Source organism: Sphingobium xanthum (assembly GCF_019737615.1).
Lineage (GTDB): Bacteria > Pseudomonadota > Alphaproteobacteria > Sphingomonadales > Sphingomonadaceae > Sphingobium > Sphingobium xanthum.
Genome location: NZ_JAHKKS010000011.1, coordinates 1 through 55,694, shown reverse-complemented (window position 1 = coordinate 55,694; position 55,694 = coordinate 1). Strand labels below are relative to the sequence as shown.

The following is a 55,694-nucleotide window of genomic DNA, read 5'->3' as shown; positions in this document are numbered from 1 at the left end:
TCTGGTGTGTCAGCATCGCGCCCTTGGGGCGCCCGGTCGTGCCGCCAGTATATTGCAGCAAGGCAAGGTCGCGCTCGGGATCGATCGCAGGCAAGGTGCGCGCACCGTCATTGGCGACGACATGGGCATAACGCAGGATGCGCGGATCGTCCGGGATGCGGGCGTCGCTGGAGCGCTTGAACAGGCGATAGAGCAGGCCCTTGGCGACCGGAAGCGCCTCGGCCACCGTGCCGACGATCAGGCGCTCGATGCAGGACGTCTCGAGCACCGCCGCGGCATTGTCGAACAAAGGGTGCGCCGACATGGTGACCAGCAAGCGCGTGCCGCTGTCCTCGGCCTGATGCGTCAGCTCCTCGACCGTATAGAGCGGCGAGAAATTGACCGCGATGGCGCCGGCCATCATCGACCCGTAATAGGCGGCGATATAGTGCGGGACATTGGGCAGATAGAGTCCGACGCGATCGCCCGGCTTGATGCCGAGATCGATCAGCCCGCAGGCGAAGCGGCGCGCCGCATCGTAGCATTCGGCGTAGCTGTACTTGCGGCCGTAAAAGTCGGCCAGCGGGCGCGCGCCATCTGCCTCCGCACCGGCCTTGAGCATATCGGGCAGCGACAGGGGCGCATAGCTCTGCTCCCAAGCCGTCGGATGATCATAATGGTCCTGCCAGACCCAGCGGTCGCTCTCCATCGGAGAAATCTAAGCTAACGTTTACGTAAACGCAATGCGCAAGCGCTGATGCGCCGGCGTGGCAGAGGGCGTCTGGCGAGGCAGATGCGAATCGGGCGGCGCCGTTGGTCGGCGCCGCCCGTTCCATGTCCGTCAATCAGCTCGAAGTGAGAAAAGCTCAGCCTTCATTCTGACTGGAGAAAAGCGCTTCCTCGGCCTTCAGGGCTTCCTCGGCGCGGCGATTGGCCTCCTCGCGCTCAAGGCGCAGCTCGGCGATCAGCGCCTCGCGGTCACCAGCCAGACGGTTGTCGGTCGGCGCCTCGATGCCGGCCTTCTTGGCAGCCCGGGCGACCAGCGCGTCGAGCTCGCGCTGCGAGCAGAGGCCGAGCGTCACCGGGTCCTTGGGCTGGATGTTGGCGATGTTCCAGTGGGTGCGGTCGCGGATCGCGGCAATGGTCGTGCGCGTCGTGCCGATCAGCTTGCCGATCGCGCCGTCCGAGATTTCCGGGTGATTGCGCAGAATCCAGGCGATGCCGTCCGGCTTGTCCTGACGCTTGGAGACCGGCGTGTAGCGCGGGCCCTTGGTGCGGCGGACCGGGTCCGGCCCCTTCAGCATCACCAGCGAATAATTCGGGTCCTTCTCGCCCTTGTGGATCTCGTCCATCGAGAGCTCATGCGCGCGCACCGGATCGCGGCCGGTATATTTCGTGCCCGCCGTGTCGTCGGCGATCGCCTGAACCTCGAGAATGTGCAGACCGCAGAATTCGGCAATCTGATCGAAGCCAAGCGCGGTGTTGTCGACGAGCCAGCTGGCGGTTGCGTGAGGCATGAGCGGCTGAGCCACGGCGAAATCCTTCTCTGCAAATAAACAGGGCCACCCCTCACGGGATGGCCTCGATCCTGCTTACAGATAAGGCATTGCGGCTTTTTGGGCAAGCGTCCGCTGCGCCTTGCGCGATTTGATCGCGCGTCAGGCGGCGCGCGGCAGGTGCTGGCGATCCAGCCAGTGCAGACTGCTCAGAAATTCCTCAGCACTGCGGCGCCAGCTGAACTGTGCGCCATAAGCGGCACAAGCCGCGCGATCGAGCATGAGAGCGCGGGTCGCGGCGACTTCGAGCCGCTCATGCATCGCGCCGACCTGTTCGTTCAGCACGTCGACCGGCCCCATGACGGGATAGGCCGCGACCGGCGTGCCGCTAGCGAGGGCCTCGATCATGACCAGGCCGAACGTATCCGTGCGGCTCGGGAAGACGAGCAGATCAGCGCCACGATAGGCAGCCGCGAGCGGCTCGCCGGTCTGCAGGCCGAGAAAATGCGCATCCGGATATTTCGTCTGCAGCGCGGCGCGCCACGGCCCCTCGCCCACCACGACCTTGCTGCCGGGCACGTCGAGCGCGAGGAAAGCCTCGATATTCTTCTCGACCGCGACACGGCCGACGTGCAGCAGGATCGGCCGGGGCAGGTCCGCATAAGCGGGATGGGCCGCGCCGTCCGGCCTGAACAGCGCCAGATCGACCCCGCGGCCCCAATGATGCGTCTGGTGGATGCCAGCGCGATGCAGCCCGGCGCGGATCGACGGGGTCGACGTCAGCACGGCGCTCGCGGGGCCATGGAACCAACGGAAATAGGGCCAGAACCAGTCCGCCGACAGGCCCGTGCGGCTCTGCACATAGTCCGGGAAATTGGTGTGATAGGCCGTGGTGAAGGGATAGAAATGGCGCAGACACCAGCGGCGCGCGGCGAGGCACAAGGGGCCTTCGGTCGCGAGATGGACCGCATCGGGCGCGAAGGCGCCGATCAGCCGCCCGATGGTGCGTGGCGCGGCCATGGCGAGGCGGATTTCTGGATAAGTCGGGCACGGCAGGGTCGCGAAACGATCCGGCCCGATCACCTCGACGACATGCCCCAGCTGCTGGAGCTGCGCGCGGACGGACTGGAGCGTGCGAACCACGCCGTTGACCTGCGGCGACCAGGCATCGGTCACGATCAGGATGCGTCGCGCGCTTCCCGGCCCGACGTGACTCAAGCGGCCAGCTCCAGCCGCGGCGCCTTCCGCTCGGCATGGCGCCGCGCCATCACATCGGCCCAATGGAGAATTTCCATCGTGCCGTCATGATGCTCGACCAGAGCGGTGCAGCCTTCGACCCAATCACCGTCATTATAATAAGTGATCTTACCGAACTGGCGGATTTCCGCCGTGTGGATATGGCCACAGACAACGCCATCGACGTGGCGGCGCTCGGCCTCGTGCGCGACGATCTCTTCGAAGCGGGAAATGAAGGACACGGCATTCTTGACCTTGTGCTTGGCCATCTTGGACAGCGACCAGTAAGGCATGCCGAACCAGCGGCGCACGCGGTTGACGTGCCGGTTGACCGTCATCAGCGCGGTGTAGGCGGCGTCGCCCACGAAGGCGAGCCAGCGATGCGCGAGCATGATCGCGTCGAACTCGTCGCCATGCAGCACCAGCAGCTTGCGGCCGTCTACCGTCGTGTGGATCTTCTTGCGGCGGATCTCGACGCCGCCGAAGCTCATGCCGGTGAACTGGCGGAACATCTCGTCGTGATTGCCGGGAATGTAGATGACGCGCGTGCCGCGCCGCGCGCGCTTCATGACACGCCAGACCACGTCGTTATGCGCGGTCGGCCAGTAGACCCGCTTCTTGAGCTGCCAGCCGTCTACAATATCGCCAACCAGGTACAGCATGTCGCTGTCCACGCTGTCGAGAAAATCGATCAGCATCTCGGCATTGCATCCCTTTGTGCCGAGATGGATATCGCTGATCCAGATGGTACGGTAGTGAAGGCGCGAACGACCGTCCTTTACGGACCGTTCCGGTTCAAGAGAGCTGATCGCATTCATGCGCTAAAGACCCCAAGCGAGATGTAATCTCTGGGCGCGCCCTAGCCGAATAATGTGACAGTTCTGCTTGGAATATGACGCTTTGAGGTCATGTCAGGGACCTTCGTCCCCGAGCGGGACGAAGCCCGGAAGCGCCTTCACGCGCTCGATCCAGCGCTCGATCGCCGGCCAGCGGTCGAGATCGAAATGCCCGTCCCGCGCGACATGCGTGTAGGCGAACAGGCAGATATCGGCGAGGCTCGGCGCGCCGCCGACCAGCCAGTCGCGCTGCTCCAGTTCGGCCGCCATCAGATCAAGCGCCGCCTCGCCCGCCGCGCGCTTGCCGGGCAATTGGGCGCGCTGGAGATCGCTCAGGCCATCCTCCTCGCCGAGCCACCGGACCCAGAAGCGCAACGTCGCGACATTGGGTTCGTGATTATATTGCTCCCAGAACAGCCAGCGCAGCATGTCGGCATGATCGAACCGATCATCCGGAATCAGTGCCGAGCCGGTCGCCAGCCAGCAGCAGGCGGCATTGCTCTCCGGAAGAAAACGATCCCCGATCTGCAACACGGGAATGCGGCCATTGGCATTCACATTGGCGAGGAAATCCGGCGTGCGCGTCTCGCCCTTCATGATGTCGTAATTGCGTCGCTCGATCGGCAGACCAACCAGAGCGGCCGTCAATCGGATTTTGTAGCAATTGCCCGAGGGGGCATATTCATGAAGGATCAGCTGTTGCATCGGTCTCTCACCTTGCAGGCCTCCTGCCGTTTTCTTCGGCGAAAGGCAATTGCAAGACGGTGCGCCGGACCGGTCAGGCTGCGACACGATACGCAGTCAACGCGAAAAGCCCCGCCGCGAGACCGCGCGAGGATGTGGGCGGTCCGGTCTCGTCACGCGCGGTCATGCGCGCGACGAGACCATTCCGGTATTCATGGGGACGGATTGGACGGCGGTCGATCCGAGCCGCCGTCAACGTTTGTCCCGGGATTAGCCGCCGCGCAGGAGGCTCAGCACGCCCTGCTGGCTCTGGTTCGCCTGGGCGAGCATCGCTGTCGAGGCCTGTGACAGGATCTGGTTCTTGGCCAGAGCCGTCGATTCCACCGAGAAGTCGGCGTCCTCGATGCGCGAGCGCGCGTCGGACAGGTTCGTGATGGTCGTGTTCAGATTGTTGATCGTCGCTTCGAGACGGCTCTGCTGACCACCGATCGTGGCTCGGGCAGATGCGATCGTGTCGAGCGCGTCGTTGATCAGCGTCAGCGCAGAGGCTGCCGTGGTGCCGTCGGCGTCGTCCCAGCCCGTGAGCGGCGAGCCGGACGAAAGGCCGAGGCCATCCAGGTTCATGGACGCGATCGACACATCGACGGTTTCGCCGGCGTTGTTGCCGACCTGCACGCGCACCTGCACGGCCGTCGTCGTCGTGGTCGAACCGTTCAGCAGCGTGATGCCGTTGAAGCTGGTGCGCCCTGCGATGTTGGTGATCTGCGAGGTCAGCTCGGTGACTTCCGCCTGGATCGAGGTACGATCGCTCTGGCTCACCGTGCCGGAGGAAGCCTGCACAGCCAGCTCGCGCATACGCTGCAGCAGGTTCGAGACTTCGCCCATGGCGCCTTCCGCGACCTGCGTCACCGAGAGGCCGTCATTGGCGTTGCGCGCCGCGGCAGCGAGGCCACGGATTTCGGAAGTCATCTTGGTCGCGATGGCGAGGCCGGCGGCATCGTCCTTCGCGGAGTTGATACGCTTACCTGACGACAGGCGCTCCATGGCCACCGCAAGGCCGCTATTGGCCTTGGCGCTGGCGTTCTGGGCACGAATCGCAGAAATATTGGATGCGATAACAGTCATAGTCCAGTCCCCAATCTATTCAGCACATTAACCTTACGGCTTAGGGATTAACAAATTCCAAACCATGAAAAGGCGCATCGACAGGAGCCCGAAATTCACATATTTCCATTGCATATCAGATATTTGTAAAATCTCCATTTGCGGCGACCTGAATCGCGACATGGTAAATGCTCCTGTGAAATGCCGTGAAGCATGCCCCACGATACCACCATCCTGTGATATTTTCAGGCCTGCGAGCGCGCCGCCCGAGCGCCCTCGCTGTCAGCGTACTTTCAGGACGATCTTTCCGACATGGTCGCCAGCCTCCATGCGCGCGTGGGCCGCGGATGCCTGCGCAAGAGGAAAGGTCTGGTCCATGGCCGGGCGCAGATCGCCCTCCTCGACATGCGGCCAGACATTGCGCTTGATCTCGTCGATCAACAGCGCCTTGAAGCCGGGCGAACGCGGACGCAACGTCGATCCCGTCATGGTGAGTCGCCGCACCATCAGATTCCGGATCGCAATCTCCGCCTTGCCACCGCCAAGCACCGCGATCGAGACGTGGCGGCCGTCCTCGGCCAGGCAATCGAGATTGCGCGGCACATAATCGCCCCCGACCATGTCAAGGACGGCGGTGACGCCCGCGCCATTGGTGATGCGCTTCACGGCCTCGACGAAATCCTCGGTGCGATAATTGATCGCATGGCCGGCGCCCCAATCGAGTGCAGCATTGCATTTCGCATCGCTACCGCAGGTGACGATCGTGGTGATGCCGAACATCCGGCAGAGCGAGATGGCCATGGTGGCGATACCGCTCGTCCCGCCGTGGATGAGCACGGAATCGCCCGTGACGACATAAGCCCGCTCGAAGAGATTGTGCCAGACGGTCATCAGCGTTTCGGGCAATGCCGCCGCCTCTTCCATCGACAGGACGTCAGGCACGCGCAGACATTGCCCGTAAGGCGCCAGCGCATATTCGGCATAGCCACCGCCGGCCACCAGCGAGCAGACGCGCTCACCGATGACGGCGGGATCGACATCGACTCCAACGGCGACGATCGTGCCGGCGACTTCCAGCCCCGGGAGCGGCGAAGCGCCCGGCGGCGGCGGATAGCTGCCCTTACGCTGGAACACGTCCGGCCGATTGACGCCCGCGGCGATCACTTCGATGAGGACATCGTCTGGCCCCGGCACGGGAAGCTCGACCTGCGTTTCGACAAGCACTTCCGGTCCGCCGGGGGTCGTAATCGCGACCGCGCGCATCCGCTCAGGCAATGCCATTGTTCGCCGTTCTCCCTGCGATCCTGCCTCTCCGTCTTCCTGTCTAGCCACCGCAGAGCAAAAGGCCATCCCCACATGCATACTAAAGTCGCCTGGAACGCTCCGGCATGTCTGTCGTTGACTTGACGTCCCTTTGGCGCGAGCATGGCCGCGATGGATTTCGATGACGCCTTACCCCGGGCGCGACCCGACGACCTGATCGCGCAGATCGGGCGTCAGGATCTGGACAGGCTGTCCGTTTCCGAACTGGAGGATCGCATTGCGGCACTCGCCGCCGAGATCGAGCGGACGCGGGCGAAGATGACGCAATCCGTTAACCATAAAGCAAGCGCCGAAGCGCTATTCAAGAAATGAGGAGAGGGAAGGCAGGATCGCCTCCGGGCGGATATCGGCCTTCGCAAAGTCGGGATGCTTACGGGATGCTCTTGAAGGCGACCGGGCGGGTTCCGACATTGGTCAGGTCTCGGCCTGGCTCTCAGGCCGCAGGAGTAAGATAGACATGCCTTCTTTCGCCCCCGCCCTCGAAACCACGCTGCATAACGCGCTGGCGCACGCCACCGAGCGAAATCACGAATATGCGACGCTGGAGCATCTGCTGCTCGCGCTTATCGACGATGAGCATGCAGCCAAGGTGATGCAGGCCTGCGGCGTGGAGCTCGGCGAGCTGGGCGACACCGTGACGCACTATCTCGACACGGAACTGGAGAGCCTGAAGGTCTCCGGCAGCGTGGACCCCTCGCCGACCAGTGGCTTCCAGCGGGTCGTGCAGCGCGCGATCCTGCATGTGCAGTCATCCGGCAAGGAGGAAGTGACCGGCGCGAACGTGCTGGTGGCCCTCTTCTCCGAGCGCGAGAGCTACGCGGTTTATTTCCTGCAGCAGCAGGATATGAGCCGGCTCGATGCGGTCAGCTATCTGAGCCATGGCGTGGGCAAGGGCGCGAGTACGCCCGAGCAGCCCAAGGCTGCGCCTGCCGAGGAAGAGAAGAAGACCGAGGCCAGCAAGAAAAAGGACGGCGCGCTCGACCAGTTCACCGTCAATCTCAACGAGAAGGCCAAGGAAGGCAAAGTCGATCCGCTGATTGGCCGCACCTCCGAGGTCGACCGCACGATCCAGATTCTGTGCCGCCGGTCCAAGAACAATCCGCTCTATGTGGGTGATCCGGGCGTCGGCAAGACCGCCATCGCCGAAGGCCTGGCACGGAAGATCATTCAGGGCGAAGTGCCCGACGTGCTGCGCGAAGCGGTGATCTACTCGCTCGACATGGGTTCGCTGCTTGCCGGCACGCGCTATCGCGGCGACTTCGAGGAGCGGCTCAAAGCCGTCGTCTCCGAACTGGAAAAGATGCCGCACGCCATCCTGTTCATCGACGAGATTCACACGGTGATCGGTGCGGGCGCAACCTCGGGCGGCGCGATGGACGCCTCCAACCTGCTCAAGCCCGCGCTCTCCGGCGGCTCGATCCGGTGCATCGGCTCGACCACCTACAAGGAGTTCCGCAATCACTTCGAAAAGGATCGCGCGCTGCTGCGCCGGTTCCAAAAAATCGACGTGAACGAGCCGACGATCGAGGACACGATCAAGATCCTGATGGGTCTGCGCTCGGCCTTTGAGGACCACCACTCGGTCAAGTACACGCCGGACGCGATCAAGGCGGCCGTCGATCTGTCGGCGCGCTACATCAACGACCGCAAGCTGCCGGACAAGGCGATCGACGTGATCGACGAGGTCGGCGCGATGCAGATGCTGGTGGCGCCCTCCAAGCGGAAGAAGATGATCACGCCAAAGGAGATCGAGGCGGTGATCGCGACCATGGCGCGCATCCCGCCCAAGACGGTGTCCACCGACGACAAGTCGGTGCTGGAATCGCTGGAAACGGATCTGAAGCGCGTGGTCTTCGGCCAGAACAAGGCGATCGAGGTGCTGTCCTCCGCGATCAAGCTGTCGCGGGCCGGTCTGCGCGATCCCGACAAGCCGATCGGCAACTATCTGTTCTCCGGCCCCACCGGTGTCGGCAAGACCGAGGTGGCCCGTCAGCTCGCGACGATCATGGGCATCCCTCTCCAGCGTTTCGATATGTCGGAATATATGGAGCGACACTCGGTCAGCCGCCTTATCGGCGCGCCTCCGGGCTATGTCGGCTATGATCAGGGCGGCCTGCTGACCGATGCAATCGACCAGAACCCGCATTGCGTGCTGTTGCTCGACGAGATCGAGAAGGCCCATCCGGACCTGTTCAACATCCTACTGCAGGTGATGGACAATGGCCGCCTGACCGATCACCACGGCAAGACTGTCGACTTCCGCAACGTCATCCTGATCATGACGACCAATGCCGGCGCCTCCGACATGGCGAAGGAAGGCATCGGCTTCGGCGACATCAGCAAGGAAGATGCGAGCGACGAGGCGGTGAAACGCATGTTCACGCCGGAGTTCCGTAACCGTCTCGATGCGATCGTGCCGTTCGGCTATCTACCGACCGAAGTCGTCGCCCGCGTCGTCGACAAGTTCGTCATCCAGCTCGAACTGCAGCTTGCCGATCGCGATGTCCACATCACGCTCGACAACGAGGCGCGCGACTGGCTGACTGCCCGCGGCTACGACAAGCTCTATGGTGCCCGCCCGATGGGCCGGCTGATCCAGGAGAAGATCAAGCAGCCGCTCGCCGAAGAATTGCTGTTCGGCAAGCTCGTCAATGGCGGCGAGGTGCATGTGCGCCTGAAGGACGAAGCGCTGACCTTTGAAATCACCCCTGCGGCGCCAAAACGCGGCAAGGGCGGGCCGGCTCCGAAAGCAGGCGGCGGTAAGAAGCCGAAGGTGAGCGCGCCGAAGGGTTGATCGGCGCCCGCGATAAGCACCTGATTGAACGGCCTTCGGAAGCGATTTCGAAGGCCGTTTGTTTCGGTTTGAATTAACGGGGCACCGAGACGAGACATGCATGTCACCGCGGCTGAAACGGAGGAGGAGCGAGCGACGGTCCTCGTTCTTCATGGCTTTGCCGGGTTTCGTGGGATGAACCGGCCACTGGCCCGCATGCTTGCCAGAAGCGGCTATCGCGCTTGCGAGGTCGGATACGACAGCTGGGGACTTACCTTGGAGGAAGTGTGCGATCGGCTCGGCACACAGCTGAACGACCTGGATGAAACAAGTACAGGACCGCTCCACATCGTGGCGCACTCGATGGGCGGCCTGGTCGCGCGTGCGCTGATCAACTCCCGTCGCCCACGCAATCTTGGCCATGTCGTCATGCTGGGGACGCCAAATGGCGGCAGCGAGATCGCGGACTTTCTGAACGGTATGGCCCTGCTGCGCCCGATCCTTGGCCGGGCCGCGCCTGCGCTGGTGACGCAGCGGCCGGCCGAGATCGAGGCGATGCTCGGGAGAATCGATTATCCGGTAGGGATCATCGCGGGCAGCCGGCCGATCATGCCGATTGCCGCGGCACGACTCGTGCCCGAACCAAGCGATGGGAAAGTCAGCGTCGCATCCACCAGACTGCCGGAAGCGGCGGACCACATCATCCTGCCGCTGTCGCACAGCATGCTGCCCTATCATGCATCGGCGCATTGCCAGATCGTGCATTTCCTCAGCCACGGACGCTTCGAGCACCCGGAGACATCGGGTGCGAATTGACTCGCGCCGCCCATTTGTTCCTGTTATGTTCGAACAATAAGCAGGAGGTGAAAATGGCGGAAAAAGTCCAGTTCTACACCAATCCTATGTCGCGCGGGCAGATCGTTCGCTGGATGCTCGAGGAAATCGGAGAGCCCTATGACGCGCACATTGTGGGCTATGAGGGCGATGACGGCATGAAGTCATCCTCCTACCTCGCGATCAATCCGATGGGTAAGGTGCCGGCGATCGTTCATGACGGCAAGATCGTGACCGAATGTGCGGCGATCTGCGCCTATCTCGCCGAGAGTTTCCCGGAGGCCGGCCTTGCGCCGCGGGCCGACGAGCGGGCCGATTATTATCGCTGGACGTTCTTCGCGGCCGGTCCGGTCGAGGCGGCGGTCACCAATCGCTCGGCCGGTTTTGCGGGCAAGCCGGGCAGCGAGCGAATGTTCGGCTATGGCACGTATGAGCGCACCATGGACGTGCTGGAGAGTGCGGTGAGGGGCCGGGACTATATCTGCGGCGCCCGCTTTACGGCCGCCGATGTCTATGTCGGCGCGCAGATCGACTGGGGATTGCAGTTCGGCTCCATGCCGGACAGGCCTAGGTTCAAGGCCTATGCCGAACGCCTCCGGCAGCGGGCAGCCTATCGGCATGCCAAGGAAATCGACAACGCCCTGATCGCCGAGATGCAGGCAGTCGGCTGATCGGCAAAGTTCAGCAAGCCGAAAACGAAAAGGCCCGGAGGACCATTGTCCACCGGGCCTTTTGTTTGGATTTCAATGCGACGATCAGTCGCGGCTGCCCATGAAGCGCAGCAGGAACATGAACATGTTGATGAAATCGAGATAGAGCGACAAGGCTCCCATAATCACCGTCTTGCCCATCATGTCCGTCCCCGCGACATAGGCATACATGCTTTTCAGCTTCTGCGTATCATAGGCGGTCAGACCGGCGAAAATCAGCACGCCCAGAGCACTGATCGCAAAGGACAGCGCGCTCGACTGAAGAAAAAGATTGATCAGCGATGCGACGAGAAGGCCGATCACCCCCATGATGAGGAACGTGCCAAAGCCCGACAAGTCGCGCTTTGTCGTGTAACCGTAGAGGCTGAGGCCCGCGAAGGCAGCAGCCGTCGCAAAGAAGGTCTGGGCGATCGAGGTTCCGGTATAAACCAGGAAGATCGAAGCCATGGAGAGACCCATGACCACGCAATAGGCCCAATAGAGAAGTTGCGCCGTGCTGGTCTGCAGTCGGTTGATTCCGAAGCTCAGCACCATCACGAACACGAGCGGTGCGAACATCAGCACATATTTGAGGATGCCGGGACCCATCAGAATCTGCGCGGCAAACCCGCTCTGCGCAAACAGCAAAGCGACAATACCAGTCACCAGCACGCCGCTCGCCATATAATTGTAGATCGACAGCATGTAGGAACGCAGTCCCGCGTCGAACGCGACATCGGCTGCGCTCGCCGAGGCGCCGTCATATCCCGCTGAGGTCGCGCGGGGATCCGGCCAGTTCGCCATCTTCGTCATCTCCTTGACGGTCGGCACCGACGCCGGCCTTGTGGCAACAATATCGTGTCTCGCGATAACTGTTTCAAGCAAAACCGGGCGATCGGCTCAAGATCGATCGTCATGATCTCGATACACAACAAAAAAGGGGCCGGAAACCCGGCCCCTTCTTCATCGGATCGCCATCGTCAGATGGCGCTCCAGATTTCTTACGAACCCGAACCCGGACCGTAGGTGATTTCCACGCGACGGTTCTGAAGCTCGCGGACGCCGTCAGCGGTTTCGACGCGCGGACGCGCCTCACCGAAGGCTTCGGACGAGATCACACCGTCGGAGATACCCTTCGACGTCAGATAGCCGCGCACCGAGGTGTTACGACGCTCGGACAGACCGACATTGTACTTGGGCGAACCCGACTTGTCGGCGTGGCCGGCCAGCATGACCTGCGCGCTGCCGCAGTTCGCATAAGCCGAAACCGCGTTGTCCAGGATCGAGGCGGCGTCCGGCGTAATGTCGGCGCTGTCCCATTCGAAGAACACGATGTACGGCCCGGGCGCGCACTGAGCCACCGGCGGAGGCGGCGGAGGCGGCGGAGGCGGCGGGGGAGGCGGCGGAGGCGGCGGCGGCGGCGGCGGCGGCGGAGGCGGCTCGGCGCCACCGAAGTTGTATGCGATGCCGGCCAAGAGGCTGTGGCTCTTGAACTCGGTCTCGAGTGCCGTGCCTGCGACGCTACGCAGCTTCACATTGTCATGCGTGAAGTAGCGATACTTGAGCGATAGATCGACATTCTCGGTCACCGGATAGCGGATGCCAGCCAGGGCCTGCCATGCAAGACCGCTATCCGAATCGCGCGTGTCGGCGAGAGAAATCTTCGAACGAGCGACACCGATACCGCCGCCGATGAAGCCCTGCAGGCCATCGTCGGGACCGAAGTCGATCAGGCCGTTCAGCATCAGGCTATCGACGCGAGCCTGACCACCAGCGCGCGAAGTCGGAGCAACCGAATAGCTGCTGGTCTTGTTCATCGCCTTCTTGTGCGAATACTCGGCTTCGAGGCGGAAGCCGCCGAAGTCGTAGCCGACCGTACCGGCAGCATCGTAACCAACCTTGTGCGGCGTGTTGGCCGTCACACCGGTCGCATACTGCGAATCGGCATCCTCGGCAATCAGCGCACCGATGTCGGCGCCAATGTACCAAGCCTTATCCTTGGCGAGCGACGGCGAGGCCATCGCGGTCGACGCGAGCGCTATGGCAATGCCAAGCTTCCGCATATCTTTCCCCTTTCAGAGTTAATCGAACAATGCTGCATTGCCGCTGTAGTATTCCGCGAAAACAGATTCAAGCGCGCAATCTCCGCCTGTTGCGGAAATGGCGCAGTTTTTACGACTTTTCACAGAGTTGGGAACTTTTATCGACTTCGCGAAGTTTGCGGCGCTCCATTGCTGACGCTGCGGCGCACTTGGTCATGTATCGATCAGTCCATGCGCCCGCAGCGCGGCCAGCATTGCATCGAGGATTGTCCTGGCTTCGACGTCCTGCACGGCCCCGCCCGACGGGCCCGATATCGCGGGCTGCCGAAAGCCCACGACGCGATCACCCTCTACGTAATAGCCGTCGTTGCGCGCGGGCTCATCCACCCAATCCGGATCATCAAATCGCATCGAATGTTGCCGATCCACCACCCAGGCCGACCATCCACGTTTCGCCTGTGCGAAAAGCCAGCCATTCGCAGTCCAGCAGCCAACCTGCCCCGCTCTGCCCGACCAGACGCCGCCAGGGCCCGTCGCGACGATCCAGCATCGACCGGTTTCCGGCGCATCGGGGGGCGTATCGAGATCCGCACTCTCGACAACGAGTTGCACGGTCATGTCGATCAGGCCCAGCGCCTCATTGTGGGTGAGTTCCTTCTGGGCCTGTCCCGCCGCGAGCAGCGGCAGGCCCAAACGATCCGTTTGCGCCATCATGATGTCTCCTGACTTTCTCGTGTCTGGTTGCTTCAGACGAGATCGAGGACGAGCGGCTTGCTCAAACCCCACATTCCCTTCTGCCTGACCTCTATTTGGAGGCTTGCCGATCCTGCTGCCGCCAGGTCTTCGGCAAAGGCCGCCGCCGCGTAGGTGGCGAGCGGCCCGTTCGCTTCCCATTCCCGAAGGATCAGCCCATCGGCCACGGCTCTCAGGAGATAGAGCTCTCGCTCCTCCGCGAGCGGCACATCGCCTCCATTTCCCCACGTCCAGCCCAATCGGCTTCGCCGGATCCAGCCGATCGAAAGGTCTCCACCTGGCAGCGCAAGGACTTTCCCATGCACTGGCGAGACGGGCATCATTGCGCGGCCGTCGATAAGTCGTGAAGCTTCCGCCGGCACAAGGTCGCCGCTTCCAATCGCTCGCAATTCAAGCAGTTGGGCGATCTGAGACCGGTCCGTCTCGACAGCTGTGAGGTGCGTAGGATCGATGAGTACGAAGGGCTCATCGCCAAGATGCGACGCGCAGGCCCATTCCGTACCCTGCCGACCGCGAACGAAGTGACTGAGGCGGTAGCGGCGCGGCCCCACGAGCTCAACATTTGCAAATTGCAGCAGTTCATCGCCGATCTGGCAAAGATTGGCGCCATCAAGCAGCGCCGCATCGTCAGCTTGCGACAGAACATCGCTCGCATCGTGCAATACCACTTCGACGCTGCTTCGCCTGTCGATCCTCCAGGGCTTTCCATCCTGCAAGACCGTGGCTGCCACGCCTGTTACCGCAGACGCCGCAGTTCTGCCGATCGGCTCTGCCGCCTCAAGATCGGCGCGATAGCGAAACAGAGCCGCGCGGCGCCAGCCGGCATCGTCGCCGGTGGCGGCTGCGAAGACGGTGGGTGCATCGACCAGACTGATGCCCGTCGGCGGCAATTCGACAATGGACAGGATAGTTGCGCCTTGCACAAGGTCCGCTTGCAACACCGGTGCGCCGGAGGTTCCCGCGGGAATCGCCGCCCGCGTCCCCACCTCGACGGCACGCAATTGCAGACGAACGGCTTGTCCTTCCCAATCGCAAGCTTCGACCAACCAGCGCCCGGGTTCATCTTCCATAGACACGACATCGCCGATCGAAAGATCCAGCGCTGCCCAGGACATGGCTCTGCGGACCGTCGTGCGTCCGCGCATTGCCGCTCGCAGGCTACGATCCGCGAGCCGCCGGGCATCGGCCGCGCCGATGACGACCGGGAGGCCGATTTCTTCGCTTCGCTCGCCCGGGCCAGATCGTTCCGCCGTCTGAATGCCGAGCTGAAAATCCCTGTCAGGGTCATAATGTCGGATCGCGAGTTGGCGTGGCAAAGACTCCACCGCTTCCCGCTGCTTCGATTTCGATGAGAGTGCCTCGCCGTCCGCAGATCGGACTTCGTCCGATGCCGCCAGAACACGATCCGACGATTTCGCCGCAACGAGTGCAATGGCGCCGTCCCGTTCGCGCCATCGCAGCCGATATGTCCCGAGCATGTCCTCGACGGCGTCACGCAGCGTATTTCCTTCCGCAGCGAAACCGACGACCGAGGGCTCCTCCTCGTCACCATCGAAAGGAATGTCTTGCGCCGCCAGATCGGAGACGATGGCCGTGATGCCTGCCGGACCGTCGTCAGCGAATATCTCGAAGGTAAGCGATGGAATCCGGTTTCCGAAATCCGCCAGTTGCAAACCCTCGAAAACGGCGTAGCCGCAGCCACGATAGGCCGGAGTTTGCCCCACTCCCATGTCGGCGGCGATCAAGGGATCGACTGACTGCCCTTCGAGCCCCTTGTGCAGGCGAAACGCCGTCACCGGTGTTTTGAAATCACCTGCGGAGCCGCGCAGCAAATTGCCGTCGGCCCAGATTCTGCCCACGGCCTGGATCGGCCGCGAAGACAGCGCGACCGCGAAGCTGGCCGAGTAGCTGAATCGCGTAACGTCTGGCTGGCCTTTGCCGCCACCCGTCGTCGATCTGCTTTCCTGCAGATCAGTGGACCAGATGACCGTACCCGCGACGCGCGACGCGCCATCGAGGCTTGGTATCCGTGCGCCGTAGCGAGAGGTCTGGACCTGCAAATCACTCAATCGAGGGCCGGATCGCGCGTCCGGGCGAAAGATCAGATTGTCGATCGCCTGCCCCGCGAGCGCACCCAGAGCGCCGCCGATCGGCCCGCCAAGCGCGGAGCCCAGCGTCGTCAGAATCAAAGTCGCCATCAGCCCGCCTCGCCCCTGTGCTCGACCCCGCGCCATTGCCCAAGCAGCGGCCAAGGCCCCGGTGCCGGCATCAGCACGACCCGTCCCAGACCGGCATGGGCATGCACACAGCCTTCGTTCGTGGCGATCATCAGATGGAGTTGCATCGCTCCACTCTCGCAGACGAGGATATCGCCGGGATGATTGCCAGCGGCGGGCTTCAGCCCGGCCGCTCGCAACAGCGTTTCGACGCGCGCCAAGCCCATGCCGCGAATGCGATAGACCGGCAGCGCGCCGAGACTTGCGCCGGCGCGCCGCATTGCGAGTGCGGCAAGGCCCACGCAGTCGAGGCCGCTGTTCTCAGTCTGACCATGCAAGCGGAAAGGCACGCCGACGAGCCCCAGCGCTTCCGCTGCGATCCGTTCGCCTAGAGTCATTGTTCAACTCCCGGGATAGCGGGTGAGAAGGTCCATGCCGGGCAGATGAGGTTCGCCCCTGAAATTCTCGGCATTCGCGAAACGCAGCTCGCCAGCCGCTTGTCGCACCCCTCGGTCAACAGCACGTGCGTCCCTTCGATCGCCGCGAAGGCTGGCGCCTGGGCGAGAAACAGGCTGTCACCCTCCTGATCGACAATCGCCTGGGCCAGCCCGGCATTCGCGCCGCCAAGCCATCGCAATTGACCGAATGGATAGACACCCGGCTCCAGCGCGCCGCACTGAACCGTGCTATCGACCTGGCCGATGATGGCAGCGATCCGCTGGTGCCGGCGAAGGTCAATGCGACAGGCCGCGTCGCCAAGTCTCGCCCTGCAGGTCGGGCTGGTTATCGGAACGACTGGCTGAGCCAGAATCGCGCCTGCGCCGCTACGCAAGCTCACCGAATAGGTCCCGCCCTCACGACTGACGCTTCCCAGTTCCCCGCGCGCCAGCTCCAGCCAAAGAGCGCCTGGCTCAGTCCATTCGGTCAGGTGCAGAAGCGTCAACGCGCCGTCCCAGCGGCCGGCATCAAGATCCGCCTCGTTGATCGCGTTGGAGCTCAGCGCTCCGCGCACGTCCAGGATTTCCTCCGCGCCATCCCCACCCCGCAGGATCGCGCTCGGCGCGATACTTGGGGCTGGATGATAGGTCAGACCGGAAATATCGAGGACACGGTCATGGGTCGTGATGCCGATCGTGACGCCGTCACGCCGCTCAAGGCGCCAACAGAAGGCGAAGGCCGTCAGAGACTGCGACAAGATCTCGGACGCGGCGGTCACTCCCGGATCTCCACCAGAGGCACGGACGGCACGATCCCGGCGGCGAAGGTCTCACGATCGATCTCCAGCCGGTCTTCCGCAAAGCGCACCGGCACATCGAACAGGAAACCGGCGGTGATTACGGCATCCACATCAGGCGCCGCATCGAAGTCGATCGCGCCGCGTCCGGAATGCGACCAGCCGGAACTTACTTCGAGGCCATTGACCGCTACCCTGATGGATCCCTCAACCGGCCTCGTAATGAGGCGAACCTGTTCCTCGCCGACCCCATAGGCCTTTTGCAATCGGAAGCTCGTTCTCGCGCCGTCGCCCGTCCCGATCACCTCATCGAGCGGCGTCGGTTCCGTCCCGAACGCGCCGGATCCATCGTCGAAGGGGTCGCGGAACCGGACACCCCGCGCCGCGCCGCGCCGTGCGCGGAAAAATGCGACTAACGCCGCAATGTCCGCCTCGGATCGGACGCCGGGACCGGCATCGTAGTGCATCCGCGCGTCCGCCCATTGCGTGCTGCGTTGTTCGTGGCCCGATACGCTCTCGATCACGCGGGTCGAAAAGACCGGCGCCACCTGGGCGCGCCTGCCGATATCGAGCGGAAAGGAAAGATCGTCGAAGGCCTGCACGTCGCCATCTCCCGCAAGGTCGAAATAGGTGAAGCCGTCGCGCGCTACCTGCGGCAAGGCCCAGATGAAGACGGCGGCATGGCCCCGCGTTCGCGCGGCTGCTGCCGCTTCCGCAATCCGCCCCCAGGCGAGCGCTCTTCCCCCTGCGGAAGAGCTCACTGGCACGAAGCCGGCCAGATAATGCTGTTCATCGGGTGGGTAACCGAGCCGCAGATCGATCGCTACTCGGCCGGCCCTCGATCGTGCGACGTGGCCGCCCGTGACCCAGTCATAGTCTTCGATCTGGAGGCGATCGAAAGCAGGCAACGCCCAATCAACCGGCAGATTGGCGCGCTGCAACTCGGGCGCCGCGGAGTCCAGGATGGTAGGCAAATAGGCGAGCAGGAGCAGTTCCGCCTCGGGACTCTCGTCGCGCACGGCGTCTGCGATCGCGGCGGTAGAAGCGGCCAGCAAGGCGCCGGCCTCATCGAGCAAGTCGATTTGTAAAGTATCGAGATCATCGCGCACGCTCTCGATTTCCGGCGGCGTTCCGCCAAATGCGGCCCGAGCCGCATCATCGTAGAAGCACGGCCGCCCGTCCGGCATGATCCACCACCAGGGCTCCCCGATCTGGAACTTTACGGCAAGCCCGGCTTCCTGCGTGATGCGCACGAATGCGCGCGCAACTTCTTGCAGATAGTTCATCGCGCCCGTGTGGGCCGGTGACAGCAGGGTCGATGGCGGTACCCAACCCGTCAAAGCCGGCGATCCGTCCCAGGCACGCTGCTTCCAGTCGTCCCGGCAATACGCATCGAACAGCTCATAGGAGAGCGAGAAGATCGGTTCGAATCCGAGTTCCTTGCATCGCGCCGCAAAATCCTCGTGCCATCGCTCACACGGCCCGTTCAGCGCACCATCCGCCAGGCTTGCATGGAACGCCCCACCGAGCGGCTCCAGCCGCATATAGTGGCTCATCCCGACATAATGATTGATCGGCCCTCGATAACCCAAGGCCAGAGCCTGGCGCAGCAGACGCTCAGGCGTCTGGTTATAGGCATCGTCATAACCCGTGGCGATCGACAGGCCATTCTCGGGGACCATGATATCGCCGATCGATAGGACCGATCCGGAGCCGTCACAGGACAGGTCGCTCAGTTCGACCCAGCCTTCCACAGCGCCGGGGAGCGCATTGCCTTCACCGTCATAGGCCTCGGGCACGAGCGCAATGAACAAGCGGTCAATGTCCTTCGTGTGAACCGGATCTGCCTCGTCGGGCAGAAGGAAGCCACCGACCAGAGCATCGAAATCGAGCGCGATAAGCGCATCGTCCGGCTCGCCCACAGCATAATTCCAAAGCCGCACATGCCATGTGCGCGAGAGGCCTTCCGCGTCCCGACCCTCGACAGTGAGGACAGGGCCGTTGATCGCATCGAGCGCTGTGACACTCGCACTGCGCCAACGGAAGCGCAGGCGGCATCCACCATAGTCCCGCCGTGTCTCGTAGCGCAGCAGAGGATGGTCCCAGCGGTCCTCCGACTCCCAGATGAGACCGGCCAGATCGCCCGATGTATGGAAGGTCACATCGACCCGCAGCCCGTCAGCGGTCGTCACGACCGATGCCATCATCGGCCGCGGAAAATTGACCGTCCAATAGGGCGGCGAGAAGCGCTTGATGACGTTGGTTTCTTGTCTGCGCCGCTCGTTCGCGAGCCAGTAGGGCATGGCATGTCCTCGCTTCTTGCATGGTCTGGCACTGTGCCGCACAACATCAGGCGCACGACGACCCGCCCGACATGCTGCGGCCGGGCTTGCTGCAGCGCTTCCACAGCGCCTTGCACCCTGGAGGGTAAGTAACTTTGCGGCGCTCGCGGATGGCGCGCTGGCGGTGCTCGGCACGGACGTGAACTCGAGCGCGCGCCGCGCACGGCGCTTCGGCGGCGTTGCCCTAGCCGCAAGTTCGTTCGGCTTGCGCGTCGAGTACCCGGCAATCTGAAACTAATTGGGGCGAGCCATTTGCAGGCCCGCCCCAATCTTGCTCGAGAGGAAAGCGCGTTGCTTACCCTTTGCGGAGCTTCCCCCGGATCAGGCGAAATTCACCCGCTGACGGCGCGTACGCATGGCCGCACCCGCCAAGGCAAAACCACTCACGAGCATTGCCCAGGTCGCCGGCTCCGGGATCGCGCCCGGATCGGGGAGATGCGGCGGGTTATAGTTGCCGATCGACAGCACGAGCGCGCCATTGTCGTAGAGATAGAGGCCGACGCCCGCCGCTCCCTGCTTGATCAAGCCGGGAAACCACTCATCGAAATGAAACGTGTTTTCGACGCCGATCACGCCCGCGAAAGATGTCGAGAAGAGTTGCGTACCGTCATCCCAGATTTCGAACGTCACATCATCCGTGCCGCTGCCGTCATCGGTGTCGCCCGTGAACACGGCATCACCAACGATGTTGAAGCCGATCGTATCATATTCCGCGCCGCCGAGATTCTCGAAGCTGAAGCCCGTAGCGGCTCCGGCCTGACTAGCTACGCCGAGCGCGACGAAAGCAGCGGCTCCCATCAACACTGTTTTTCTCATGGTCCCACTCCAATTGGCTTTTTCCAATTCCGGAGCCAACCCCGACGCCGTCGAAGTGCGACCTCCGGCAGTGGTATTTTTATCCCATTAACCACGTTTTGCCAGTAATTCCTGACATCGGCCGTCCCGTTCAGGGATTCCTATTCCGCCAAAGCACCCCGAACAACACGCGCAACCTGCCGAGCGCTGCGAGCGAGCGTGCGAGGCGCATCCTGGCCGCTGCCATTGATATGTATCGAAACCCGAACGTCTCGCGATCCTCCATGCTCTCCCACCCCCGTCAGGATCCGCCCGCTGTTCGTTGGCAAGAAGATTTCCGGTCCGCGCTCGCCGACCAGATAGGCTCGGCCGGGGGACACAGGGCCGCCCGTCGCCCGCCCCGGCGCTCCGAGCAGGTCGGACAGGAGCGAGGTGGCCAGCCCGGCCAGGGCACTTCCCCCATCCTGGCCTTTGCCTGTGCCATGAAAGATAGCTTCGATGCCGTTTCGCACCGCCGCTTGAGCGATCTGCGCCATGACCGAAAGCGCCAGCTTGCCGAGATCCTCGAAGCCGAACTTTCCTGTCCGCACGACCCGAAGCAGTGCGCCCTCGATGACACGGCAGGCCCGGTCCGCACCGACGGCGAGAGCATCGAGCTCGCTACGCAGATCCCCCGTGTCGGCCTGCAGTCTGGAAAACTCCGTTTGCATCGGACTCAGTAGTCGATCCAGTTCTTGTTCCATCAGGATAGATCTCCATCAGACGCGCGAACATCGCGCGATCGAGTGGCGTTTCGGGAACGCCGCACTGACCATGCAGCGCGCGCAATGCGTCACCGATTTCATCGGGCGTGCTCCGCAAGAACTCTTCGGGCCGCCAACCGAGCAGGAGCCCCGCCTGACCACAAAGGCGCCGCGCAGCCACCGCAAAGCTCTCCACGCCCCTTATCCCCCGCCGGCCAAAATCTGCCTCAGAACAGTCCTCAGAACCGGCACGGTATTCGCCAAACCTTGCTCCAGTAGCGCCTCACCCAGGTGCGACCGGTCCAGCTCCGCCGGGCGATCGACAAGACAGTGCCAGATCAGCGCTTCGATCTCCGCCAATCGGACATCGCCCTGCCCCGCCCGTCCCGCGAGAGCGAGCAACGGCCCGATCTCGCTCTCGGCAGCGACCAGCGCGGCGAAGCTCGGCCGGACGACCAATTCCTGCCCGTGAATGCGGAATGGCACCTCGCCGCGTGCGGTATTGGCCACGACACTCATAGCGCGCTCACCATGCCCGAGCTTTCGAGGCTGAGCGTGTAGGTGCGCTCGCCATTATAACCCCCCGCATAATCCAGCCGCGTCACGAGGAATTTGCCGCGCAGCTTTTCGCCGCTTTCGAAGCTGAGTTCATAGTCATCGATCGCCCCTGCCAGAGCGTGATTGCGCAATCGCACCTCGGCTGCGGAGCCAGTGAAGACACCGCCGCCCGAAACGCTGACCGATCGCACGCCGGCACCTGGCAACAGCTGCCGCCAACCACCGGAATCCTTGCTTGTGATGTTGACCGCCTCGCCATTGACGGAGACTTGCGTGGCCCGCAGACCGGCGACCGTGGCGTAGGTTGCAGGCTCCCCACCATCGCCGATCTTCAGGAGGAACGCGCTGCCTTTCTCGACTGCCATGACCAGATGTCCTTTCAAAACGAAGTTTCAGAGCCGCGTACAGCCGGACTCAGAGCACCCTGGCCGCCCGCACGGCATAGTCCGCCGTCACGCGCCATTCCGTCCGGCTGCGCAGGATGCGCGAACGCTCGAACCGCAGGCTGGTGATCCGCCAGTCGCCAAGGTCCGGCTCAGTGGCTGCGAGCGCGGCGTCGATGCGCTCGATGATGGCCGTCACCCTTGCGAGATCATCGCCGCGCAGAACCAGCAGCAAAGACTGGCGCAGGCTCAGCCCCTCGACTCCCTGCGCGCCCCAGCCACTGGCCGTGCTTTCACCAAGCATGAGCCAGGGCGCGCTCGCCTTTTCGGGTACGCCGTCACTCATTTGATTGACGAGCGTTGGCAATGTTGCGTCACTGCGAAGCGCCGACAGCATCGCGCCGCGCACTGCTAGTTCGCCGGACATCGGATTTCTCCTCCAACGCTCATGCCAGCGCGAGCCGACGCCATGGCCGTAACAAAGCAACGACTGACGCCGGCAGCTCGGGTTCCAGCCCCTCGCGCGAGGCATGCAATTCGCCAGCAAACCGGATGATCGCATGCTGGATCGCATCCGGAACATCGGATGCATCCTCCACCATGCCTGCTGAGTAGGTCACGCGAACCCGTCCGGCGAGGCCGGGCGTTGAAATCCGCAGCCAGCCGGTCCCGCTGCCATCGATATCGATGGCATAGGCATCGACCGGCAGCGCAAACTCGGGATCGTCGGCCGGAATGCCTACAATGGCCGTGATGCTCCGTACCGGTCGTATCGCGAGCTTCTGCCATGCCGTTCGCGCGGTGAGTACTTCGTCGATCGTCCGTGCCACGACGAGCTGACCGAGGAAGCGTTCGACCGCGTCGTGCACACTATGGATCAGATCGGTCAACGCCTCATCCTGGTCGTCGAGACCAATCTTCAGATAGGATTTTAGGTCATCGAGCGGCACCGCGAGCGGGCCGCCTTTTGCTATGGTCACGGTCATGCATTTGCCCTTTCGCCAGAACGCGGAAAGAAGGCGCCATGCCGCGCTTGATCAGCGCGACATGGCGGCATCCAGTCCTTGGAAAGCCCGTTGACGGCGTCAGGAGGCTGCGAACTTCATCAGCTTGATCGCTTCGCTGTTCATGACAGCCCCGCCGATCCGCTTGACCGCATAGAAATGCACGAAAGGTTTGTTCGTGAAGGGATCACGCAAGATGCTCGTCTCGTTGCGCTCGGCGATGACATAGCCATGCGCGAAATTGCCGAACGCAATCGACAAGCTGTCCGCCGCGACATCGGGCATGCCTTCAAGCGGCGCCTGGAATTAGCGGCTTTCGCTATACCTTCTTAAGCGGCGATAAGACCGAGCCCCACACCTTTCACGGCGGCCGAGGTCCGGTCGGACACTTCAAGCTTCTCGTAAATCCGCCGCATGTAGGTATCCACCGTGCCGGGCGAGATGGCGAGGATCTCGGCGATCACGCCATTGCTCTTGCCCCGCGCCACCCAGTCGAGGATTTCCTTTTCGCGCGTCGAGAGTTGCCGGTCGCGCGTCACTTCGTCGGCAAACAGAGCGCAGATCCGCAGATGCGCCGCTTGCGCGGCGAAATGGAGAAGCGACATATGACTGGGGCTCGTATCGGCGTCCGGCGTCATCTTCGAGATGCCCACCACCGCATTGCGATTATTGGGGCCATAACAGGGCATCGAGAAGCCGTCCGAAAAGTTGATCGCTCGCATGGACCCCAGGAATTCCCGCTCCTCCGACGTCAGTTCGGAACTGCGCCAGACATCCGTCCAGCGAATTGGCATCCCGGCGGCCAGCGCCGCGCGCGGCACGATATCCAGCCGCTGGAAGTCAAACGACAGATAAAGCTCGATTTCCTCTTTGGAAAAGCCGTGCTGCAGCGGAACAGTCGCCGGAAGGTTCGTCGAGGTGCGGACCCAATAATAGCTCACGCCGTCGAAGCCGTGCCGACTGAAATAGCGCGTCATCTGCCGCCACAAGAGCGGCAGTGTCGTCGCGCTCGCGATTCTCCTCAGTATGTCTTCCACCCGGGAAGCTCCGTAGGCTTCGCTGAACGTTCATCGTCCGCCTATCCAGACTCAAAAGCAAGCGATTCCGCAGCCGCTTAGGCTGCCGAAGTGGCGGAATGTTGCGAAGCGTGTTCTGCCGGTCACCGAGATCCCGGCGAATGAGCGAAAGAGGACTGAAATTGACCACCGATTGACGCGCTCAATGCGCCTCGAGCCCAATCGTTCATCGTCGCCGTCGATTCGAATTCCGATCTTGATCATTTCTAACCAAACAGCGTCACGATGTCAAGACTATTTTTCCAAATAGGTTATTTTCGGCGGTAGCGGAAGTACCAGACTTCATGGCCTTTCCTGCGCGCCTTCGCCTCGTAGCGCGTCTCTGGCCAGCCGCCCGGGCGCTTCAGGAAATCGGCGGGCGTCTCGCATAGCCATTCGAAGTCTTCCCGCTCGCGCATCACCATCAGCGCCCAGCGCAGATAGATCGGGTGATCGGTGCCGAAGCGAAATTCGCCACTCGGCTTCAGCTTCGCCGCAATCAGGTCGATAGGCCCCTTGTTCATCATCCGACGCTTGGCGTGACGCGCCTTGGGCCAGGGATCGGGATGGAGCAGATAGACGAAGCTCAGCGCGCCGTCCGGTACGCGCGCGAGCACGTCCAGTGCATTCCCCATGTGCAGGCGAACATTGGCGAGATGCTGGTCCCTGATGTGCCCCAGCGCGCCGACCACGCCGTTGAGGAACGGCTCGCAGCCAATGAAGCCGTGGTCGGGCAGCATATCCGCGCGATAGGCAAGATGCTCGCCCGAGCCGAAGCCGATCTCGAAGTGCAGCGGCCGATCGAAGCCGAACAGACCGCCTGCCGTGATCTCGCCTTCCTCGGGCACGCTGATCGCCGGCAGCAGCTCATCGACCAGCGCCTGCTGCCCCATGCGCAGCTTGTGGCCGGATTGGCGCCCATACAGGCGGTTCAACGTGGTCGGGTCGCCGGACTTGAAGGCTGTCATGCCCGGGCCGCTAGCGCATCATGCGGCAGTTGGCCAGTCAGCCATTTCCGCTAACAATGCCCGCACTTCTAGAGGCTCGGATCGATCAGATATTTCGCGCCCGTTCCCTTTCGCTCATAGGCCTTGGCGACATCTGCTTTCAGCGCATCGACAAGGCTGATCCTCGCCGTGTAACGGCTCGCGAAGGTGGTCGTCAGCTCATCGAGTACGCGCTGCCCCATCCGCGCGAGCGTCCCCGCCCCCGCCTTCTGCATGAAGTTGGTCAGCAGCCAGCCGTCCACCTTCCAGCTGTAGCCGATGCGATCGATGATCGTCGGCCCGGCATCCAGCGTGCCATAGATGTAGACCTGCTTCATGACGCCCGATCCGTAGCGATTATAGGCATTGTCGAGCTTCCGGCTCGCCGCTGCCTCCATGGCCTCCAGCATCTGGCTGGCCGTCCTGCCGCCGCCCACGGCATCGAAGCCGATCATGGCGCCGGTATCGGCAATCGCGTCGATCAGGCGCTCGCGATAGTCGGCCTTGCTGCTGTCGATGGCATGTGTCGCGCCCATGCCACGCAGCAGCGTCACCTGCGCCTCGCTCCGCACGATGTTGACGATCGGAATGCCGTCCGCAAGGCAGATGCGCAGCAACATCTGGCCGAGATTGGACGCCGCCGCCGAATGAACGAGCGCGCCATGTCCCTCCGCCCGCATTGTTTCGACAAACCCGAGCGCGGTGCGCGGATTGACGAACAGCGATGCTCCGTCGTCGGCCCTGGCCCCATCGGGCAAGGGAATGACGCTCGCGGCCGGGAGCTTGCGGAAGGTCGCATACATGCCTCCGCCGGCTCCGCCGACCGTCCGCCCCAACAGATGCTGCGCATCGGCACCGGTCTGAACGACCGTCCCGGCGCCTTCATTGCCGAGTGCCAGTGGCTGACCGATTCGGCCGCTGACCGACGCCAGCCGATCCGGCGGAATATCCGCCACCAGGGTCAGCGTGTCGCCTGAGCCTTCGTTCCGCAGGGTCGCACCGTCCGCAGGCCCCATCAGCAAACCCAGATCCGACGGGTTGATCGGCGCGGCTTCGACGCGCACAACCACCTCGCCCGGCCCGGGCTCGTCGATCGTGATCGGCTCCAGGCTCAGTCGCAATTGCCCATCGGCCGTGATCAGCGATCGCAGCGCCTGCCCTTCCAACATTTCCTGCATCTCGCCCTCCTGATATCGTTCAGCTCTGCGCCGTCATGCGCCGGCCGGCGTGCCCGGCGGCAGCGGCGATCCTTCGCGAATGCGGGCGTCATACGGCACTCCGCCATTTTGGGCTGCTTGGGCCAGCTTCCTATATTTGTCAAACGACGTTCGGCAGAGACGCATGCCGTCACATTGACCGCGCCCGGCCAGGTCGGAGCGACATTCCATTGGCGAGAGAGGGAGAGGTCGAGCGCCCGGCAAAAATCGCTGCCCTACGCCCCCTGCCCATGGCACCCCGGACGGAGCTCTTTCTCAGGTCCGAAAATCACTGACAGCGCCATCGGTGCCGAAAGGTAAATACATGCTCGATCGTGTGACCTTAGTGTGACCTTTCGTCCCGGTCTGTATCGACAGTCGGTCCGGTCTGAGGCAGATTCAAAGACAGTCGGACATACAAAACACTGTTTTTACGCGACTCTGGAAACACGACATGTCCGGAACGCCATTCGCCGCCCGACGCAGGCCGGACCCGAAGGCCGCCACCGGGCATATCGATTCAGGCTAGGGTTTCCCTGCCCATGCCCGCAGATCGAAATCGTCCGGTACCATGATGAAGAGATTGGCGATCGCGGTCAGCATGTGGCTGCGATGGCCACGGCCGCCCTGATCCTCGATGAAGACGAGGTCGCCCTTGCCGATACGGTGATGCGTGCCGTCGCCCAGCTCGACATCGAGATCGCCCGTCACGTTGATCGAGAAGCGCTTGTTGGACGCCGTGCCCCATTGCGTCAGGCCCGGGCCGATTGAGCCCGCAACGATCTGCGTCACCGGAATGGGTTTGTTGCCATAAACCCGCACGCGCCGCGCATGGCTCACACCCTCGGCGTCGGAATAGACATGCAGCACTTCCATCAATCCTGGCGGCGGCGGGGCAGGCGCGGCTTCTGCACCCGTCGTCATGAGCGCGGTCAAGATCGTGCCGGCGGCAAGCAAATCGCGGCGACTGGTTTCCATCTGATCCTCTCCTATTTCGGGTGCAGCTATGCTGCGCCCCAGGAGCGGGCCGTCAAGAGCCGAGCTGGATCACTTCTTGCGTGCCAGTTCCTTCGCCTCGTCCATACTGCGCATGACCAACAGCGGATCGGCATGCCGATGTACGATGCGCCATTCGTTGTCTTCGCGGCGATATACTTGTGTGACGCGCAGGTTCCAGTCCTGCGGCGCGTCGTCCCCGGCGAAAAGCACGGTTTGATGCTCGATCTGGACCAGCACGAGGAGGTCCCCCGATTTATGTGCGGAGATGACTTGTGTCCGGCTGGTGCCCGATTTGAACTGTGCCGCGACGCGCGGCGCCACGGAGGCGTAGAGTGTCCATCCAATGGCAGGTGGCCCGCCGAACGGTCCCATGATGGAAAAATCATCCTTCTGTGACGCATGGGTGGCAAAGCCGCTCGCGTCGCCGTTCACCCATGCGCCTCCGGTCGTTTCGACCTGCTTGATGAGCTCCGCTGTTTCCTGATCCATAGGCCTTCCCCCTCCGTGGCGGTCTACTGGCGAAGATGAGAAGCGGCAAAGCGGTGGCTCTGAGCATGATGCCTCTCTCCGTGCATCGTTTGGCTGTCCCGAAGACAAGCGCGCGCATACTACCGCAAATTCATCAAGACCGCGATGGGAAGGCCTTCGGCAAGCCTCAGAAAATGCCGGGCCTGTCCTTCAGGGAGCCGGCCGGCGGCACGGCTTCCCTTCATAGGCGAAGCGGTTCTGCACATAGGCGCTGCCGTTCCAGCGCACGACCGGAAAGCAGAAACCCGGGCCGCCGATGGAAATGTCCGGCCAGCCGCCGACACCCTTGGTCGTCAGGAATTCGGCGATGCCGACCGAGTTGTAGAGGAGCTTCCAGCTGCCGTTCGCCTGCTGGCTCACCAGCCAGAATGCCTCGCCGGTATTGCCGTAACAAAGGCTGCCACCCTCGATGACGATGGCTTCCGGCCGCCCGTCGCCATTCAGGTCCTTCACCTGATCGATGCGGCCGGGCTCATAGATCGAACCGCTGCTGGGATCGTTGCACCCGCTTTCCCATTGGCCGCGAATCCGCTTGAGGCCCGCCGCCTGGAAGATGGCGGCGTCGCGCTGGGCAGAGTTCGGGGCGACCGGTGCGGCCATTGTCTGGGGCTGGTTGGAAACCGTCGGCGGCGGCAGCTTTGCCGCATTCCCGGCCGGCGGCAGCGGCGCAGTGCCTGCCGGTACATAGGCCCGGCCGTTATAGGTCATCGTCCGGGTCTTGCCGGCACTGGTCACGTTGAACGCGAACCAGCCGTTCACGATCTTGCCATTGGCCTGAATCGAACCGAGGCCGTCGATGACCCGCCGCCAGCGGCCGTCCGCATCCTGCGTGACGACGGCGTACCAGCGCCCGTCCGGCTTGTAGCAGTTGCTGATGTCGATGAAGAGCGCTTCGCGGCGCCGGTCGCCATTGATGTCGACGAACGTGATCTTGGGACTGGCCGGGCGACCGCAGCGATTGGTCGGCGAGCGGCCGTCAACGCCGATCGGAAAGCCGCCCGCGACATAGAGCGCGCGCGCCTGCTCCCTGGTCATGTTCGGCGCCTGCGCAGCGGAGGGCGCTGCGAGGATTGCGGCGGAAAGGCCAACAATACCATAAAGCCATCTGGTCATACGCACCCCACTTGCGATGAAAATAGCGAAGGCAGCCAGCATGTCCAACGAACGATGAACAGCGCCTGACGCGAAAAGAGCGCGCCGTCACCGGCACGCCCTTTCCTAAGTTCAGTTCAGGCCGAGGCTCAGCCGAGCGCGGCCTTGAGGTCCTCGACGAGGTCGGTGCGCTCCCAGGGGAAGAAGTCGCCTTCCGGGGTGCGGCCGAAGTGACCATAAGCCGCCGTCTTCTTGTAGATCGGCTTATTGAGGCCGAGATGCGTGCGGATGCCGCGCGGGGTCATGCCGCCCAGCTTCTCGATCCTGCCGATCGCTTCCTCGATCTTGTCGTCGCCGACCGTGCCGGTGCCATGAGTATCGACATAGAGCGACAGCGGCTTGGCGACGCCGATGGCATAAGCAAGCTGGATGGTGACTCGCTTGGCGAGGCCCGCCGCGACGATGTTCTTGGCGAGATAGCGCGTGATATACGCCGCCGAGCGGTCGACCTTGGTCGGATCCTTGCCCGAGAACGCACCGCCGCCATGGGGCGAGGCGCCGCCATAAGTATCAACGATGATCTTGCGGCCTGTGAGGCCGGCGTCGCCGTCCGGGCCACCGATCTCGAAGCTGCCGGTCGGGTTGATGTGATAGACCGTCTCGTCGGAGAGCAGCGCGGCCGGGATGACCTCGGCAACGACATTCTTCACATAAGCGTGCAGCTCGGCTTCCTTGGCGCCTTCGTCATAGCCCTTGGCGTGCTGGGTTGAGACGACGATCGCGGTCGCGGCGACCGGCTTGCCGTTGTCGAACCGGAGCGTCACCTGGCTCTTCGCGTCGGGCTCCAGGAACGGCGCCGCGCCGCTGTGACGATCGGCCGCCATCTTCTCGAGGATCTTGTGGCTGTAATAGAGCGTCGCGGGCATAAGATCCGGCGTCTCGTCGGTCGCGAAACCGAACATGATGCCCTGGTCGCCGGCGCCTTCGTCCTTGTTGTCCTTGGCGTCTACGCCCTGCGCGATATGCGCGCTCTGGCCGTGCAGATTATTCTCGAAGCGCAGCGTCTCCCAGTGGAAGCCGTCCTGCTCGTACCCGATCTCCTTGACCGTGTTGCGGACGGTCTTCTCGATCTCCTCGAGCGCGCCCGGCGCCCACTCGCCATTCTCATAGACGCCCTTGCAGCGGATTTCGCCGGCCAGCACGACGAGCTGGGTCGTGGTCAGCGTCTCGCAGGCGATGCGCGCCTCGGGATCCTTGCTCAGAAACAGATCCACGATCGAATCGGAAATCTGGTCCGACACCTTGTCGGGATGGCCTTCAGACACGGATTCGGACGTGAAGAGATAAGAACTGCGCATGGAGCCGGGGCCTTTCTTCTAGCGGTTCGGACGTGACCGCGCTTGATATAAAGAAATGTTTATGTGCGTGCGCCTCTAACGGTTGCGGCGCGCAATGGCAACGCCGCTAACCAACAGAATCACGGCAAGGCCGAGCGGGATGATGTTGCCGAAGCGCGAGAAGAGCGTCGGCGCCTGCGCGGGCGGCAGCAAGGCATCGAACGCGCCGGCCTCGCCATGCGGGATATCATCGACGATCCGCCCGGCCGGATCGACCAGCGCGGAAATGCCGGTCGGCGTTGATCGGATCACGCTCAAGCCCTCCTCGATCGCGCGCAGCCGCGCCTGCGCCAGATGCTGCGGCGGACCCCAGGAGCCAAACCAGGCATCGTTGGAGGGATTGAAGATGAAGTCCGGCCGATTGGCGGGGTCGATCACCTGCCCCGAGAAGATGATCTCGTAGCAAAGCTGCACCCCCATTTCGAGCGGGCCGCGCTTCTCCGCCGCAGGCAAGGCCAGTGTGCGCGGTCCCGGTCCCGGCCAGAAATCGACATCGCCCGGCACCAGCCGCGACAAGCCGATCGCGCTCAGCAGCGGCCGCATCGGCAGATATTCGCCATAAGGCACGAGATGCGCCTTGTCGTAGCGCCCGAGCAGCGATCCTCGCGCATCCAGCACCCACAGGCTGTTGTTGGCACCGGCGAGCGTGTTGGCATCGATGATGCCGTTCTGCTCCGCATAGTGGAACTTGTCGCCGCCGAGCATCAGCAGCTCGTCCGGCCCGAGCAGCATGGCGATGCGCGCGCGCCAGCGCGGCTCCATGTCGAGAATCGCGGGCACGGCCGCCTCGGGCCAGAAGACAAGGCGCGGCTGCACGACCGGGCCGCCAGTGAGCGAGGCCAGCCGCCGGAAATTCAGCTCCTCGAGCTGCGGGTCATATTTCTCGTTCTGATTGATGTTCGGCTGGACGACCCGGATCGATGCGACGGCACCGGATGCTCGATCCGCCTCGACCTGTCCGGCGCGCAGCAGGCCCAGCGCCGCGACGATCGCCAAGCCCACGGCCATCAGCCCCGCCGGCCGCCATTGCCGATGCGACGCCCACCAGAGCGCGCCACCGGCCAGCATCACGATCAGGCCGAGGCCATAAGTGCCGATCACGATGCTGAGCTGATCGACGCCCGTGCCCAGCCAGATGACGCCGAGCGGATTCCAGGCAAAGCCAGTGAAGAGCGTGGCGCGCAGATATTCGGTCAGCAACCAGGCACAGGCGACGAACAGGGCGAACAGCTGCGGCCGGCCGCGCCCCAATTGCCAGCCGATAATCGCGCCGATGCCCGGATAGACGGCGAGGTAGAAGGAGAGCAGGACGACGGCCGGATAGCCGAGCGCATGCGGCATCGTGTCCTGGAAGGTGAACGCATGCGCGATCCAGTTGAGCCCGATGCTGAATTGCCCGAGACCGAAGGCATAGCCGATCTTGAACGCGCCTTTCCGGTCTGGTGCCAGCCAGAGCAGATGCAGGAACAGCGCCAGCAGCGCGAGGGTCAGCGGCCAGAGATGCAGGGGCGCGAAGCCGGTCGCGGACAGGGCGCCAGCCAGCAGCGCGACCAGCCCCGGGCGCCGCGTCATCATCGTCTGGATCATCCGGATGCTCGCCACGGCCGCTCCTATCGCCCGGTTTCGTGACAGTTGCAATTGCGGCCCACTGCCCGCCGATCAGCGAAGCGATTTTTCGGAACTTCTCTAACTTCCCGCATATCGCGCATGGTGAGATGGCATGGGCGGCGGGCTGTAGGACAGCGCTTATTTAGCGCCGACGATCTGCTCCATCGTGGCGCCGCTGCACTTGTCGCCGGCCTTGCCGGTGCCGCCGCCGAGCAGGCTCACCGCGAGGATGCCACCGACCACGAGCACTGCGAACGCGGCCGTAATCCAGCCGAGATAGCGCTCCAGATAGACCTTGATCGGCGCACCGAACTTCCAGAACAGGGCGCCTACCAGCACGAACTGCATGGCGCGCGAAATGATGCTCGCCCACAGGAAGGTGAACAGCGAGAGGCCGATGAAGCCCGCCGTGATCGTGATGAGCTTGAACGGGATCGGAGTCGCGCCCTTCACCAGGATGATCTCCGCGCCATAATCGCGCAGATAGCAGGCGGCTTTCGGGAAGCTCTCGGTCAGGCCGAGCGCGCCGAGCAGGCTGATGCCGACCGCCTCGAACAGGAAATGGCCGATCGCATAGCCGAGCAGGCCACCCGCGACCGACGCCAGCGTGCAGATGATCCCATAGCGCAGCGCCTTGTTCGGCCGCGCGAGGCACATGAGGCCGAGCAGCGGATGCGGCGGGATCGGGAAGAAGCTGGACTCAAGGAAGGAGACGACGATGAGCCACCATTCGGCGTGGCGGTGCGCGGCCTTGGCCAGCGTCCATTCGTAGAGGCGATGCAGCATTGTGCGGCGCAATAGCGGGATTGAGCGGAGGGCGCTAGCGGGATGGTTGGATGTCATAAGCCTCTCCCGCGAAAGCGGGAGAGAGTTACTGGACCATCCCCACCACCAGACACGCCAGAAACATCAGCAGCCCCGCGAACCGGTTCGCGCGGAACTTGACCAGCGGGTCTTCGCCGTCTTCCTTGAGTGCCGCGACTTGCCACAGGACATGCAGCGCGATCGGCGCAAGGGCGAGCAAGGAAAGCCAGAGGGGCTGGACGAGCCAGAGCGCGCCGCCCCAGAGCAGGATCGCCAGCGCATAGCAGAGGCCGACGCCGGCCTTCACATGCCGCCCCATGGTGAGCGCGCTGGAGCCGATGCCGACCAGCGCGTCGTCCTCCTTGTCCTGCAGGGCGTAGATCGTGTCGTAGCCGATGCACCAGAAGAAGGCGCCGGCATAGAGCAGCAGCCCGGCGGCGTTCATCCCGCCTGTGATCTCTACCCAGCCGACCGGTGCAGCCCAGGTGAAGACGAGGCCGAGCCAGGCCTGCGGAAAGCCGGTGATGCGCTTCATGAACGGATAGGCGGCGACCAGAGCGAGGCTCGCCAGCGCCACGATCTGCGCCTGCCAGCGCAATTGTAGCAGCACGATCAGCCCGACGAGGCAGAGCGAGACCAGCCAGACCCACGCCGCCCTGAGCGACACGGCGCCGCTCGCGATCGGCCGGCTGGCGGTGCGGGCGACCTGGCGGTCGAGATCGCGATCGACGATGTCGTTATAGACGCAGCCCGCGCCACGCATCGCGATGCTGCCGAGCAGGAACCAGAACAGCATCGGCCAGCGCTCCGGCAGGCCGCCCGCCAGCGCGATCGCCCAGGCGCCGGGCCAGAAGAGCAGCCACCAGCCGATCGGCCGGTCGAACCGCGCGAGCAGCGCGTAGGGCCGGGCGGCGCGCGGAAGCAGGCGCAGAAGGCCGCGCGTTTCGGTATCGGGGACGATCTGCGTCGGTTCCATGGTGCGCCTTTGCCACAGAAGGCGCGGCAAGGGCAGGCCGTTCTTGGGCTCGATACGCCCTCTCAAGTCGCTTGCGGCTTTCGCGATCGGTTGCTTGAATGAGAGCGTCGGGGAGGCGATTTGGCGAGGGGTAAACGTTTACGACGAGACGAGGAACAGCACAACTGATGGAAAAAGTGAAAATACGCTTCGTGCTGGATGCCGATCAATGGCACGGCTCAGCTACTGAAACCCTCTGGGCCGACCCACTTGATAGTGGATTGCGTCGACTCGACAATCTTCCTTTTCTAGCCTTTGGAGTGAGCTTTAACGATATCATAAAAACCGAATTGAGCACGGATGGCATCGAAGACTTTGTATCTGTTTCGCTGCCAGGAGGACACTCCACTTACCGCATTATCGTTCATGGAGAGACGTTGCCGGAAGATCGATTGAAGCAGATTGCCGATCTTGGTTGTTTGTATGAGGTTGGGAAGATCGGTGAGGTTCTACTGGTCTCGGTAAGTATTCCATCGGATTCTGACATCGAAAAGGTATACTCGGAACTCGAAGCGGGAGAATCCGACGAGATTTGGGACTTTGAAGAATCGAATTTTGAACATTCAGTCTAGGATTACAGTGGGACTACAGTGACATTTTACTAAACTCACCAAACTTACGCATGTCGCTTGGGGTTACGGTGACAGTTTACTAAAATGGGCTGATTTAGGACGGGTCCACTTCAACTCTCACCAGGCCCGATCTGCTATACGCCGTCATGCTGAACTTGTTTCAGCATCCATCGTGCCTTCAAGCTCAGGTCGAGCCGGCGAAATGGATGCTGAAACAAGTTCACCATGACGAGCTGGTTGGAATGGGAGCGAACGGTAAGAGTGTGCTCGTGCAATGCCGCCATGCACCGGCTTGCCCCGCCCTGCCCGCCCGGCTAGTCCGCTCCCATGCCCGCCACCCCCGCTTGGCCGCCCCGATCCGCGCCGCGCCTGTTCGTCGAGACGGCGCTCGGCGAAGGCGTCGCCGTGCCGATCGATGGCAATGGCGCGCATTATCTCATCTCGGTGATGCGCGTGCGCGAGGGCGATGTCGTGCTGTTGTTCGACGGGGCGTCCGGCGAATGGGCGGCGCAGGCGGAGCAGATCCGCAAGCGCGATCTCGTCCTGCGCTGCACGGCGCAGACCAGGCCGCCTGAGACGGTGCCCGACTTCTGGCTGTGCGCCGCGCCGATCAAGAAAGGCCGGATCGACCTCGTCGCCGAGAAAGCCTGCGAGCTCGGCGTCGCGCGGCTGGTGCCGGTGCTGACCGAGCGCTGCGTGGTCGACAAGCTGAATGCCGACCGGTTGCAGGCGCATCTGGTGGAAGCCGCCGAGCAATGCGGGCGCACCGCGCTGCCCGCTTTGGCCGAGATGGTCGGCCTGCCCGCGCTGCTGAAGAGCTGGCCGGAGGAGCGCGTGCTTTTCTTCGCCGATGAGCTGGGCGGTGTTCCGCTCAAGGATGCCTTCGCAGCGAATCCCGGCCCGGCTGCGTTGCTGATCGGGCCGGAAGGCGGCTTCACGACGGGCGAGCGCGAGGCGATCCGCGCGGTGCCGCAGGCCCGGCCGATCTCGCTCGGTCCGCGCATCCTGCGCGCCGAAACCGCCGCCATCGCAGCGACCGCGGCGTGGATGTCCCAGAATGGCGACTGGACAAGTTGCGAAACGAAATGAATTTGCGCGCCCCCGGCAAACCCCTTATGGGCGCCGCGAGTGGTGAGGGAAAAGAACGGGTATGAGCACACGCACGGAATCAGCTGGCGAGGACCCGATCATCGAGACTCGCGAGCAGCTGATCAGCCTGTTCGAAGAGGGCGAGAAGCCCGCCGATCGCTGGAAGATCGGCACTGAGCACGAGAAGTTCGTCTATCGCCTCGCCGATCATCGCGCGCCCTCCTATGAGGAGCCGGGCGGCATTCTCGATCTGCTGAAGGGCTTGCAAGCCTATGGCTGGAAGCCGGTCGAGGAGGGCGGCAAGATTATTGCGCTAGCCGGCGCGGACGGCACGGTCAGCCTCGAGCCCGCCGGCCAGCTGGAGCTGAGCGGTGCGCCGCTCGACAATCTACACGAGACCTGCGCCGAGACCGGCCGCCATCTAAGCCAAGTGAAGGCGGTCGGCGACCAACTCGGCCTCGGTTTCCTCGGCCTCGGCATGTGGCCGGACAAGACCCGCGCCGAGCTGCCGATCATGCCCAAGGGGCGCTACGCGATCATGCTGCGCCACATGCCGCGGGTCGGGACCATGGGCCTCGACATGATGCTGCGCACCTGCACCATCCAGGTGAATCTCGATTATTCGAGCGAAGCGCGCATGGCGAAGATGTTCCGCGTTTCGCTGGCGTTGCAGCCGCTGGCGACGGCCCTGTTCGCCAACTCGCCGTTCACCGAGAGCAAGCCCAACGGCTATCTCTCCTATCGCAGCCATATCTGGTCGGACACCGATCCGCACCGCACCGGCATGCTGCCCTTCGTCTTCGAGGACGGCTTCGGCTATGAGCGCTATGCCGATTATGCGCTCGACGTGCCGATGTATTTCGTGTTCCGCGACGGCAAGTATCTCGATGCCTCGGGCCTTAATTTCCGCGACTTCCTGGCCGGCAAGCTGTCGATCCTGCCTGGCGAGAAGCCGACGATGAGCGACTGGGCGGACCATCTCTCGACCGCTTTCCCCGAAGTGCGGATGAAGAGCTTCCTCGAAATGCGCGGCGCCGATGGGGGGCCGTGGAACCGCATCTGCGCGCTGCCTGCCTTCTGGGTCGGCCTGCTGTACGATGACGGCGCGCTCGATGCGGCCTGGGACGTGGTCAAGGACTGGACGATGGAAGAGCGCGAGACCTTGCGCTCGGAAGTGCCACGGCTTGCGCTCGACACGCCGATCGGCGGCGGCGGGACGCTGCGCGATATCGCCGGGCGCGTGCTCGACATTTCGCGCTCCGGTCTTGTCGCGCGGGCACGGCTCAACAGCATCGGCGATAATGAGACGGGCTATCTCGGCACGCTCGACGAAGTGGTCTCCAGCGGATGGACGCATTCCGAGCGGTTGCTTGCCCGCTATAACGGCGAGTGGGGCGGCGATATCAGCCGGATCTACGCGGAAGAGAGTTTCTAGGCCCTAGCCGTGCTCCTGCGGAAGCAGGAGCCCAGGGCGGCTACGGTCGTCGGCTGCGCCCTAGGCTCCTGCTTTCGCAGGAGCACAGACAAGCATTACTCCGCCGGTTCCATCGGCGGCGTGCCTCCCCCGACAGACGGCGCGCGGCGGCCGGTGAGCAGGGCTAGGGTCCGCGTGATCCGGGCATTGCGCTCCATCCAGGCGGCATAGTCGCGATAGACCGGATCTTCGCCCAGATGCGCTTCCTCGGTCAGCGCGCGCCAATAATAGACGCCGCTGACGATCGCCAGCAGCAGGCCGTTGCGCAGGCCCGCCTCGATGCTGCCGCTCGTCACCAGGAACGGCAGGGTCGAGAGCCACCAAAAGGCATTCTTGGCCAGATAGGCGGGGTGCTTGCAAAGGCGGTATGGGCCGTGCGTCAGGACGCCGCGATGGGTGAGGTTCGAGAAGCGCAGGCCGAAGGCGACGGTCGCCCAGGCATAGATGCCGGTGAGCAGCACCAGCATCGCGCCCCAGACCCAGAGCGCGGCGGGATGGCCCGCGAGCCAATAGTCCCAGCTGCGCGTGTCCGCCTCGTAGAAGAGCGGTCCGCCCGGGCCCATCAGGACGAAGGGCGGATAGCAGATGAGCGCGGCCAGCCAGCCGGCGAGGAAGGGATTGGCGCTGCGGATCTGCGCGCCGAGCGGGCGCATCGTCAGCACATAGCCGACCGTCGCGAAGGCCACATCGACGGTGAACATCAGCGAGATGAGGAATCCCGCGAGGCTGACCGGATTGGTCCACAGGTCATCTGCATACCAGTCGATCGTGCCGCGGAAATTGCCTGGGACGATGGAGAGCATGAAAGCGAGGAAGAAGGCCTTCACCGCCCAGGCGCGCAGATGAGCCGCGACCATGCCGGGCGCCGGACGGCCAACCGCTCCGCCGATCAGCCACTGGCCGAAGGCAAAGGCACCGTCGCGCGGCTCGATCAGGTGACGGTCGATCCAGAGCACATAAGGAATGGAGAGCAGCACGAGCAACGGAGCGGCATGCGCCATCACCGAGACGGCGTAGCGATAGTCGCCCTGCATGTACCACGCGCCGGTCATGTAGAAGAGGGCGATGATGCCCCAGGTGATCCAGAGGCCAGTGAGCTTGACGATGCTGGTGTCACGGATCTCGGCGAGCGGGCGCGGGTTCGACCAGTCGAGGCCGGTCTCGGCGCCGCGATGCACCTTGTCGACGAAGATCGACCAGAGGACCATCGGAATGCCGCAGGCGAACACCGCGGCGAGTCCGGCATGCGGCCCGTCCATCTGATAGTGCCGCGCAAGCGCGATCCAGATCGCGAGGCCGGCCAGACCCACCAGGCCGACGCCATGGCTCACCGCCGAGCGGGGGCAGACGTCGGGCGCGTTCGTCTCGTTGCTCATGCAGGCGCGTCGTAAAGAGGAATGGTAAGGAAGCGGTGAAAGCCGCCCTCTTCCTTAGCCCCTCCTCTTCAGAGGAGGCGCTTACCAAGGTAGCTCAACCACCCAATATGTTGATCGTGAAGGCCACGATGCCGAGGTTGAAGACGAACGCGGCCAGGCTGTGGAACAGCGCCACCTTGCGGATCTGCGGATCGGTGATTTCCACGTCGCTGGTCTGGAAGGTCATGCCGAGCGTGAACGCGAGATAGGCGAAATCCCAGTAGTCCGGCTCCTTCCGCGCGGGAAAGCCGAGGCCGCCACGATCCCCTCCGTGTGCGCCGCCGCGGTAGAACAGGAAGGCGTAGTGGAACATATAGACGATGTTCGAGAACAGCCAGGCGAGCATCAATGTCGCGATGATGAGCGCGAGTGCCCACCGCGTCGGGCCGCGCCCATAGCTCAGCTCGCCGGCGATGACGACGAGGATGACCAGCATCACGATGCCGGTGAGCGCGAGGATCAGCGTGCGATTGGCGTCGTTCTGACGGGCATGCTCGCGCATCTGGTCCGCGCCGTGCGAGAGCAGAGGCGGCAGGCTCGCCAGCAGCGCCAGCACGCCGAGATCGAACCCCGCCATGATACCGACGACCGGATCGAAGGCGAAGGAAAATGGCACGGCACTGGCGAAGACGAGCAGGAACAGCCCGTAGCGCCAGGGCAGGATGCTACTGCTGGAGGACGTCGCCATGGCGCATCTTTCCGCCTCGGAACGAGGGAAGGCAAGAGGCCCTCAGCTCATCATTCCCGCGCACGGGGGAAACCAGTTCGGAGCGTTCCACTTGCTCGCGCCGTTGTTGCTGGATTCCCGCGTTTGCGGGAATTGTCGCTGGGGACTGTGGTTTATCATGCTCGGGGCGGCAAGGCGCCCGTGGGGGAACAGGTCGCGCGAGCGACGCCATCCAGGGACCTTGTCGCCCCAGCTTCGCATCGCTTGCTGACTTGAATGGGCCGCCTCTCGGTACGCCCCGCAGACAATTCGAAGCATGGGACCCCATGATGACAAAACCCTCCGCCAAAATCCACACCACGCTCGGTCTCGATGTCTCCCAGGACAGCGTCACCCTGTACGACAGCCTGACCCGCCAAACCCTCACCATCACCAATCAACGCGACACGCTGATCGAGGCGCTCGCCCCGTTCGCCGACCGCGATCTCGCCCTTTGCGAAGCCACCGGTGGCCACGAGGATGGGCTCCTTGCCATCCTCCATGCATTGGCCATCCCGGCCCACCGCGCCGATGCCGCCAAGGTGAAAGCCTATATCCGCTCCTGCGGGAAACGCGCCAAGACCGACCCCATCGACGCTCGCTGGCTTGCCCAATATGGTCTCGATCACGCTGCCAGCTCACTCCCGAGACCTGCCAGGCCCGCATCGCAGCCCTCGTCGCCCGCCGCGACAACCCCTCGGACGCTTCTACCAAAACCTCCTCAACGCCGGAAAACCCAAACGCCTCGCCCTCGCCGCCGTCATGCGCAAAATCATCACTATCGCTAACGCCAGAATCAGAAACCCTCTCTATTCCACCCGACAAGCTCAACTGACTTGATCACGCAATATACAGGTTGCAACCGCGCCTACCCCTTCAGCCACCAGCGGATGAGCAGCGAGACGCTGCCGAGCGCGAGGATGCTCCCGGCGTAGATCGCGACGAACCAGCCGATCTTGCGCAGGCGCTCGCCGGTTCTCGCGGTCATCAGTGATAACCGTCCGTGCCGACCTTGCCGCGAAAGACCCAATAGGCCCAGCCGGTGTAAGCGAGGATCACGGGCACGAGGATGCCCGCGCCGATCAGCATGAAGACCTGGCTGCGCTCGGGCGCTGCCGCGGCCCAGATGGTGACGCGGGCCGGGATCACGTCGGGCCAGATCGAGACGCCGAGGCCGACGATGCAGAGGCCGAACAACCCCAGCACGTAGAAGAAGGGCGCGGCTTCCTGACGGCGCTTCACGCTGCGAAAGAAGAGCACGGTGACGATGAGGCTCGCCAGCGGCACTTGCGAGGTCGCGAGGATGCCGGGCCAGCTCAGCCAGCGCTGATAATATTGCGCTTCGAGCCGCAGGGTCGCGAGGCTCACCAGAGCGATGACGATCAACAGGGCGATGCCGAGCCGCGAGGCGAAGCGATAGGCCTGATCCTGCAACGGCCCTTCCGTCTTCCAGATGAGCCAGCCGGCGCCGAGCAGCGCATAACCGATGACGAGGCCGAAGCCGGTGAGGCAGGAGAAGGGCGTCAGCCACTCCCACCAGCCGCCGGCGTAGGCCCGGCCCTCGACGGTGATGCCCTGGAGCAGCGCGCCCAATGTCACGCCCTGCGCGAAGGTCGCGACGGTGGAACCGACGGTGAACGCCATATCCCAGATCGGCCGGTGCGCCGGATCTCGCCAGCGGAATTCGAAGGCGACGCCGCGCAGGACCAGCCCCAGCAGCATGGCGATGAGCGGCGCATAGAGCGCAGGCAACACGATCGCATAGGCCATCGGGAAAGCCGCCATCAGCCCGCCGCCGCCCAGCACCAGCCAGGTCTCGTTGCCGTCCCAGACCGGCGCGATGCTGTTCATCGCCGTGTCACGCTCCGGCCCGACCTTGAAGCGCGGGAAGAGGATGCCGATGCCGAGATCGAACCCGTCCATGATGACATAGGCGACGACCGCGAAACCGATGATGCCGGCCCAGATGACGGTGAGGTCGATCATGACGGCTCTCCTTCGATCACCGCGGGCGCGGGCGTGATGCCGGCCGAGCGAATCGGCTTGCCGTCGAGGCCCGCCTCGTGCGCTTCCGGCGGTTTCTTGGCGAGGTGGAAAATATACCAGACGCCGGCGCCGAACACCGCGAAATAGGTGATGACGAAAGCCGCCAGCGAGACCGCGACGGCCGGCGCATCCAGCGGCGAGGCGCTGTCCGCCGTGCGCAGCAGGCCATAGACGGTGAAGGGTTGCCGCCCGACCTCCGTCGTCACCCAGCCGGCGATCACCGCGATGAAGCCGGACGGGCCGAGCAACACGGCGGCGCGGTGCATCCAGGTCCAGTCGTAGAGCTTCTTCGAGGCGCGTGCGATCAGGCTCCAGAGACCCAGCCCCGCCATCGCCATGCCCAGCCCGACCATGATGCGGAACGACCAGAAGACGATGCCGACCGGCGGCTCGTCTTCGTCCGGCACGCTATCCAGCCCGGCCAGCGGCGCATTCAGATCATGCTTCAGGATCAGCGAGCTGAGCTTGGGGATTTCCACGGCGAAATCGACGCGCTTCTCCGCGCTGTTGGGAATACCGAACAGGATGAGCGGCGCACCATCCGGATGGCTCTCATAATGGCCTTCCATCGCCATGATCTTGACCGGCTGATGTTCCAGCGTGTTGAGGCCATGCAGGTCGCCGACGAAAATCTGGATCGGCGCGACGATCGCCGCCATCCACATCGCCATCGAGAACATGACCCGCGCGCCGGGATTGTCGCGATCCTTCAGCAGATGCCAGGCGCCGACCGCGCCCACCGCGAAGGCCGTGGTCAGATAGGCGGCGATGGTGGTGTGGACGAGCCGATAGGGGAAGCTGGGGTTGAAGATGATCGCGGCCCAGCTCGGCCCCGGCACGAACTGGCCGGCGGCGTTGATCTCGTAGCCGGTAGGCGTCTGCATCCAGCTGTTCACCGAGAGGATCCAGAAGGCCGAGATGAAAGTGCCGACCGCCACCGCGCAGGTCGCCGTGAAGTGCAGCCCCTTCCCCACCTTGTTCATGCCAAACAGCATGACGCCGAGAAAGCCGGCCTCGAGGAAGAAGGCGGTGAGCACTTCATAGGCCATGAGCGGCCCGATCACCGGCCCCGCCTTGTCCGAGAAGACCGACCAGTTGGTGCCGAACTGATAGGACATGACGATGCCCGAGACGACGCCCATGGCGAAGACGATCGCGAAGATCTTCAGCCAGTAGCGGAAGACATTGGCATAGACGCTCTTGCCCGTCGCCAGCCACAGCCCCTCCAGCACGGCGAGGAAGCTCGCCAGACCGATGGTGAAGGCCGGGAAGAGGAAGTGGAAGCTGACCGTAAACGCGAATTGCACACGCGCGAGAATGAGCGCGAGTTCATTGTCCATGGACGACATGCAGCCTGCCTCCTGCCGGAAGCGGGCCAGGTGGTCGTCTGCGGCCAGATGGTCCGTTGCCGGATGGTCCGTTCTTGACGCGCGCAGTGGCACAAATGGCTTGCGGTGGGAAGAGCCGGCCTAGCTCAATCTGGTCCGGGACGATTGCACGAAACGCAATCCAAGCCTCCTCGCGGAATAATTTATGTAGGTTCCTATCTTTTTAAGTAGTAATCTACATAAATCGACGAATCGCACACGGACCAAGAGAAAGGCCCGAGCGATCGTCGAACCAAAAAGAGAGAGGGGACACATGCAAACCGACATCATCGAGACACTTCCCGCGCTGCTGGGCAAAGGGACGCGGCGCGCACTCGTGCTGGCCTTGGCGTCAACGCTGGCGCTGGCCGCCGGCTCCGGCGCACGGGCGGCAGAGGAAGAGGATCAGGCAGCCGAAGCGGCCAATGCGCCGGCAGAGACCGAGGAGATCGTCGTCACCGCGCAGTTCCGCCGCGAAAAGCTGCAGGACACGCCTTTGTCGATCACCGCCATTTCAAGCACGAGTTTGGAGCAGCGCAGCATCAACAGCGTCTCGCAGCTCAGCGCGGGCGTACCCAATGTCAACATCCAGCCCCTCGGCGCCGGATGGGGCTCGTCGCTCGCCATCTTCATCCGCGGCGTGGGCCTCAACGACAATTCGCTGTCGTTCGAACCGGGCGTGCCGATCTACATCGACGACGTCTATAATGGCCGCCCGCAAGGCGCGATCCTGGACCTGATTGATGTCGATCATGTCGAGATCCTGCGCGGCCCCCAGGGTGCGCTGTTCGGCAAGAATGCCATTGGCGGCGCGGTCAAGATCGTCGGCAAGCAGCCCACCGGCGACGGGACGGGCTATCTCGAACTCGGGACAGGCAGCTACGGCCTGTTCAGGGCACGCGGCGGCTTCGATCTCGCTATCGTACCGGACACATTGATGCTGCGCGCCTCCTTCGTCACCAAGAACCAGAGAGGCTATGGCGACATTCTCGATTATGGCTGCGCGACCGGAACGACGATCCCAGGCGGCACCGGGATCGTACCGGGCAACACCGTGGCCACCCTGCCTTCCATCGCGATCCCGTCCCAGGTGGCGGCTGGCGGCGGGCGCAGCTGTGTCGTGGGTCATGAAGGCGGCACGGACTCGAAAGCCGCCCGTCTCGCGCTGCGCTGGGCGGCGGCGCCGAATTTCGTCGTCGATCTGATCGGCGACTATACGCGCAACGAGGACGAAGCACCTGTCAGCAAGTTCCTCTCCATCAATTCCGATCCGAGCAGCACGACCGGGACCAACGGCCTGGTCGATGCCTGGAATTTTCTCGTCGGCATTCCGGTCTATGGCGTCGGCATAAGCGACGCCTTCCTCACCAGCGGCAAATTTTCCAACTACAACACTTATAGCGACAGTCTGACCGGGCTGAGCTACCCCAACGTCAACAATGTCGAGCATTGGGGCGTATCGGGCACCATCAATTATGATCTGCCCGGGGTCCACATCAAGTCCGTCACCGCCTATCGCCGGTTCATCAACGAGTTCGGACGAAACTCCGACGGCACGCCGCTGGCCTTCAACCGCACCTACAACATCACCACGCACGACCAGTTCAGCCAGGAGTTGAATTTCACCGGCGCGCTGCTCGACGGCGCACTGGAATGGGCGGCCGGCGGCTATTATTACAAGGCGGTCGATCGCGACCATCAGACGACCGTTCTCCTGCCCTTTTTCCCCGCGCCGATCGCCTCGACCTTCCGTCAGCGCGTGCAGACGGAGGACTATGCCTTCTTCGTCCACGGCATCTACAAGCTCAGCGAGAAGCTCAGCCTGATCGCCGGTTTGCGCTACACCCACGACGCGCGCGACGCGGTCCTGCACCAGGTCGCCTGCTGCAACGCCCCGCCGCTCGACGGCCTCGTGCTGATCGACAATGCGTCGCCGCAGCCCGTACGCACGGCGCGCTGGTCACCCAAGCTCTCGCTCTCCTACCAGATCAATCCGGACGCTCTGGTCTATGCGCAGTTCTCGACCGGTTTCCGCGGCGGCGGCTATGCCCCGCGCCCGTCCAATGCCTGGCAGGTGCGGTCGTTCGGCCCGGAGGATCTCAAGAGCTACGAGCTGGGCGCCAAGACCCAGTGGTTCAATCGCCGGCTGACGCTGAACGGCTCCTTCTTCTACAGCGACTATACCGGGCAGCAGCAGGGCTACAATACGATCCAGCCGGCCGGAACGCCCGGAGCCGGATCGCCCTGGTTCACCTTCGTGAACATCGGCGGATCGCGGATCTGGGGCTTCGAAGCGGAGGTGCAGGCGCGGCCGACGCCCGAGCTGCAGATTCAGGGCAGTATCGGCTATACCGACTATCTCATCACCGACCTAGGATCGGCCACCGGCTTCCTCGCCACGCGCGATGCCAATGGCAACCCGGTCTATCCCCCTTATGTGCCCAAGTTCAATTATTCGATCGGGGCGCAATATATGATCGATCTGGGAAGCGCGGGCACGCTCACCCCGCGCCTCGACTTCCGCGGACAATCGAGCGTCCACTATGTCGGCGACTTCATCCAGAAGGCCTACGGCGTCCTTGACGCGCGGCTCGGCTGGCAATCGTCCGACAAGAGCTGGTCCGTCGCGGTCTACGGCACCAATCTCACCAACAAATATTATTTCCACGGCATGCTGGACCTGCGCAACGTCATCGGCTTTGCCCAGGGCAATCCCGCCGCGCCGACCCAATGGGGATTGACCGTGAAGCGCAATTTCTGAAACTAGAACGGGAAGGTCCCCCATCTCGGGGGACCTTCCATATTCTCCGGAGGAGCGCGTCTGCGCCGCCTCTCTGCCAGAGGCCAGGAACGCGCTCATGCCCGACAGCCCGAACCGACGACGACCACGGACGCGACATGTGCGGAGTCCCCAGCCGTCGCCCAAGCGGGCGCGCGAACCATTTGGCGGCTATAGTTCGGAGGAAGCCGACCGCCATCTGATGAACTACAAGACGGCGTTCGGCGACGCGGAAGACGATTTCAGGGCGCTTCGCCTCACACGGTCGATCATCGTCACGGCGCGGCGATGGCGCAAGATCGCCAACGACCATCTGCGGCAGGCCGGCCAGAGCATGGCCCGCTGGGAGACTTTGTTCCTCGTCGCCTTTTCCGGCAAGGGATTGCCCCAGACCGAGCTGGCGCGCCTGATCGGCGTCCAGGGCCCGACGATGGTCGCCATGCTCAATCAGCTCGCGCAGGAAGGACTGATCAGCCGCTACCAGAGCGAGACCGATCAGCGCGTCACGGTCAACGAGATCACGCCTGCCGGCCTCGCCGCCATTACGGATATCATGGGCATCACGAACGTGCTGCGCAACGAGCTGCTGGCCGAGATCCCTCGCGAACAGCAGGAACTTTGCATCGACGTGCTGGATGCGATCCTCAACAAGCTCGATCGGATGCGATAAAACGGCTGGCTGCTACGTGCCCAGCCTAGCGATGGTCGTCGCCAGCCGTTCGACCTCTCCGCGATCATGGCTCACATAAAGGATCGGCAGCCTGAGCTCGTCGCGGATGCGCTCGATTACCTGCATGATGTCCTCGCGTCGCGCGGCATCGAGCGAGGACAAAGGCTCGTCCATCAGGAGGAAGCGCGGCCCGGCGAGCAAGGCCCGGCCGATCGCGACGCGCTGCGCCTCGCCGCCCGACAGCGTCCGCGGCCAGCGATCGAGGAGCGGACCGATGCCGAGGAACGCGACCGCTTCGTCGAGGCTCATCCAGCGGGTTTCGGGTCGGGCGAGGTGCCAACCGTAGAGCAGATTGTCGCGCACGCGCTTGTGCGGGAAGAGGCGGCCATCCTGGAAGACATAGCCGAGGCGCCGGCGCTCGGGCGGGAGATCGATGCCTGTGTCGCTGTCGAACAAAGTCACGCCGTCGACGACGATCCGCCCGGCATCGGGCCGCAGCAATCCCGCGACCATGTTGAGCACCGAGCTCTTGCCCGCGCCCGAGGGACCGAACAGGGCAGTGAGGCGGCCGTCGCTGGCCAGATCGAGCGCGATCCGCGCTTCGCCCAGCCGTCGTTCGACACGGATATCAAAGGACATGGCTGCCCCTCCCGAGACCCGAGCGCCGCGCGAGGATTTCCGAGATGAGCAAGGCGCCGAGCGAAAGCAGGACCGCGATGATTGCGAGCTTGGTCACTTCGGCGTCATTGCCAGGGATCTGCAGCGCGCCGTAGATGGCGATGGGGATGGTGCGCGTCTCGCCCGGAATGTTCGAGACGAAGGTGATGGTCGCGCCGAACTCGCCGATCGATCGGGCGAAACCCAGCACAGCCCCGGCCAGCAGACCCGGTGTGGCCAATGGGAGCGTGATCGAGAAGAAGGTGCGCAGCGGACTCGCCCCAAGCGTGCGCGCCGCGCCTTCCAGCTTCGGGTCGACGGCCTCGATCGAGAGCCGCATCGCGCGCACCATGAGCGGCAGCGCCATCACCGCGGCGGCAAGCGCAGCGCCGGTCCAGCGGAACATCAGCGTCACGCCGAACCAGTCCGTCAGCCAGCGGCCGACCGGGCCATTGTTGCCGAACGCGATCAGCAGCAGCCAGCCGGTGACCACGGGCGGCAGCACCAGCGGCAGATGCACCAGCGCGTCGAGCAGCACTTTCCCCGGAAAACGCCCACGCGCGAGCAGCCAGGCAAGGCCGAACGCCACCGGCATGGTGAGCAGTACGGCGACGCCGCTCACTTTAAGCGACAGAAGGATGATGGACCAGAGCTCGGGGGTCATGTCTGTTCTTAGCCGCTCCTCTTCAGAGGAGGGGTTGGGGGTGGTGCCGATGCGAAGCATCGCTGGTGTTGTGATAGCGCCGAGGTTCCAAGCACCACCCCAACTCCTCCTCTGAAGAGGAGCGGCTTATGCAGTTCCACACCCCTCACCGAACCGCAAAGCCGCGCCGCGCGAAGAGCGCCTTGCCTTCGCGTGACAGAAGGAAGCGGCGGAAAGCTTCGACTTCCGTATTGGCCGACGCCTTGAGCGTCGCGATCGGATACGTGATCGCCGGATGGCTCGTGGCCGGGAACGTGCCGACAATACGCACCTTGGCCGAGGCGCGCGCGTCCGTCGCATAGACGATGCCGAACGGCGCCTCGCCCCGCTCGACCAGCGCCAGCGCCGCGCGCACATTCTCGGCTCGCGCAACACGTCCCTCGACCCCGCGCCAGACACCGAGCGCGCTCAGCGACGCCTTGCCATATTTGCCGGCAGGCACCGCGTCCGGCTCGGCCATCGCCAGACGACCCTGCCCGAGCGCGCGGGCCAGCGGAAAATTGCGGCCGATGACGAGCTTCGTCCCGCTGCCGGCCGGCGCGATCAGGACCAGCCGATTGGTGAGGAAGGTCGCGCGCGTGCCCGGCCGGATCTGGCCCTTGGTCGCGACATAGTCCATCCACCCCTCATCGGCGGAGATGAAGAGATCGGCGGGCGCGCCAGCCTCGATCTGCCGCGCGAGCGCCGAGGAGGCCGCGAAGGACAGCACCGGTTCGGCCCGGCGCTTCGCCGTCCAGACTTTCGCAGCATCGGTCAGCGCTTCCTGCAGGCTGGCTGCAGCCAGCACGAGTGGCCCGCGCTGCTGCGCCTGCGCAGGCACGGTAGCCAGCAGGCTGACGATCAGGAGAGCGATAAGCTGGCAGAGCATCCTACGCATGACGTCGCCGCCTATGCTATAGCGAGAAATATATAGCAATGCCCGACAAGGGCAATGCGGCACTCAGCCCTTCTGGCTCTTGCGCGGTTCCGCCAGCATCGCAGCCGCCAGCGCCGTCTCGTCCGGGCAATCCGACGCGCCCGAGAGCCGGGCCTGAAGCGCACGATAATGCGCCAGCACCTGCGCGCCGAGCGCCGTTACCCTGGCGCCGCCGCCATGCGAGCTACCCGGCGAGGTCTCTACCAGCGGCTCCCGCCAGCAGCGGTTCATAACATCGACCAGCAGCCAGGCGCGCCGATAGCTCATGTCCATGGCCCGCCCTGCGCCCGAGATGGAGCCATGCGCGTGGATCGCGTCGAGCAGGTCCGCCTTGCCCGGCCCCATGGCGATTTCCTCGCCGCACATGAGCTGGATCTTCAGCTTGATATTGGCGGGGGCGGCGGGCGTGTCGGTCATGCGACCGCTTACGCAACCTCGATGGGCGTCACGTCATAGTCCGCCTGCCGCAGCGCCGCGATGAGACGGCGCAGATGCTCCTCGTCGCGCGTCTCGCATTCCACTTCGAGGCTGAGGCCCTTGGCCGGCAGGTTGGTGAAGATGCGCTGATGCTGCAGCTCAAGAATGTTGACCTGCTGCTCGTCGAAGATGCGCGCGACATGATAGAGCGCGCCCGGCCGGTCCTGCAGGCGGACGCTGAGACGCGCCAGCCGGCCCGAGCGGGCAAGATCGCGCAGCAGCACATTGGCGAGCAGGCGCGTGTCGATATTGCCGCCGCAGAGCACGAGGCCGACCGTCTTGCCGGCGAACATCGGCTTGTGCGCCAGCAACGCGGCGAGACCCGCTGCGCCGGCCCCCTCGACGACCGTCTTCTCGATCTGGAGGAGCAGGCTGACCGCATTTTCCAGCTCGCGCTCCTCGACGAGCACGATGTCGTTGGCCAGCTCCGCGACGAACTGGCGGGTCAGCAGCCCCGGCTCCTTGACCGCAATGCCCTCGGCCAGCGTATCGCCGCCGACGGGCAGGCTCGCCTGCTTCACGACATCGTACATGGAGGGGTAAAGCTCGGCCTGCACGCCGATGAGCTGGATATCCGGCTTCATCGCGCGTGCCGCGACGCCCATGCCGGAGAACAAGCCACCGCCGCCGATCGGAATCACCAGAGTATCGATATCCGGCGCATCCTCAAGCATTTCGAGCGCGACCGTGCCCTGGCCGGCGATGATGTCCGGCTCGTCGAACGGATGCACGAAGGTCAGACCGCGCACCACTTCCAGCTCGCGAGCATGGGCGGCCGCCTCGTCGAACGTCTCGCCATACAGCACGACCTCGGCGCCATGGCCTTCGGTCTGCATCACCTTCACCAGCGGCGTGGTCTTGGGCATGACGATGGTGACGGGCACGCCCAGCTTCGCGCCATGATAGGCAAGGCCCTGCGCATGATTGCCGGCCGAGGCGGCGATGACACCCTTGGCGCGCGCCGCATCGTCCAGCAGCAGCAGCTTGTTGAGAGCGCCGCGCTCCTTGTAGGCAGCGGTGAACTGGTGGTTCTCGAACTTGAGATAGACGGTCGCGCCGGTCAGGCGGGACAAGGTCTGGCTGATCACCGTCGGCGTGCGCAGCACCGAGCCGCTAATCCGCTCCCGTGCCGCGCGGACATCGGCAATGGAAACGGGCAGCGCGGAGGCGCCGGCCGTGTGCGGTTCAAGCTGGTCGATCTTGTTCATGGCGCGGGCACCTATCCCATCTAGCGCTTCCTGAAAACAGGCTCTATGGCCGATATATGGCAAAAATAGCGTTTCTGGGGCTGGGGGTCATGGGCGCGCCAATGGCAGGTCATCTTGCCAGGGCAGGTCACGAGCTCTCCGTGTTCAACCGATCCATGGGCAAGACCCAGGCCTGGGTGGAACGCTATGGTGGCGCGGCGGCGGTCAGCCCCGCCCAGGCCGCCGAGGAAGCCGACATCGTGATCAGCTGCGTCGGCACGGACGACGATGTCGCCGCCGTCACCATCGGCCGCGACGGCGCCTTCCGCACGCTGCGCTCGGGCGGCCTGTTCATCGACCATACGACCGTCTCCGCCCGCATCGCACGCCAGCTCGCGCTGGAGGCGGACAGTCGCGGCCTGCACTTTGTCGACGCCCCGGTTTCCGGCGGTCAGGCGGGTGCCGAGAACGGCAAGCTCTCCGTCATGTGCGGCGGCGCCGAGCCGGCCGTGGCGGCCGCCAGACTCGTCATGCAGGCCTATTCCGCGCGCATCGTCCATTGCGGCCCGGCCGGCGCCGGCCAGACGACCAAGATGTGCAACCAGATCTGCATCGCCGGCGTGCTGGAAGGCGTATCCGAGGCGCTCCGTTTCGCGCAGGCGTCGGGTCTCGATCTCGACAGCGTCTATGAGGCGATCTCGGGCGGCGCCGCGCAAAGCTGGCAGATGGACAATCGCTGGAAGAGCATGAGCGAGGACCGCTTCGATTTCGGCTTCGCCATCGAGTGGATGCGCAAGGATCTCGGCCTCGCGCTGGACGAGGCCAAGTCGCTCGGCGCGACCCTGCCCGTGACCGCGCTGGTCGACCAATATTATGCCGAGGTCGTCCAGATGGGCGGCGGCCGGCAGGACACCAGCGCGCTGGTGCGCCGCCTGCGCAAGCCATGATGGTTCGCAAGGCGGGGGCGTTTCTTCTCGCGCCTTTGCTCGCCCTGCTCCCTGCGAGCCTGTCGGCCAGCGGCCTCATCGACAATGTGAACGGCCTCACGGTCGATGCGACCGGCGATCTGGTCCATTTCACCGGTCTTGTCATCGGCAAGGACGGCAGGATCGAGAAGCGTCTCGGCCGCGGCGATCCGCGCCCCGAGCGGCCCGACTTCCGCTATGACGGCAAGGGCCGCACGCTCGTTCCCGGCTTGATCGACGGGCATGGCCATGTCACCTCGCTCGGCTTCTCGCTGCTCAATCTGGATCTGAGCCAGACTAGATCGCTGGATGAGGCCAAAGCGAAGATTGCCGCCTTCGCCGCCGAAAATCCCGGGCGCCCGTGGATCATCGGCAGCGGCTGGAACCAGGAAGTCTGGGGCCTCGGCCGCTTCCCGACCGCGGCGGACCTGGCCGGCATCGGCGGCGGCCGGCCGATCCTGCTGTCGCGCGTCGATGGCCATGCCGTCTGGGTGAATGATGCCGCGCTCGCGGCGGGCGGGGTCACCGCCACGACCAGGTCGCCGGCCGGCGGGCGCATCGAGATGGCGGGCGGCAAGCCGACCGGGATCCTCGTCGACAATGCCATGGCGCTGGTCGAAAAGGCCGTGCCCGCACGCCAACCCAAGGATTATGACGCCGCGCTCGCCAAGGCGCAGGATGCGCTGCTCGCGCGCGGCGTCACGGCGATTGCCGACATGGGCATGGACATCAGGGACTGGCAGGCCTTCCGCCGCGCGGGAGATCGCGGGGCGCTGCGCATTCGGATCATGGCCTATGCCGCCGGGACCGAGCAGGCCTCGCTCATCGCCGGGTCCGCACCGACGCCCTGGCTCTATGACGACAAGCTGCGGCTCGGCGGCGTCAAGCTGCTGGTCGATGGCGCGCTCGGCTCGCGCGGCGCCTGGCTCAAGGCGCCCTATGCCGATGCGCCGACCCAGGCGGGCATCCCGATCCTGACGCCCGCACAGCTGCGCAATCAGATGAGCCGCGCCGCCATGGACGGCTTCCAGCTCGCCGTCCACGCCATCGGCGACCAGGGCAATGCCGAAGTGCTCGACGCGATCGACGAGCTGGCCGCAACCTACAAGGGCGACCGGCGCTGGCGCATCGAGCATGCCCAGATCGTCGACCCCGCCGATCTGCCGCGCTTCGCGCTCAATGGCACGATCGCCTCGATGCAGCCGCAGCATGAAAGCTCGGACTGGAAGATGGCGATCGCCCGGCTCGGTCCCGCACGGCTCGGCGGCGCTTATGCGTGGAAGTCGATGCTCGACAACAAGGTGCCACTCACCTTCGGATCGGACGTGCCGGTCGAGCCGGCCGACCCGTTCATCGGCCTCAAGTCGGCGCTCACCCGCACGGACAGCCATGACGAGCCGTTCGGCGGCTGGCTGCCCGAGCAGCGCGTGACGCTCGCCGATGCAATGCGCGCCTATACATGGGGCGCGGCTTATGCGGGCTTCGCCGAGCAGCGCTTCGGCAATCTCGCGCCGGGCCAGCGCGCCGATTTCCTCATTCTCGACAAGGATATAGAGCTTGCCCGCCCGGCCGATCTCCCGCAGACGCAAGTCCGCGAGGTCTGGATCGGCGGGCAGCGCGTGATCTTGAAGGAAGGCGATTGATGTCAGCCATCCGGCTTGCCACCAAATATGTCGAGAAGCCCTGGGGTCGCCATGACCTGCCCGGCGCCTTCCCGGACGGCGCGGGCCGCCAGATCGGCGAAGTCTGGTTCGACGGGCCGGACGGGCGTCATCCGCCGCTGCTGGTCAAATATATCTTCACGAGCGAGCGCCTCTCCATCCAGGTCCACCCCAATGACGCGCAAGGCCGCGACCGGGGCCTCGAAGGCGGCAAGAGCGAGTGCTGGCTGATCCTCGATGCCGAGCGGGGTGCGACGCTGGGCATGGGGACGCTGCGGCCGCTCTCGGGCGAGGAGCTGCGCGACACCTCGCTCGACGGGCGCATCGAGCAGCTGATGGACTGGAAGCCGGTCGCGCCCGGCGACTTCTTCTACATTCCGGCGGGCACGGTGCATGCGATCGGCGCGGGGGTCACGCTGGTCGAGGTCCAGCAGAATGTCGATGTGACCTATCGGCTCTACGATTATGGCCGCCCGCGCGAACTGCATCTCGAGGACGGCGTCGCGGTGAGCATCCCCGAGCCTTATGCGCGCCCGGCAACCAACATCGCCGCGCTCGACGATGCGGCGCTGCTCGACACAAGCGAGGCGCCGTTCAATCTCGGCCTCGAAACGCTCGACACCGGCGCGACGCAGATCGGGGGCGCCGGCCAGAGCTGGTTCGTGCCGTTGACCGGGCACGGCATGATCGATGGCCAGAGCTGGGAAGCCGGGCAATGCTGGCTGATCGAGAATGGCGCGACGCTCGATTGCGCGGCGCCGACGCGCATGCTGCTGGCCAGCCTGTAACGATCGAGATCGGCTCGCCATGTACGAAATGACCTTCGACGCCGAGCGCGCGCTGCTGAGCGTGACCAAGACCGGCTTCTGGTCGATGGCCGATCTGCGCGCCTTCACCGGGGCCTTCCTCACGCTCGACCGGGATCTGCGCCGCCAGCATCCGCGCTATCGTATCTTCGCCGATTGCCGCGCCTATTCGGTCCAGTCGGCGGAAGTGAGTCAGGCCTATACCGAGATATTCGACGACATCTCGACCTATCATCAGGGCCGCTTCGCCATCGTTGTTCCGTCCGCGCTCGCCCGCATGCAGGCGCAGCGCGCCATGCCGCATGCCATCGTGAACGTGTTCACCGATCCGGACGAGGCCATGCAATGGCTGGATGAGCCGGCAGCGGCATGATCGAAAGCGGCGCGATACTCGATAGCTGCCGGCCCCCGATCCCATTAGCCCATCGCTGAGGGAACGGCCTTTTGAAGCGCAACGAAACGGGATCGATGCTAGAACGCAGCGATCCGCAAACGAACGGACGCAACGATGTTCAGCTTCTCCTTTGACTCCGAACGCAGGCTGCTGAGCGTCGTCCAGCAAGGTTATTGGTCGATAGACGAGTTCCGCGCCTATGAAGCCGAATATCTCAAGCGGCACCGCGAGATCCGGGCGATCCATAAGACATACCGAGTCCTTGCCGACTGCCGCGACTATGACATTCAGTCGACGGAGGTCGGTGCGGCCTTCACCGTCCTGTTCGACAAGCTGATGGCCGACCATAAGGGCCGATACGCCATCGTTGCTGCAAAGACGCTCAGCAAGCTGCAGGCCAAGCGTGCCCTTCCCCAGCCCAATGTTCAGGTGTTCCAGGATATGGAGTCGGCCATGGCCTGGCTCTTCGAAGGCGACGCCCCGTCCGCGTGAGGGGACAGGGCCCGCCATAAGCGCTTTAGACAAAGTCAACGATTTTCACGCCGTGCCGCCGGAATGACTGGCGCGGCGCAGCGCCTGCATCTATGCCCCTGGCACGGTTCAGGCGGAGAGAGAGTCCCGAAAAATGGCGAAAGACAACAAGATCACGATCTACGACCTGGCGCTGGCCAGCGGCGCGACGATCAGCCCGTTCGTCTGGGCGACCAAATATGCGATCGCGCACAAGGGCTTCGAGCTGGACATCGTCCCCGGAGGCTTCTCCGGCATTCCCGAGCGCACCGGCGGCGTGACCGAGCGCCTGCCCGCCATCGTGGACGACGGCAAATGGGTACTCGATAGCTGGCTGATTGCCGAATATCTCGACGAGACCTATCCCGATCGCCCGACTCTCATTCCGCATCCCAGCGTCAAGGCGCTGACCCAGGGCATGGAAGCCTGGCTGTGGGGGGCGGCGATCAGCCCGTGGATGACCTGCTTCATCAAGCAGTATCGCGACCGTTCGCTGGAAGTCGATCACGAGTATGTCACCACGTCGCGCGAGCGCATGTTCGGCCGCAAGATCGAGGACATCATCGTCGGCCGCGAGGACCGCATCCCCAAGGTGCCGCCGACGCTCCAGCTGATGCGCAACGTGCTGGCGGAGAACAAATGGTTCGGCGGCGACACGCCCAATTATGCCGACTTCCGCCTGCTCGCGGTGTTCCTGTTCACCGCCTCGGTCGCCGACCTGCCGGTGCTGACCGATGACGATCCGCTGCGTGACTGGATCGATCGCGGCTTCGATCTCTATGGCGGGCTCGGCCGTCACCCCGGCCTCTCGCCGATCTTCGGGCTTCAGCTCAAGGAAGGCGATCCCGAGCCGTTCGTGAAGGGCGGCGCCGTCGGCGGCCTCGCCACGCGCAACACCGGACCCAAGTCCACCTCGGCCGAAACCGCACGACTCAAGGGCGAAACCGCCAAGGCGGGCTGATCGAGCGGCCGATCCTCATCCGACATTCACCCCTTCCCGGCAACGGGGAGGGGTTTTGTCTGCCTGCGACACTTTGCGACAAATTTCGCTCGCGGCGACAAACTCTCGTGACAAGTGCGGCCTATACCCATTTTCAACGCTCCTCCCACGGCGTTGAAATACGAAGACAGCGATCTCCCACGCTGAAGGTTCAGTATCCCCCTTTGATCCCCGCTTCAGGCCCTCCCCGCTCCCACCGGGGAGGGCCAAGCGATTCAGGGCTACCCGCGCTTGCTAGCCCTTTTTTCGTCATTCCCGCGAAAGCGGCCCACCGCGCCGATGCCGCCAAGGTGAAAGCCTATATCCGCTCCTGCGGGAAACGCGCCAAGACCGACCCCATCGACGCTCGCTGGCTTGCCCAATATGGTCTCGATCACGCTGCCAGCTCACTCCCGAGACCTGCCAGGCCCGCATCGCAGCCCTCGTCGCCCGCCGCGACAACCCCTCGGACGCTTCTACCAAAACCTCCTCAACGCCGGAAAACCCAAACGCCTCGCCCTCGCCGCCGTCATGCGCAAAATCATCACTATCGCTAACGCCAGAATCAGAAACCCTCTCTATTCCACCCGACAAGCTCAACTGACTTGATCACGCAA

At 64.0% G+C, this 55,694-nt stretch carries 57 protein-coding genes and 1 pseudogene (1 of these 58 running past the window's edge); 16 read left to right on the top strand and 42 right to left on the bottom strand.

What is annotated here, in order from left to right; all coding sequences use genetic code 11:
• The 7 genes from KM135_RS16430 to KM135_RS16400 all read right to left on the bottom strand — a co-directional run.
• Positions 1-688: the 5' end (the start) of a long-chain-fatty-acid--CoA ligase gene (locus KM135_RS16430; RefSeq protein ID WP_221715120.1), read on the bottom strand. The gene continues 1,007 nt to the left of window position 1, outside the view; the window shows 688 of its 1,695 coding nt (coding positions 1-688); the start codon lies at positions 686-688; the stop codon falls past the left edge of the window.
• Between the two features lie 157 nt (positions 689-845).
• Positions 846-1,496, bottom strand: coding sequence for a DUF1013 domain-containing protein (locus tag KM135_RS16425; protein WP_221715119.1), 651 nt, complete (start codon positions 1,494-1,496; stop codon positions 846-848).
• A gap of 141 nt (positions 1,497-1,637) precedes the next feature.
• Positions 1,638-2,693, bottom strand: a complete 1,056-nt coding sequence (locus KM135_RS16420) for a glycosyltransferase family 4 protein (RefSeq protein WP_221715118.1) — start codon at positions 2,691-2,693, stop codon at positions 1,638-1,640.
• The gene (locus KM135_RS16415; RefSeq protein ID WP_221715117.1) at positions 2,690-3,529 is read right to left on the bottom strand and encodes a UDP-2,3-diacylglucosamine diphosphatase; all 840 of its coding nucleotides are present in this window, start codon (positions 3,527-3,529) and stop codon (positions 2,690-2,692) included. Before KM135_RS16415 ends, KM135_RS16420 begins: the two co-directional genes overlap by 4 nt.
• Positions 3,530-3,622: 93 nt before the next feature.
• Positions 3,623-4,252: a glutathione S-transferase family protein gene (locus KM135_RS16410; RefSeq protein WP_221715116.1), complete on the bottom strand. Its 630-nt coding sequence runs from the start codon at positions 4,250-4,252 to the stop codon at positions 3,623-3,625.
• A gap of 249 nt (positions 4,253-4,501) precedes the next feature.
• Positions 4,502-5,356: a flagellin N-terminal helical domain-containing protein gene (locus KM135_RS16405; protein ID WP_221715115.1), complete on the bottom strand. Its 855-nt coding sequence runs from the start codon at positions 5,354-5,356 to the stop codon at positions 4,502-4,504.
• 261 nt (positions 5,357-5,617) lie between these two features.
• Positions 5,618-6,616: an NAD(P)H-quinone oxidoreductase gene (locus KM135_RS16400; RefSeq protein ID WP_221715114.1), complete on the bottom strand. Its 999-nt coding sequence runs from the start codon at positions 6,614-6,616 to the stop codon at positions 5,618-5,620.
• 153 nt (positions 6,617-6,769) lie between these two features.
• Here KM135_RS16400 and KM135_RS16395 point away from each other — a divergent pair, with 153 nt between their 5' ends.
• The 4 genes from KM135_RS16395 to KM135_RS16380 all read left to right on the top strand — a co-directional run bounded on the left by KM135_RS16395 (position 6,770) and on the right by KM135_RS16380 (position 10,936).
• Positions 6,770-6,970, top strand: a complete 201-nt coding sequence (locus KM135_RS16395; RefSeq protein ID WP_221715202.1) for a DUF1192 domain-containing protein — start codon at positions 6,770-6,772, stop codon at positions 6,968-6,970.
• A gap of 145 nt (positions 6,971-7,115) precedes the next feature.
• A complete protein-coding gene (gene clpA, locus KM135_RS16390; RefSeq protein WP_221715113.1) occupies positions 7,116-9,452 on the top strand; it encodes an ATP-dependent Clp protease ATP-binding subunit ClpA in 2,337 nt (778 codons plus the stop codon).
• Positions 9,453-9,548: 96 nt separating this feature from the next.
• Positions 9,549-10,247: a DUF7379 domain-containing protein gene (locus tag KM135_RS16385; protein ID WP_221715112.1), complete on the top strand. Its 699-nt coding sequence runs from the start codon at positions 9,549-9,551 to the stop codon at positions 10,245-10,247.
• Positions 10,248-10,300: 53 nt separating this feature from the next.
• Complete coding sequence (locus KM135_RS16380) at positions 10,301-10,936, top strand: glutathione S-transferase family protein (RefSeq protein ID WP_221715111.1); 636 nt, start codon at positions 10,301-10,303, stop codon at positions 10,934-10,936.
• Positions 10,937-11,020: 84 nt separating this feature from the next.
• Here KM135_RS16380 and KM135_RS16375 read toward each other — a convergent pair whose 3' ends face one another.
• From KM135_RS16375 to ubiA, 25 genes and pseudogenes are all read right to left on the bottom strand, one after another.
• Positions 11,021-11,758: a Bax inhibitor-1/YccA family protein gene (locus tag KM135_RS16375; RefSeq protein WP_221715110.1), complete on the bottom strand. Its 738-nt coding sequence runs from the start codon at positions 11,756-11,758 to the stop codon at positions 11,021-11,023.
• A gap of 197 nt (positions 11,759-11,955) precedes the next feature.
• Positions 11,956-13,017: an OmpA family protein gene (locus tag KM135_RS16370; RefSeq protein WP_221715109.1), complete on the bottom strand. Its 1,062-nt coding sequence runs from the start codon at positions 13,015-13,017 to the stop codon at positions 11,956-11,958.
• 192 nt (positions 13,018-13,209) lie between these two features.
• Positions 13,210-13,710, bottom strand: coding sequence for a DUF2793 domain-containing protein (locus KM135_RS16365; RefSeq protein WP_343228213.1), 501 nt, complete (start codon positions 13,708-13,710; stop codon positions 13,210-13,212).
• Between the two features lie 32 nt (positions 13,711-13,742).
• Positions 13,743-15,947 carry a phage tail protein gene (locus KM135_RS16360; RefSeq protein ID WP_221715108.1) on the bottom strand — a complete coding sequence of 735 codons (2,205 nt, stop codon included), beginning with the start codon at positions 15,945-15,947 and terminating at the stop codon, positions 13,743-13,745.
• Positions 15,947-16,363, bottom strand: a complete 417-nt coding sequence (locus tag KM135_RS16355; RefSeq protein ID WP_221715107.1) for a peptidoglycan endopeptidase — start codon at positions 16,361-16,363, stop codon at positions 15,947-15,949. Before KM135_RS16355 ends, KM135_RS16360 begins: the two co-directional genes overlap by 1 nt.
• The gene (locus KM135_RS16350; RefSeq protein WP_425517077.1) at positions 16,360-17,181 is read right to left on the bottom strand and encodes a DUF2163 domain-containing protein; all 822 of its coding nucleotides are present in this window, start codon (positions 17,179-17,181) and stop codon (positions 16,360-16,362) included. Before KM135_RS16350 ends, KM135_RS16355 begins: the two co-directional genes overlap by 4 nt.
• A complete protein-coding gene (locus KM135_RS16345) occupies positions 17,178-19,502 on the bottom strand; it encodes a DUF2460 domain-containing protein (RefSeq protein ID WP_221715106.1) in 2,325 nt (774 codons plus the stop codon). The genes KM135_RS16350 and KM135_RS16345 overlap by 4 nt, the downstream gene beginning before the upstream one ends.
• Positions 19,503-19,862: 360 nt before the next feature.
• The gene (locus tag KM135_RS16340) at positions 19,863-20,396 is read right to left on the bottom strand and encodes a PEPxxWA-CTERM sorting domain-containing protein (protein ID WP_246606231.1); all 534 of its coding nucleotides are present in this window, start codon (positions 20,394-20,396) and stop codon (positions 19,863-19,865) included.
• Between the two features lie 101 nt (positions 20,397-20,497).
• Positions 20,498-21,079 (bottom strand): tail tape measure protein, encoded by a 582-nt coding sequence (locus tag KM135_RS16335; RefSeq protein ID WP_221715105.1) that lies wholly within the window; start codon positions 21,077-21,079, stop codon positions 20,498-20,500.
• A complete protein-coding gene (locus KM135_RS16330; protein ID WP_343228216.1) occupies positions 20,997-21,260 on the bottom strand; it encodes a phage tail assembly chaperone in 264 nt (87 codons plus the stop codon). The genes KM135_RS16335 and KM135_RS16330 overlap by 83 nt, the downstream gene beginning before the upstream one ends.
• Positions 21,261-21,280: 20 nt before the next feature.
• A complete protein-coding gene (locus KM135_RS16325) occupies positions 21,281-21,598 on the bottom strand; it encodes a gene transfer agent family protein (RefSeq protein ID WP_221715103.1) in 318 nt (105 codons plus the stop codon).
• Complete coding sequence (locus KM135_RS16320) at positions 21,595-22,002, bottom strand: phage major tail protein, TP901-1 family (protein ID WP_221715102.1); 408 nt, start codon at positions 22,000-22,002, stop codon at positions 21,595-21,597. Before KM135_RS16320 ends, KM135_RS16325 begins: the two co-directional genes overlap by 4 nt.
• A gap of 49 nt (positions 22,003-22,051) precedes the next feature.
• The gene (locus tag KM135_RS16315; protein ID WP_221715101.1) at positions 22,052-22,447 is read right to left on the bottom strand and encodes a DUF3168 domain-containing protein; all 396 of its coding nucleotides are present in this window, start codon (positions 22,445-22,447) and stop codon (positions 22,052-22,054) included.
• A 19-nt stretch (positions 22,448-22,466) separates the two neighbouring features.
• Positions 22,467-23,006, bottom strand: a complete 540-nt coding sequence (locus tag KM135_RS16310; protein ID WP_221715100.1) for a head-tail connector protein — start codon at positions 23,004-23,006, stop codon at positions 22,467-22,469.
• A gap of 99 nt (positions 23,007-23,105) precedes the next feature.
• Positions 23,106-23,315, bottom strand: a pseudogene (locus KM135_RS16305) (phage major capsid protein); the annotation flags it as partial.
• 38 nt (positions 23,316-23,353) lie between these two features.
• Complete coding sequence (locus KM135_RS16300) at positions 23,354-24,061, bottom strand: helix-turn-helix transcriptional regulator (RefSeq protein ID WP_221715099.1); 708 nt, start codon at positions 24,059-24,061, stop codon at positions 23,354-23,356.
• A gap of 290 nt (positions 24,062-24,351) precedes the next feature.
• Positions 24,352-25,047, bottom strand: a complete 696-nt coding sequence (trmB, locus tag KM135_RS16295; protein ID WP_221715098.1) for a tRNA (guanine(46)-N(7))-methyltransferase TrmB — start codon at positions 25,045-25,047, stop codon at positions 24,352-24,354.
• A gap of 68 nt (positions 25,048-25,115) precedes the next feature.
• Entirely contained in the window at positions 25,116-26,243 is a 1,128-nt protein-coding gene (locus KM135_RS16290) for a zinc-binding dehydrogenase (RefSeq protein ID WP_221715097.1), read from the bottom strand.
• Between the two features lie 543 nt (positions 26,244-26,786).
• Positions 26,787-27,239, bottom strand: coding sequence for a twin-arginine translocation signal domain-containing protein (locus KM135_RS16285; protein WP_221715096.1), 453 nt, complete (start codon positions 27,237-27,239; stop codon positions 26,787-26,789).
• 69 nt (positions 27,240-27,308) lie between these two features.
• Complete coding sequence (locus tag KM135_RS16280; RefSeq protein ID WP_221715095.1) at positions 27,309-27,749, bottom strand: YybH family protein; 441 nt, start codon at positions 27,747-27,749, stop codon at positions 27,309-27,311.
• Positions 27,750-27,938: 189 nt separating this feature from the next.
• On the bottom strand, positions 27,939-28,823 hold the full coding sequence (locus tag KM135_RS16275; protein WP_246606230.1) for a hypothetical protein: 885 nt from the start codon (positions 28,821-28,823) through the stop codon (positions 27,939-27,941).
• 206 nt (positions 28,824-29,029) lie between these two features.
• On the bottom strand, positions 29,030-30,238 hold the full coding sequence (gene metK, locus KM135_RS16270; protein WP_221715093.1) for a methionine adenosyltransferase: 1,209 nt from the start codon (positions 30,236-30,238) through the stop codon (positions 29,030-29,032).
• 75 nt (positions 30,239-30,313) lie between these two features.
• A complete protein-coding gene (gene lnt / locus KM135_RS16265) occupies positions 30,314-31,864 on the bottom strand; it encodes an apolipoprotein N-acyltransferase (protein ID WP_221715199.1) in 1,551 nt (516 codons plus the stop codon).
• A 159-nt stretch (positions 31,865-32,023) separates the two neighbouring features.
• Positions 32,024-32,671 carry a YqaA family protein gene (locus tag KM135_RS16260; RefSeq protein ID WP_221715092.1) on the bottom strand — a complete coding sequence of 216 codons (648 nt, stop codon included), beginning with the start codon at positions 32,669-32,671 and terminating at the stop codon, positions 32,024-32,026.
• 85 nt (positions 32,672-32,756) lie between these two features.
• Positions 32,757-33,665, bottom strand: coding sequence for a 4-hydroxybenzoate octaprenyltransferase (ubiA, locus tag KM135_RS16255; protein ID WP_221715091.1), 909 nt, complete (start codon positions 33,663-33,665; stop codon positions 32,757-32,759).
• A 167-nt stretch (positions 33,666-33,832) separates the two neighbouring features.
• On the opposite strand from ubiA, the gene KM135_RS16250 reads away from it, so the two are divergent.
• The 3 genes from KM135_RS16250 (at position 33,833) to KM135_RS16240 (ending at position 36,800) form a co-directional block, all read left to right on the top strand.
• A complete protein-coding gene (locus tag KM135_RS16250; protein WP_221715090.1) occupies positions 33,833-34,276 on the top strand; it encodes a DUF4265 domain-containing protein in 444 nt (147 codons plus the stop codon).
• Positions 34,277-34,603: 327 nt separating this feature from the next.
• Entirely contained in the window at positions 34,604-35,365 is a 762-nt protein-coding gene (locus KM135_RS16245; protein ID WP_221715089.1) for a 16S rRNA (uracil(1498)-N(3))-methyltransferase, read from the top strand.
• 61 nt (positions 35,366-35,426) lie between these two features.
• Complete coding sequence (locus tag KM135_RS16240; RefSeq protein ID WP_221715088.1) at positions 35,427-36,800, top strand: glutamate--cysteine ligase; 1,374 nt, start codon at positions 35,427-35,429, stop codon at positions 36,798-36,800.
• A 95-nt stretch (positions 36,801-36,895) separates the two neighbouring features.
• On the opposite strand, the gene KM135_RS16235 is transcribed toward KM135_RS16240, so the two are convergent.
• Positions 36,896-38,215, bottom strand: coding sequence for a methyltransferase family protein (locus tag KM135_RS16235; protein ID WP_221715087.1), 1,320 nt, complete (start codon positions 38,213-38,215; stop codon positions 36,896-36,898).
• A 94-nt stretch (positions 38,216-38,309) separates the two neighbouring features.
• Positions 38,310-38,942 carry a DUF1345 domain-containing protein gene (locus KM135_RS16230; protein WP_221715086.1) on the bottom strand — a complete coding sequence of 211 codons (633 nt, stop codon included), beginning with the start codon at positions 38,940-38,942 and terminating at the stop codon, positions 38,310-38,312.
• A 305-nt stretch (positions 38,943-39,247) separates the two neighbouring features.
• Here KM135_RS16230 and KM135_RS16225 point away from each other — a divergent pair, with 305 nt between their 5' ends.
• Entirely contained in the window at positions 39,248-39,748 is a 501-nt protein-coding gene (locus tag KM135_RS16225; protein WP_221715085.1) for an IS110 family transposase, read from the top strand.
• Positions 39,749-39,828: 80 nt separating this feature from the next.
• Here the strand turns inward: KM135_RS16225 and KM135_RS16220 are convergent, their stop codons facing one another.
• From KM135_RS16220 to KM135_RS16210, 3 genes are read right to left on the bottom strand one after another with little or no spacing between them, the layout of a single operon-like run.
• Positions 39,829-39,948 carry a DUF2474 family protein gene (locus tag KM135_RS16220; protein WP_221715084.1) on the bottom strand — a complete coding sequence of 40 codons (120 nt, stop codon included), beginning with the start codon at positions 39,946-39,948 and terminating at the stop codon, positions 39,829-39,831.
• Positions 39,948-40,946, bottom strand: coding sequence for a cytochrome d ubiquinol oxidase subunit II (cydB, locus tag KM135_RS16215; protein ID WP_221715083.1), 999 nt, complete (start codon positions 40,944-40,946; stop codon positions 39,948-39,950). The genes KM135_RS16220 and cydB overlap by 1 nt, the downstream gene beginning before the upstream one ends.
• Positions 40,943-42,346, bottom strand: coding sequence for a cytochrome ubiquinol oxidase subunit I (locus KM135_RS16210; RefSeq protein ID WP_221715198.1), 1,404 nt, complete (start codon positions 42,344-42,346; stop codon positions 40,943-40,945). The genes cydB and KM135_RS16210 overlap by 4 nt, the downstream gene beginning before the upstream one ends.
• Positions 42,347-42,647: 301 nt before the next feature.
• On the opposite strand from KM135_RS16210, the gene KM135_RS16205 reads away from it, so the two are divergent.
• Both KM135_RS16205 and KM135_RS20175 read left to right on the top strand, forming a co-directional pair.
• Entirely contained in the window at positions 42,648-45,134 is a 2,487-nt protein-coding gene (locus KM135_RS16205; protein ID WP_221715082.1) for a TonB-dependent receptor, read from the top strand.
• Between the two features lie 139 nt (positions 45,135-45,273).
• On the top strand, positions 45,274-45,822 hold the full coding sequence (locus tag KM135_RS20175) for a MarR family winged helix-turn-helix transcriptional regulator (RefSeq protein ID WP_221715081.1): 549 nt from the start codon (positions 45,274-45,276) through the stop codon (positions 45,820-45,822).
• Positions 45,823-45,834: 12 nt separating this feature from the next.
• Here KM135_RS20175 and KM135_RS16195 read toward each other — a convergent pair whose 3' ends face one another.
• The 5 genes from KM135_RS16195 to KM135_RS16175 all read right to left on the bottom strand — a co-directional run bounded on the left by KM135_RS16195 (position 45,835) and on the right by KM135_RS16175 (position 49,783).
• Entirely contained in the window at positions 45,835-46,461 is a 627-nt protein-coding gene (locus tag KM135_RS16195; RefSeq protein ID WP_221715080.1) for a molybdenum ABC transporter ATP-binding protein, read from the bottom strand.
• The gene (modB, locus tag KM135_RS16190; protein ID WP_221715079.1) at positions 46,451-47,143 is read right to left on the bottom strand and encodes a molybdate ABC transporter permease subunit; all 693 of its coding nucleotides are present in this window, start codon (positions 47,141-47,143) and stop codon (positions 46,451-46,453) included. Before modB ends, KM135_RS16195 begins: the two co-directional genes overlap by 11 nt.
• Before the next feature lie 145 nt (positions 47,144-47,288).
• Entirely contained in the window at positions 47,289-48,059 is a 771-nt protein-coding gene (gene modA, locus KM135_RS16185; protein WP_221715078.1) for a molybdate ABC transporter substrate-binding protein, read from the bottom strand.
• A 63-nt stretch (positions 48,060-48,122) separates the two neighbouring features.
• Complete coding sequence (locus tag KM135_RS16180; protein ID WP_221715077.1) at positions 48,123-48,515, bottom strand: winged helix-turn-helix domain-containing protein; 393 nt, start codon at positions 48,513-48,515, stop codon at positions 48,123-48,125.
• A gap of 8 nt (positions 48,516-48,523) precedes the next feature.
• Positions 48,524-49,783: a threonine ammonia-lyase gene (locus tag KM135_RS16175; protein WP_221715076.1), complete on the bottom strand. Its 1,260-nt coding sequence runs from the start codon at positions 49,781-49,783 to the stop codon at positions 48,524-48,526.
• Between the two features lie 56 nt (positions 49,784-49,839).
• On the opposite strand from KM135_RS16175, the gene KM135_RS16170 reads away from it, so the two are divergent.
• The 6 genes from KM135_RS16170 to KM135_RS16145 all read left to right on the top strand — a co-directional run bounded on the left by KM135_RS16170 (position 49,840) and on the right by KM135_RS16145 (position 55,059).
• Entirely contained in the window at positions 49,840-50,709 is an 870-nt protein-coding gene (locus KM135_RS16170; protein ID WP_221715075.1) for an NAD(P)-dependent oxidoreductase, read from the top strand.
• Positions 50,706-52,370: an amidohydrolase gene (locus tag KM135_RS16165; RefSeq protein WP_246606228.1), complete on the top strand. Its 1,665-nt coding sequence runs from the start codon at positions 50,706-50,708 to the stop codon at positions 52,368-52,370. The genes KM135_RS16170 and KM135_RS16165 overlap by 4 nt, the downstream gene beginning before the upstream one ends.
• The gene (locus KM135_RS16160; protein ID WP_221715074.1) at positions 52,370-53,176 is read left to right on the top strand and encodes a class I mannose-6-phosphate isomerase; all 807 of its coding nucleotides are present in this window, start codon (positions 52,370-52,372) and stop codon (positions 53,174-53,176) included. The genes KM135_RS16165 and KM135_RS16160 overlap by 1 nt, the downstream gene beginning before the upstream one ends.
• A 19-nt stretch (positions 53,177-53,195) precedes the next feature.
• The gene (locus tag KM135_RS16155) at positions 53,196-53,567 is read left to right on the top strand and encodes a hypothetical protein (protein ID WP_221715073.1); all 372 of its coding nucleotides are present in this window, start codon (positions 53,196-53,198) and stop codon (positions 53,565-53,567) included.
• 135 nt (positions 53,568-53,702) lie between these two features.
• The gene (locus KM135_RS16150; RefSeq protein WP_221715072.1) at positions 53,703-54,080 is read left to right on the top strand and encodes an STAS/SEC14 domain-containing protein; all 378 of its coding nucleotides are present in this window, start codon (positions 53,703-53,705) and stop codon (positions 54,078-54,080) included.
• A gap of 133 nt (positions 54,081-54,213) precedes the next feature.
• Positions 54,214-55,059: a beta-etherase gene (locus tag KM135_RS16145; RefSeq protein WP_221715071.1), complete on the top strand. Its 846-nt coding sequence runs from the start codon at positions 54,214-54,216 to the stop codon at positions 55,057-55,059.
• Positions 55,060-55,694: the final 635 nt, after the last annotated feature.

Excerpts from the sequence above, each read along its gene's own strand:
- KM135_RS16160 (WP_221715074.1), top strand. The coding sequence starts at position 52,370 with ATGTCAGCCATCCGGCTTGCCACCAAATATGTCGAGAAGCCCTGGGGT.
- KM135_RS16405 (WP_221715115.1), bottom strand. The coding sequence starts at position 5,356 with ATGACTGTTATCGCATCCAATATTTCTGCGATTCGTGCCCAGAACGCC.
- KM135_RS16225 (WP_221715085.1), top strand. The coding sequence starts at position 39,248 with ATGATGACAAAACCCTCCGCCAAAATCCACACCACGCTCGGTCTCGAT.
- modA (WP_221715078.1), bottom strand. The coding sequence starts at position 48,059 with ATGCGTAGGATGCTCTGCCAGCTTATCGCTCTCCTGATCGTCAGCCTG.
- trmB (WP_221715098.1), bottom strand. The coding sequence starts at position 25,047 with ATGACAGCCTTCAAGTCCGGCGACCCGACCACGTTGAACCGCCTGTAT.
- KM135_RS16205 (WP_221715082.1), top strand. The coding sequence starts at position 42,648 with ATGCAAACCGACATCATCGAGACACTTCCCGCGCTGCTGGGCAAAGGG.
- KM135_RS16360 (WP_221715108.1), bottom strand. The coding sequence starts at position 15,947 with ATGGCGACTTTGATTCTGACGACGCTGGGCTCCGCGCTTGGCGGGCCG.
- KM135_RS16165 (WP_246606228.1), top strand. The coding sequence starts at position 50,706 with ATGATGGTTCGCAAGGCGGGGGCGTTTCTTCTCGCGCCTTTGCTCGCC.
- KM135_RS16375 (WP_221715110.1), bottom strand. The coding sequence starts at position 11,758 with ATGGCGAACTGGCCGGATCCCCGCGCGACCTCAGCGGGATATGACGGC.
- KM135_RS16150 (WP_221715072.1), top strand. The coding sequence starts at position 53,703 with ATGTTCAGCTTCTCCTTTGACTCCGAACGCAGGCTGCTGAGCGTCGTC.
- KM135_RS16180 (WP_221715077.1), bottom strand. The coding sequence starts at position 48,515 with ATGACCGACACGCCCGCCGCCCCCGCCAATATCAAGCTGAAGATCCAG.
- KM135_RS16410 (WP_221715116.1), bottom strand. The coding sequence starts at position 4,252 with ATGCAACAGCTGATCCTTCATGAATATGCCCCCTCGGGCAATTGCTAC.
- KM135_RS16240 (WP_221715088.1), top strand. The coding sequence starts at position 35,427 with ATGAGCACACGCACGGAATCAGCTGGCGAGGACCCGATCATCGAGACT.
- KM135_RS16380 (WP_221715111.1), top strand. The coding sequence starts at position 10,301 with ATGGCGGAAAAAGTCCAGTTCTACACCAATCCTATGTCGCGCGGGCAG.
- KM135_RS16250 (WP_221715090.1), top strand. The coding sequence starts at position 33,833 with ATGGAAAAAGTGAAAATACGCTTCGTGCTGGATGCCGATCAATGGCAC.
- KM135_RS16385 (WP_221715112.1), top strand. The coding sequence starts at position 9,549 with ATGCATGTCACCGCGGCTGAAACGGAGGAGGAGCGAGCGACGGTCCTC.
- KM135_RS16370 (WP_221715109.1), bottom strand. The coding sequence starts at position 13,017 with ATGCGGAAGCTTGGCATTGCCATAGCGCTCGCGTCGACCGCGATGGCC.
- KM135_RS16230 (WP_221715086.1), bottom strand. The coding sequence starts at position 38,942 with ATGGCGACGTCCTCCAGCAGTAGCATCCTGCCCTGGCGCTACGGGCTG.
- KM135_RS16425 (WP_221715119.1), bottom strand. The coding sequence starts at position 1,496 with ATGCCTCACGCAACCGCCAGCTGGCTCGTCGACAACACCGCGCTTGGC.
- KM135_RS16175 (WP_221715076.1), bottom strand. The coding sequence starts at position 49,783 with ATGAACAAGATCGACCAGCTTGAACCGCACACGGCCGGCGCCTCCGCG.
- KM135_RS16210 (WP_221715198.1), bottom strand. The coding sequence starts at position 42,346 with ATGGACAATGAACTCGCGCTCATTCTCGCGCGTGTGCAATTCGCGTTT.
- KM135_RS16315 (WP_221715101.1), bottom strand. The coding sequence starts at position 22,447 with ATGTCCGGCGAACTAGCAGTGCGCGGCGCGATGCTGTCGGCGCTTCGC.
- KM135_RS16220 (WP_221715084.1), bottom strand. The coding sequence starts at position 39,948 with ATGACCGCGAGAACCGGCGAGCGCCTGCGCAAGATCGGCTGGTTCGTC.
- KM135_RS16415 (WP_221715117.1), bottom strand. The coding sequence starts at position 3,529 with ATGAATGCGATCAGCTCTCTTGAACCGGAACGGTCCGTAAAGGACGGT.
- KM135_RS16400 (WP_221715114.1), bottom strand. The coding sequence starts at position 6,616 with ATGGCATTGCCTGAGCGGATGCGCGCGGTCGCGATTACGACCCCCGGC.
- KM135_RS16325 (WP_221715103.1), bottom strand. The coding sequence starts at position 21,598 with ATGAGTGTCGTGGCCAATACCGCACGCGGCGAGGTGCCATTCCGCATT.
- KM135_RS16285 (WP_221715096.1), bottom strand. The coding sequence starts at position 27,239 with ATGGAAACCAGTCGCCGCGATTTGCTTGCCGCCGGCACGATCTTGACC.
- cydB (WP_221715083.1), bottom strand. The coding sequence starts at position 40,946 with ATGATCGACCTCACCGTCATCTGGGCCGGCATCATCGGTTTCGCGGTC.
- KM135_RS16155 (WP_221715073.1), top strand. The coding sequence starts at position 53,196 with ATGTACGAAATGACCTTCGACGCCGAGCGCGCGCTGCTGAGCGTGACC.
- metK (WP_221715093.1), bottom strand. The coding sequence starts at position 30,238 with ATGCGCAGTTCTTATCTCTTCACGTCCGAATCCGTGTCTGAAGGCCAT.
- KM135_RS16170 (WP_221715075.1), top strand. The coding sequence starts at position 49,840 with ATGGCAAAAATAGCGTTTCTGGGGCTGGGGGTCATGGGCGCGCCAATG.
- KM135_RS16320 (WP_221715102.1), bottom strand. The coding sequence starts at position 22,002 with ATGGCAGTCGAGAAAGGCAGCGCGTTCCTCCTGAAGATCGGCGATGGT.
- KM135_RS16355 (WP_221715107.1), bottom strand. The coding sequence starts at position 16,363 with ATGACTCTAGGCGAACGGATCGCAGCGGAAGCGCTGGGGCTCGTCGGC.
- KM135_RS16335 (WP_221715105.1), bottom strand. The coding sequence starts at position 21,079 with ATGGAACAAGAACTGGATCGACTACTGAGTCCGATGCAAACGGAGTTT.
- KM135_RS16280 (WP_221715095.1), bottom strand. The coding sequence starts at position 27,749 with ATGGATCAGGAAACAGCGGAGCTCATCAAGCAGGTCGAAACGACCGGA.
- KM135_RS16395 (WP_221715202.1), top strand. The coding sequence starts at position 6,770 with ATGGATTTCGATGACGCCTTACCCCGGGCGCGACCCGACGACCTGATC.
- KM135_RS16145 (WP_221715071.1), top strand. The coding sequence starts at position 54,214 with ATGGCGAAAGACAACAAGATCACGATCTACGACCTGGCGCTGGCCAGC.
- KM135_RS16260 (WP_221715092.1), bottom strand. The coding sequence starts at position 32,671 with ATGCTGCATCGCCTCTACGAATGGACGCTGGCCAAGGCCGCGCACCGC.
- ubiA (WP_221715091.1), bottom strand. The coding sequence starts at position 33,665 with ATGGAACCGACGCAGATCGTCCCCGATACCGAAACGCGCGGCCTTCTG.
- KM135_RS16345 (WP_221715106.1), bottom strand. The coding sequence starts at position 19,502 with ATGCCCTACTGGCTCGCGAACGAGCGGCGCAGACAAGAAACCAACGTC.
- KM135_RS16365 (WP_343228213.1), bottom strand. The coding sequence starts at position 13,710 with ATGATGGCGCAAACGGATCGTTTGGGCCTGCCGCTGCTCGCGGCGGGA.
- lnt (WP_221715199.1), bottom strand. The coding sequence starts at position 31,864 with ATGATCCAGACGATGATGACGCGGCGCCCGGGGCTGGTCGCGCTGCTG.
- KM135_RS16195 (WP_221715080.1), bottom strand. The coding sequence starts at position 46,461 with ATGTCCTTTGATATCCGTGTCGAACGACGGCTGGGCGAAGCGCGGATC.
- KM135_RS16310 (WP_221715100.1), bottom strand. The coding sequence starts at position 23,006 with ATGACCGTGACCATAGCAAAAGGCGGCCCGCTCGCGGTGCCGCTCGAT.
- KM135_RS16245 (WP_221715089.1), top strand. The coding sequence starts at position 34,604 with ATGCCCGCCACCCCCGCTTGGCCGCCCCGATCCGCGCCGCGCCTGTTC.
- modB (WP_221715079.1), bottom strand. The coding sequence starts at position 47,143 with ATGACCCCCGAGCTCTGGTCCATCATCCTTCTGTCGCTTAAAGTGAGC.
- KM135_RS16290 (WP_221715097.1), bottom strand. The coding sequence starts at position 26,243 with ATGCAGGAAATGTTGGAAGGGCAGGCGCTGCGATCGCTGATCACGGCC.
- clpA (WP_221715113.1), top strand. The coding sequence starts at position 7,116 with ATGCCTTCTTTCGCCCCCGCCCTCGAAACCACGCTGCATAACGCGCTG.
- KM135_RS16275 (WP_246606230.1), bottom strand. The coding sequence starts at position 28,823 with ATGACCAGGGAGCAGGCGCGCGCGCTCTATGTCGCGGGCGGCTTTCCG.
- KM135_RS16235 (WP_221715087.1), bottom strand. The coding sequence starts at position 38,215 with ATGAGCAACGAGACGAACGCGCCCGACGTCTGCCCCCGCTCGGCGGTG.